Origin of the sequence: Microbispora corallina, assembly GCF_016863035.1 — a bacterium.
Taxonomy (GTDB): domain Bacteria; phylum Actinomycetota; class Actinomycetes; order Streptosporangiales; family Streptosporangiaceae; genus Microbispora; species Microbispora corallina.
In genome coordinates this window covers 1-53341 of record NZ_BOOC01000046.1, presented here as the reverse complement: position 1 = coordinate 53341, position 53341 = coordinate 1, and the positions used below count along the sequence as shown (strand labels likewise).

Below are 53341 nucleotides of genomic sequence, written 5' to 3'. Positions count from 1 at the left end.
GGGCGCCGGCCGTGCCGGCGCCCGCCTCGTCGCTTCCCGCGCTCAGGCTCCGCGGAGCTGCGCCCCGGTCCGCTCGGCGGCGACCGCCACGGCGGCGTCGCGGGCGGCCGTGGTCTCCTCGACCGTCAGCGTGCGGTCGGCCGCGCGGAACCGCAGCGTGTACGCGAGCGACTTGTTGCCCTCGCCCACCTGCGGGCCTGTGTAGACGTCGAACAGCCGGATCGACTCCAGCAGGTCGCCCGCGCCGTCGCGGAGGGCGGCGGCCACGTCGGCCTCCGGCGTCCCCGACGGCACGATCAGCGCGACGTCCTGGGTGGCCACCGGGTAGGCCGACACGGCCGGCGTCTCCACCGGTCCGGACGGCCGCAGCAGCGACAGCTCCAGCTCCATCGCGGCGGTGCGCGGCGGCAGGCCGTACGCCTCCACGACCCTCGGGTGCAGCTCGCCGGCGTGGCCCACCAGCACCGGCTCGCCGTCGTCGCCTGGCACCGTCAGGGCGGCGCACCGGCCGGGGTGCCACGGCTCGTGCCGGTCGGCCCGTACGCCGAGGTCGATCCCGGCCTCGCGGGCGACCGCGCGGGCCGCCTCGATCGCGTCGGCCCAGGACGCCTCGCGGCCCTTGCCCCACCAGCCGGACCGCTCGAACTCGCCCGCGAGGACGACCGCGACCCGCACCGGCTGGCGCGGCAGCGCCCGCTCGACCTCGGCCAGCTCCTCCTCCGTCGGACGGCGGTCGACCGCCAGCACGGGGGCGGCGGCGGGGGCGTCCGGCTCGGGACGGTAGACCAGCCCGGTCTCGAACAGCGCCACGTCGGGGAAGCCGCGGCCGACGTTGCGGGCCAGGGTCTTCAGCAGGCCCGGCAGCAGCGTCGTGCGCATGTACGGCTCGTCCTCGCTCAGCGGGTTGACCAGCCGGGTCACCCTCCTGCGCGGGTCGCCCTCGGGCAGCAGCAGGTCGTCGAGGTCCCGGGCGCCGATGAACGGGTACGCCAGGACCTCGACGTACCCCGACAGGGCGAGGGCCCGCCCGGCGCGCCGGCGCAGCCGCTGGGTCTCGGTGAGCCCGGCCCCGGCGGGGGCGTGCGGCAGGACCGACGGCAGCCGGTCGTACCCCTCGAGCCTGATGACCTCCTCGGCGAGGTCGTTGGGGTCGGTGAGGTCGGGACGCCAGGTCGGCGGGGTGACCGTGATCAGGTCGTCCCCCTGGACGGCCAGCCTCCCGGCCAGGTCGGAGGTCGACACGACGCCGGTCGCGGCGACGCCGTGCCCGCCGGCGGCGGCCGGGCCGGCGGCGCCCTCGGTCACCGTGCAGCCGACCTGCTCCAGCCGGCGGATGACGGTCTCGCGGCCGTAGCGCATGCCGGCGACGCGGTCGGGGTGGCCGGCCGGGATGGTGATCGTGACCGGCGCCACCTCGACCTCGGCCTGGGTGACCCCCGGGTCGGCGACGGCCCCGCCGAGGTCGGCGAGGAGCTGGACGGCCCGCCACGACGCGGCGAGCGGAAGCTCCCGGTCGACGCCGCGCTCGAACCGCTTGGACGCCTCGCTGACCAGGTTGTGCCGGCGCGACTCGCGGGCGATGCCGGTGGCCGAGAAGTGGGCGGCCTCGATGACGATGTCGATCGAGTCCCCGGAGATCTCGGTGTGCAGGCCGCCCATCGTGCCCGCCATGGAGATCGGGCCCGAGTCGTCGGTGATGAGGATGTCCTCGGCGTGCAGCGTGCGCACCACGTGGTCGAGCGTCTCCAGGGTCTCCCCCGGCCGGGCCCGCCGTACGACGATCTCGCCGGACAGCCGGGACCGGTCGAACGCGTGGAGCGGCTGGCCCAGCTCCAGCATCACGTAGTTGGTCACGTCCACCGCGAGCGAGACCGAGCGCATCCCGGCGCGGGCCAGCCGCACGCGCATCCACAGCGGGCTCTCGGCGGCCGGGTCGAAGCCCGACACCGAGCGCAGGACGAACCGGTCGCACGCGCTGGGGTCGGCGATCGACGCGGGCCAGGACGGCCCCGAGTCGGCCGGCGGCTGCACGGCGGCCGGGTCGCGGAACGGGACGTCGAACGCGATCGCCGCCTCGCGGGCCACGCCGCGGATCGACAGCGCGTACCCCATGTCGGGGGTGATCTCCAGCTCCAGCACGTCGTCGCGCAGGCCGAGCAGCTCGACCACGTCGGCGCCGATCGGGGTGTCCTGCGGCAGCACCAGGATCCCCGGCGAGGACTCGGCGATGCCGAGCTCCGCCTCCGAGCAGATCATGCCGTCGGACAGCCGGCCGTAGGTCTTGCGGGAGCCGATCTCGAAGCCGCCGGGCAGCACCGCGCCCGGCAGCGCGACCGGCACGACCGCGCCCACGGAGAAGTTGACGGCGCCGCACACGATCTCGCGCGGCGTCGCCTCCCCCACCTCGACCCTGCAGTGCCGGATCGGCTTCTTGAACCCGGCCAGCTCCTCGAACTCGAGGACCCGGCCGACGACCACGTTCTTGATCTCGTGGCCGTGCGAGCTGACGGACTCCAGCTTGAGGCCCGCGGCGGTGAGCCGCTCGGCGACCTCGTGGGCGGTGACCGCGGGCAGGTCGACGTACTCCCGCAGCCAGGAAAGCGGGACCTTCATCAGACCTCCAGCCCGAACGGAAGGGTGAACCGGACGTCGCCCTCGACCATGTCGCGCATGTCCTCGGCGTTGTGGCGGAACATCAGCGTGCGCTCGATGCCCATGCCGAAGGCGAATCCGGAGTAGACGGACGGGTCGACGCCGCACGCGATCAGCACGCGCGGGTTGACCATCCCGCAGCCGCCCCACTCGATCCAGCCCTCGGACTTGCAGGTGCGGCACGGCGGGTTGCCGGGCACGGCCGAGGAGCCCCGGCAGACGAAGCAGCGCAGGTCGAGCTCGGCCGACGGCTCGGTGAACGGGAAGTAGTTCGGCCGGAACCGGGTGCTGATGCCCGCGCCGAACATCACCTCGGCGAACCGGTCGAGCGTGCCCTTGAGGTGGGCCATCGTCAGCCCCTTGTCGACGGCGAGGCCCTCGACCTGGTGGAACACCGGGGTGTGGGTGGCGTCCAGCTCGTCGGTGCGGAAGACCTTGCCCGGCGAGATGACGTAGACCGGCAGCCGGCGCGACAGCAGCGCCCGGATCTGCACGGGCGACGTCTGGGTGCGCAGCACCTTGCCGGAGTCGGTGCTCTCGACGAAGAACGTGTCGTGGTCGGAGCGGGCCGGATGGTCGGGCGCGATGTTCAGGGCGTCGAAGTTGAACCACTCGCCCTCGAGCTCGGGGCCCTCGGCGACCTCGTAGCCCATCGCGACGAACGCGTCGGCGATGCGCTCCTGCAGAGTCGTGAGCGGGTGCCGGGCGCCGCGCGGGGCCCGGTCCCAGGGCAGGGTGACGTCGACGGTCTCCTCGATGAGGACGCGGGCGTCGCGCTCGGCCTCCAGCTCGGCCTGACGGGCGGCGAGGGCCTCTCCGATGGCCTTGCGGGCGGCGCCGATCCGCTTGCCCGCCTCGGCGCGGGCCGCGGGCGGCAGCGCCCCGATCTCGCGGTTGGCCAGCGCGATCGGCGACCGGTCGCCGGCGTGGGCGAGCCGGGCCTGCTTCAGTTCGTCGAGGTCGCGGGCCGCGGCGATGGCGGCGAGCGCGTCGTCCTGCGCCGTCGCCACCTCGTCGGCGTGCAACGGCGTCACCTCGACCGGGTCATAGGTGTTCGACAAGAGTGAGCTCCGTATCCAGGGCATGCGAGCGCCGGGGCGCTGCGCGGGTCGAGTCTAGTGCCCCTGCCCCGCATCTCCGCTCCGCGCGGACGCCGGGGCGAGGGCCGTGTCCGATGAGCCCACCGGGCCGTCCTCCGCGCCGCGAGCCCGCCGGGCGGGCTCCTCGATCAGGCGAAGTCGGGGGTGCCGGTGGGCAGGATAAATCGAAACTCGGCGCCGCCGCCGGGCGCCCGCTGCACGCCGATCGTGCCGCCGTGCGCCTCGACGAGGCCCTTCACGATGAACAGCCCGAGGCCCGTGCCGCCGCGACGCCGCCCGTTGCCCCGCCAGAACTGGCGGAAGACACGGGTGACCAGCTCGGGCGCCACGCCCTCACCCTGGTCGCGCACCGCCACGGCGACTCCCCACTCGACCGGCTCCACCACTATGGTCACCGTACCGCGTCCGTGGCGCACCGCGTTTTCCACCAGGTTGGCGAGGATCTGGTCGATCTTGTCCTGGTCGGCCCACACCTCGGGCAGCGGGCCGGCGAGCTCCAGGCGGAAGCGGTCCTCCGGCTCCCCCGCGGCGACGCGACCCGCGACGATCCGCCGGATCCGCGCCGGGATGTCGACGACCTGGCGGTGGATCTCCACCCGGCCCGACTCGATGCGGGACACGTCGAGCAGCTCCGTGATCAGGCGGGTGACCCGGTCGGCGTCGGCGTTGACCGTCTCCAGCATGACCAGCTTCTGGGCGTCGGTGAACCGGTCCCACTTGGCCAGCAGCGTGGCCGTGAAGCCCTTGACGCTGGTCAGGGGAGACCTCAGCTCGTGGGCGACGGTGGAGACGAGGTCGGCCCTGCTGCGCTCCACCCGGGCCCGCGCCGAGGCGTCCCTGAGCGTGATCACGACCCGCTCCACCCTGCCGCCGCGCTCCGGCCGGCGGACGAACCGGGCGGCGACCAGGAGCTCCTGCCGGCCGGGCAGGTGCAGCGGGCGCTCCGGCTGGCGGCTGCGGATGGACAGGCCGCCCTGCGGGTCGAGCCACTTCCACCAGTCGCGTCCGTCGGGGTCGCGCAGCGGCAGCACGTCGCTGACGTGCCGGCCGACGGCGGTGCGGCGGTCGATCCCGGTCAGGCGCTCGGCCGCCCGGTTGACCATCAGCACCACGCCTTCGCGGTCGGCCGCGACGAGCCCGTCGGGCAGATCGTCCACGTCGATGTGCGCACTCCCGTCGCCGCCCTCGCCACGGGCGTCGCTGGGGGTGCCGTCACCTCGCACGAGACCGCCTCCTCGACCTGGGGGGCGCCGCGGACGCAGGCCGCGTCGGCCCGGACTGCGCGACTCCATCGCCGACAATAGCGGGTTTCCAGCGCACGACATGAGCGTCAGCGGGCGGGGGTAGGGGGATCTTCCACGGAATGTAAGGTCTGCCGTTGAACGCGCGCGGACGCGTAGAGGCAGACCGCGGCGGCGGTGGCCAGGTTGAGGCTCTCCGCCCGGCCGTAGATGGGCACCCGCACCACCTCGTCGGCCAGGTCGAGCAGCTCCGGCGGCAGCCCCCAGGCCTCGTTGCCGAACAGCCAGGCGGTGGGCCCGGCCAGGTCGACCTCGTCGAGGGTCCGGGTCCCCGCGCCGTCGGCGGCGAGGATCCGCAGCCCCGACTCCCGGGTCCGCCGGGCGGCCTCGGCCACGGCCGCGCCGGTGGCGACCGGCAGGTGGAACAGACTTCCCGCGCTCGCCCGTACGCACTTGCCGTTGTACGGGTCGACCGAGGCGTCGGTGAACACGACCGCGTCGGCCCCGGCGGCGTCGGCCGTGCGCAGGACGGTCCCGGCGTTGCCGGGGTCGCGCACGTGCGCCAGCAGCGCGACGAGCCGGGTCCCCTCCCGGACGGCCTCGTCCAGCGGGACGTGGACGAACCGGCAGACGGCGAGCAGCCCCTGCGGGGTGACGGTCTGGGTCAGCTCCGTCATGACCTCGCCACTGGCCCGGTGCACGGGGACGCCTGCGGCCGCCGCCGCGGCGAGGATGTCCGGATGCCGGCTCTCGGCCTCGGCGGTGGCGAACAGCTCGACCGTGACGTCCTTGAGAGCGAGCGCCTCACGCACCGCCTGCGGCCCCTCGGCGAGGAACGCGCGGTCGCGGTCGCGGAACGCCCGCTTGGTGAGCCTGCGGGCCGCCTTCACCCGCGGCGACCTGATGTTGGTGAACTCCGCCATGCCTGCTGTCGTCCCCCTCAAGAGAATGAGGGCCCACCGCGAGACGGTGGGCCCTCATCCGGGCGGTCTTACGCGACCGGCGCGTTCACGTCGGACGGGAGCGCCTTCCTGGCGGACTCGACCAGCGTGGCGAAGGTCTGCGCGTCGTTGACGGCGAGGTCGGCAAGGATCTTGCGGTCGACCTCGATGCCGGCCAGGCGCAGGCCCTGGATGAACCGGTTGTAGGTGATGCCGTTGGCCCGGGCCGCGGCGTTGATCCGCTGGATCCAAAGGCGCCGGAAGGTGCCCTTCTTGTCCTTGCGGTCCCGGTACGCGTAGGTCATCGAGTGGAGCATCTGCTCCTTGGCCTTGCGGTACAGCCGCGACCGCTGACCCCGGTAGCCGCTCGCCCGCTCGAGAACGACCCTGCGCTTCTTCTTGGCGTTGAGCGCCCTCTTCACGCGTGCCATGTTGTTCTATCTCCCCGGGTCGTTACTTCGCGAGCAGCTTCTTGATCTTCTTCGTGTCGGCGTCTGACATGACGACGAGGCCCTCGAGACGGCGCGTCAGGGTGGACGACTTCCACTCGTTGTAGTGCGCACGGCTGGCACGGCGGCGCACGATCTTGCCGGTTCCGGTGAGGCGGAACCGCTTCTTCGCACCGCTGTGCGTCTTCATCTTCGGCATGTCAGCCGTCTCTCCCTCTTTCGTCCGTGCCGACGGCCGGGCCGGTACCCCGAGCCGGCGGCTGCCTGGCTGCGAGACCGTCCCGGTCTCGGCTTCTGCGTTGTCGTTCTGGGCGTCGCGCCTGCTGTTCAGGCGGGCGTCGCCGGTGGCTCGACGATCTGACCCTCGACGGACTCCTCCGCCTGGTCGGTGTCGCGGGCCTTGGCCGCGGCCTTCTCGGCCCGCGCCTCGGCCTTCTTCTTGTGCGGCCCGATCACCATGATCATGTTGCGGCCGTCCTGCTTCGGCTGCGACTCGACGAAGCCGAGGTCGGTGACGTCCTCGGCCAGGCGCTGCAGCAGCCGGAAGCCGAGCTCCGGCCGGGACTGCTCGCGGCCCCGGAACATGATGGTGACCTTGACCTTGTCTCCCGCCTTGAGGAACCGCACGACGTGACCCTTCTTGGTCTCGTAGTCGTGCGGGTCGATCTTCGGCCGGAGCTTGATCTCCTTGATGATCGTGTGCGCCTGGTTGCGACGGGCCTCGCGCGCCTTCATGGCCGACTCGTACTTGAACTTGCCGTAGTCCATGAGCTTGCAGACGGGCGGGCGGGCCGTGGCCGCAACCTCGACGAGGTCGAGGTCGGCCTCCTGGGCCAGCTTCAGCGCGTCGCCGATGGAGACGATGCCGACCTGTTCACCGTTCGGGCCGACGAGGCGGACCTCGGGCACACGAATACGGTCGTTGATGCGGGGCTCGGTGCTGATGGGACCTCCAAAGACTTCCGCCTGTTGCTCGACCGTGCGGGAAACGCCGAAAACCCCGCACGTCACGCATGCGGGGTCACTGAGCTCTCCTGCTGGAAACTCCGTTGTGATCCTTGACCCGTCCGCCTCGCGGCGGATCAGGTGGGAGGAGGACCTCCGCTTGCGCGTCCAGCTGGCATGCCGGACCGATCGAGCACTTACGTTACCACAAACCCTTGTGCCCTCCCAACAATTCCCCACTGGCCATCCCCTTGTCGATATGTATCGACGGACGGTATATCTGGGGCCATGAAGCCGCTGCAGGAACCGACGTTCCTCATCCTGACCGCGCTCGCCGCGGGTCCCCGGCACGGCTACGGGATCGTCGCCGACGTCGTGGAGATCTCGGCCGGCCGGGTCCGGCTGCGTCCCGGGACCCTTTACGCCGCGCTCGACCGCCTGGAGGCCGACGGCCTCGTCGCCGCCGACCGCGAGGAGATCGTGGACGGGCGGGTCCGCCGCTACTACCGGCTCACCGAGGGGGGCGCCGCGCGCCTGGACGCGGAGGCCGGGCGCCTGAGCCGCAACGCCGAGGCGGCCCGGTCGCGGCTGCGCGCGCTGCGCGGGCCGATGGGAGGGACGGCGTGAGCGGGACCGGCGACCTGGAACGGCGGTACCGGCGGCTCATCGGCTGGTATCCGCGGGAGTTCCGGCGGGCGCACGAGGACGAGATGCTGACCCTGCTCCTGGAGACCGCGGAAGACGGCCGCACCGGTCCCACCCTCCGCGAGGCGGCCGACCTGGTCCTCGGCGCCGTCCGGGTGCGCCTGCGCCACGCGTTCGGGCCCCGCTCCGTCCCGCACTGGCGGCGGGCCGTCGACCTGTCGGCGGCCGTCGCGCCGCTGCTCGTGCTCGTCCCGGCCCTGGGCACAGCGGTGGCGGTGGCGGGGGTCGAATTCGCGTCGGGGGAACCCCTCTCCCTGCTCAAATGGCTGGCCCTGCCGGGAGCCGGCCTGCTCCTGCTCCTGCTCGCCTGGAGCGGGCATCGGCGGACGGCCGCCGCGTGGGCGTGGGTGCTGGCCGTCGCCGAGGCACTGAGCATGGCACGGCACGCTCTCCTGGGCGGTCTGCACGGCTTTCCGACGTCGTTTCCCCTGGTCGCGACCGCGACGGCGGCACTGCTTATGACATTCGCCGGCGATCTCCGCGACGGGGCACGCGCGCTGCGGCGCCGCCAGGCCCTCCCGTGGGCCGTCCTCGGCGTCCTCGTCCAGCCACCTCTGGTGATGACGCTGACCAATCAGGCGGCACTGTGGGACGTCGCCGCCCTGCCGCTACTGGCCGCGGCCGCCGGCGTGGCCGTCCGGTCGCCGGCCGGCCGCCGCGCACTCGTGCTGCTGTCCCCCATGGTGAGCGCCACGTACGGCCTTCGGACGGTGTCCTCGCTCGTGCTGGACGGGACGCCGCTCATCCCCGCCGTCGCGGGCGCCCTCTCGGCGGGGATCGGGCTGGCCGTCGTGCTCCGGGGACGCGGCCCTGAGGGCGACGCCGTACGGGGCTGAGGGCGTACGAGGCTGAGGGCGTACGGGCCGGCGGCTACGCCCGCGCGCGGCGGGCGATCTCGGCCTCGCCAGCCGCCCGCATGGCCTCGATGGGGACGTCCGTACGGCCGGTCATGAGCGTGACCTGTGCGGCGGCCTGGTGGAGCAGCATCGGGAAGCCGCCGATCGCCGTGCGTCCCCGGGCCTGTACGGCTCTCGCCAACGCGGTCGGCCAGGGCGAGTAGACGACATCGAAGAGCGCGCCCTTGTCGGGCAGGGCGGCGGCGACGCGGGGGGCCAGGGCGTCCGCGGCGCCGGAGGGCAGCGTGGACACCACCAGGTCCGCGGCGAGGGCGGCGTCGAGCGCGGCGTCGTCGAACGTCCGCACGGCGAGGGCCACCCCGAGTCGTTCGGCGATCCGCAGGGTCTCCCCGGCCCGGGCGGGGTCGCGGACGACCAGGGTCGCCTCGGCCAGTCCGGTCTCGCGCAGCGCGGCGAGGGTGGAGGCGGCCGTGGCGCCGCCGCCGAGGACCGTGGCGGCCGCGGGGGCCGGCAGGCCCGCCTCGGCCAGCGTCTGCACGATGCCGTGCACGTCGGTGTTCTCCCCGTGCCTCGCCCCGTCGCGGAACACCACGGTGTTGGCGCCGCCGACGGCCACGGCCAGGTCGGACACCGTGTCGAGCAGCGGCAGCACGGCGCGCTTGAGCGGCATCGTCAGCGACAGGCCGGCCCACTCCGGGCCCATCGTGGCGAGGAGCCCCGCCAGGTCGTCCTCGGCGCACTCGACGGCGTCGTACCGCCAGTCGCCGAGCCCGAGGGCCGCGTGGGCCGTGCGGTGCAGGACCGGGGACAGCGAGTGGGCGATCGGCGAGCCGAGGACGGCGGCCCGCCGGCCCTCCCCCTGCGCCGGTCCGGTCATCCGTGGTTCCTGTTGAACTCGTCGCGCAGCTTCCAGAACTCCGACTCCTTGTCGGTGAACTTCGTGATGCCCCGCGCCGGGTCGGTGGTGACGAAGTAGAGCCAGTTGCCGTCCGCCGGGTGCAGCGCCGCCTCGATGGCGTGGTCGCCGGGGTTGGAGATCGGCCCCGGCGGCAGCCCGGGGCGCTTGTAGGTGTTGTACGGCGAGGTGCTCTGCAGGTCGGCGTTGGACGCCGCGATGCCGTACTTGTTGAGGCCGTACATCAGCGTGCTGTCCATCTCCAGCTTCATCTGCGGGTTGCGGGTGAGCCGGTTGTAGATGACGCGCGCGATCTTCGGCATGTCCTGGACGCTGCCGGACTCGGCCTGCACGATGCTGGCGATCGTGATGACCTGCCGCGGGGTGAAGCCGAGTTGCTTGGCCTGGCCCTCCAGGTCGATGTGCTCGGCGGTCTGGTTGAACCGGTCGACCATCGCCGTGAGGATCTGCTCGGCGCTGAACTTGGGGTTGACCTCGTACGTCGCGGGGAAGGCGAAGCCCTCCAGCCGTCCCTTGGCGTACCCGGGGAGGCCGATGTCGGCGCGGGCGGCCTTGCGGAAGTCGTCGACGGGCTTGCCGGTGGCCGTCGACAACTCGGTGAAGATCTTGCTGAGGCGCAGGCCCTCACGGATGGTCAGCCGGTTGAGCACCCGGTTCTTCGGGTCGAGCAGGGCGACGGCGGCCTCCGCCGACATGGCCTTGCGGAGCGTGTACTCGCCGGGCTGCAGGGAGTTGCTCTTGCCGGCCGCGCCGATGGCGTTCACGAACGCCCGCGCGCTGGCCACCACGCCCTGCTCTTCCAGCATCTGGGCCACGTCGGTGGCGGTGGCGCCGTCCTTGATCTCGACGACAACCTCCCCCGTCCCCGGGCCGGTGAAGTCCTTGGGGATCACCACGCCGCGCACCCAGGTGAAGCCGAAGTAACCGGCCCCGCCCAGCACGCCGACGATGATCACAATGGCGAAGAGGGTGGCGGCGAAGCCCTTGCGGCGCTGGCGCTTACGCCGCCTGCGGCTGCGCCGCTGCTGGCTGCGGCTGCCAGCCTGCCGCCGGCGAGGGGGACCGTCGTCGTCCTCCGCGCCGAGCAGGAAGTCCATGTCCAGATCGTTCATAGTGCGCTGGCCAATCTCCCGGTACGAGCGGCCTCACGTCAAGCGAGTGCGCCAAACCGAGGGGGGTCGAGAACGTGAGGATCCTGTCTCCCGGATCACCCCTCCGGGGGCGCGCCGGCTCTGGCGCGCCCCGGCGCGGCGAGGTCGCAGGAGGCCACCCAGGGCGCGCCGTGGACCTCCTGACCGCCGCGGTGACCGCGACGAGATCCGCCGGACCTGCCCTAGTTCGTCCCGAGGTACCTGTTCAGCTCCTCCCGATATTTCCGGAACTCCGCCTCATTGTCAGTGAATTTGGTGATTTTACGACGAGGATCAGTCGTGACGAACCAGTACCAATCACCTGAAGCGGGATGAAGCGTAGCAAGAAGGGCGCTCTCCCCTGGATTGCCTATGGGTCCCGGGGGCAGCCCGGCGCGGGCGTACGTATTGTAGGGCGAATCGATCTTGGTGTCCTGCTCGGACACCTTGAGCGTGTGACGCCGCAGGGCGTAGTTGACCGTGCTGTCCATCTCCAGCTTCGCGCCCCGGGCCAGCCGGTTGTAGACCACCCTGGCCACCTTCGGGTAGTCGGCCTCGGTGCCGCCCTCGGCCTGCACGATGCTGGCGACCGTCACCGCGTCGCGGGGGCTCAGGCGCAGGCCGCCGGCCCGGCGCTCCAGCCCCACCTTGTCGGCGGCGAGGCGGAAGCGGGCCACCATGCGCCGCAGCAGCGACCGCGCCGTCGTCCCCTCGTCGAAGTCGTACGTCGCCGGGAAGAGGAACCCCTCCACACCGCCCTGCGCGTACGGCGGCAGCCTGAGGTCGTCGGGCTTCGCCGCCGCCCGGGTGAAGTCCCTGAGCGGGATGCCGGTGGCGGACGCCAGCCGTTCGAGCACCTCGGAGGTCCGCAAACCCTCGGGCACGGTCACCGTGCGGATCACCCGGGAGCGGGGGGACGTCAGGAGGTCGAGCGCGGCGGAGGCGGCCATCCGGCGCCGGAGGCGGTAGCGGCCCGGCCGCAGCGCGCCCTCCTTCGACCGGACGACGACCTCCTGGACGAACGACTGGGCGCTGGCCACGACGCCCGCCCGGTGCAGGGTCTCGCCGATCTGCCCGGCGCTGGCCCCGGGGGTGATGTCCACCACGACGCTGCCCGTCCCGGCGCCCGTGTAGTCGGCGCCTCGGGGGGGCTGCCGCACCACCGAGTGGGCTCCGAAGGCGACCGCCGCCGCGAGCACCGCCCCGCCGGCCACGAGGACCGGTGCCCGTCTCACCTGGCGGTCCCGCCACTCGCTTCCTCGCCGGGCCGTCCGCCCGGCGGTTCGAGGGGGTGTCCCGGAGGGCGTCCCGAGGCCCGCTCCCCGTCGAGCGCGGCCTGGAGCAGCACGACGGCCGCCGCCTGGTCTATCACGTCACGCTGGTTGCGGGCCTTCACGCCGCTGGTGCGCAGGCCCTGCTGGGCGGTGACGGTGGTGAGCCGCTCGTCGACGAGCCGCACCGGCGTGGGGGCGACCCGCGCCGCGAGCCGCCCGGCGAACGCGCGGGCGGCCTCGGCGGCGTGGCTCTCCCTTCCCGACAACGAGGTCGGCAAGCCGACGACGATCTCGACGGCCTCGTGCTCTGCGGCGATGGCGGCGATCCTGGCCAGATCGCCGCGGCCCCGCCGTACGGTCTCGACGGGCGTGGCCAGCAGGCCCGACGGGTCGCTGCGGGCCACCCCGATCCGTACGGAGCCGACGTCGACGCCGAGCCTGACGCCGTGCCTCATGGCGCCGTCCCCACGCGTTCCCCGGCCGTCAGCCCAGGGACGAGGAGATCGTCTCCTCGACCGCGCGCAGCGCGTCGCCGATCGCCTCGGGCCTGCTTCCGCCGCCCTGCGCCACGTCGTCCTTGCCGCCACCGCCACCCCCAAGAGTCCTGGCGGCGACGCCGACGAGCTGTCCGGCCTTCAGGCCCCGTTCGCGTCCCGCCTCGTTGACCGCGGCGACGACGACCGGCCGATCAGAGGGCACACCGGACACGACGACGACCGCGGCGCGGTCGCTCGGGAACCGCCCGCGCACATCGAGAGCGAGCTTACGCAGGTCGTCGGGCGAGGTTCCATCAGGCGCGCGGTGCGTCACGACGGACACGCCGTGCACGTCGCGGGCCTGCGCGGCCAGCTCGCCCGCCACCGCGAGCACCTGGGCCGAGCGGAGCCGGTCCAGCTCCTTCTCCGCGGTGCGCAGACGGCTCACGATGCCCTCGATCCGCTCGGGCAGCTCCTCGCGGCGGGTCTTGAGCTGCTCGCTGAGCTGCGCGACCAGGACGCTCTCGCGGGCGAGGAAGCGGAACGCGTCGAGCCCGACGAGCGCCTCGACCCGGCGGACGCCGGCGCCGATCGACGCCTCGCCGAGGACCTTGACCAGCCCGAGCTGCCCGGAGCTGGCGACGTGGGTGCCGCCGCACAGCTCGCGGGAGTAGTCGCCGACCTCGACGACGCGCACCTCGTTGCCGTACTTCTCACCGAACAGGGCGAGCGCGCCCATCGCGCGGGCCTCGGCCTGGCTCGTGTAGAACGCGTTGACCTGGAGGTCGTTGATCAGGACGGCGTTGACCTCGTCCTCGACGTCCCGCAGGACGGACGGCGAGACCGCGCCGGCCGCGGTGAAGTCGAAGCGGAAGCGGCCCGGCGAGTTCTCCGAGCCCGCCTGCGCCGCCGACTCCCCGAGCGCGTTGCGGAAGCCGCGGTGCACGAGGTGGGTCGCGGTGTGGCTGCGGGAGATCGCGCGACGGCGCTCCAGGTCGATCTCGGCGTGCGCCTGGTCGCCCACGCGGACCTCGCCCGTGCGGACCTTGCCCCGGTGCACGACGAGCCCGGCCACCGGCGACTGCACGTCGACGATCTCGATCTCGGCGCCGTCGGTGCGGATCACGCCCTGGTCGGACAGCTGGCCGCCGCCCTCCGCGTAGAACGGCGTGCGGTCGAGCACGACCTCGACGGTCCCGCCCGCCCCGACCGCGGGCACGGACCCGCCGTCGACGAGCAGGCCGATGACGGTCGCCTCGGACGTCGTGTGGTCGTAGCCGAGGAAGTCGACCTTCCCCGCCTTCTCCAGGATGCCGGTGAAGACCGAGATGTCGGCGTTGCCGGTCTTCTTCGCCGCCGCGTCGGCCTTGGCGCGGTCCCGCTGCTCCTTCATGAGCCGGCGGAAGCCCTCCTCGTCGACCTGGAGGCCCTGCTCGGCCGCCATCTCGAGGGTGAGGTCGATCGGGAAGCCGTACGTGTCGTGGAGCTGGAAGGCCTGGTCGCCCGCGAGGACGGGCGTGCCCTTGCGCTTGGTCTCCTCCACCGCCGCGTCGAAGATCGCGGTGCCGGTGCGGAGCGTGCCGATGAAGGACGCCTCCTCCGCGTCGATGACGGTGTGGATGTTGGCCGCGTCGGCCCTGAGCTCGGGGTACTGCTCGCCCATCACGTCGATCGTCACGGCGGTCAGCTCGTGCATGTACCGCTCCTCGCCCGCGCCGAGCAGGCGGAGGTTGCGGATCGCCCGGCGGAGCATGCGGCGCAGCACGTAGCCGCGGCCCTCGTTGGACGGCAGCACGCCGTCGCCCACGAGCATCACGCCCGCGCGCATGTGGTCGGCGATCACCCGCAGCGAGACGTCGGCGCGCTTGTCGCGGCCGTACCGGGACCGGGTGAGCGTGGCCGCCGTGTCGAGGATCTTGTAGGTGGTGTCGATCTCGTAGATGTTGTCGACGCCCTGCAGGATCGCCGCCATGCGCTCCAGGCCCATGCCGGTGTCGATGTTCTTGGCCGGCAGCTCGCCCGCGACGTCGAAGTCGATCTTGCTGCGGACCTTGCTGAGCTGGAACTGCATGAAGACGAGGTTCCACACCTCGAGGTAGCGGTTCTCGTCGGCGACCGGGCCGCCCTCGCGTCCGTAGTCGGGGCCGCGGTCGTAGTAGATCTCCGAGCACGGGCCGCCCGGGCCGGGGACGCCCATGTGCCAGTAGTTGTCGGCGAGGTCGCGGCGCTGGATCCGGTCGAGCGGCAGCCCGACCTTGCGGTGCCAGATGTCCTGCGCCTCGTCGTCGTCCAGGTACACGGTCGCCCAGAGCCGCTCCTCCGGGAACCCGAAACCGCCCTCGGACTCCGGCTTCGTGAGCAGCTCCCACGCGAAGGGGATGGCCTGCTCCTTGAAGTAGTCGCCGAAGGAGAAGTTGCCGAGCATCTGGAAGAAGCTGGCGTGCCGGGTCGTCTTGCCGACCTCGTCGATGTCGAGCGTGCGCACGACCTTCTGCGCGCTCGACGCCCGCCGGAACGGCGGCGTCTGCTGCGCCAGGAAGTAGGGCTTGAACGGGACCATGCCCGCGTTCACGAGCAGGAGCGTGGGGTCCTCGGCGACCAGGCTGGCCGAGGGCACGACTGTGTGCCCGCGCTCCTCGAAGAAGCGCAGGAAGCGGCGCGCGATCTCTGCCGACTCCATCTCAGCGGCCATCCTTTACGTCGTAGATTCTGTTCTTGCCGGTGGCTGTGCCATCAACGCTGTCGATCCCGAGCCCGGCGCGCAACTCGGTTTCCCTGCTCGCCGATATGCGGCGGACGTCGTCGGCGAAGTCCATGATCTGGTCGGCCGCTCGACGGGCCACGTGGTCGGGCCGCAATGACTGAAGCTTACGCATGGCCCAGACCCCGAGGTACGCGCCCAGGCCCATGTAGAACAGGCGCCGGATCATCCGCGCCCCCGCCCGATCGCCCGCCGCTCGGGCACGCGCTCGGCCGGGCGCCCTCCGGCGGCGGCCCGGCCGCCCCCGCGGGGAGCCCGGGAGGGCCGCTCGGCGGTCCGCACGGCGCGCGCCCAGCGGCCCGGGCCGCGCCGCTCGCGCCGGGCCATCGCGACCCGCAGGCCGTGTCCCAGCGCCGAGATCTTGATCATGGGTCCGGCGACCAGCGCGGAGACGACCGCGGTGATCTTCACCATGTTGCCGCTCACCTCGCGGACGTTCTCGGTGACGGCCTCGACCGCCACCAGCCGCCGGTTGGCCTCCGAGACCGTCTGGCTCATGTCGTCGAGCAGCGGCGCCAGCCGGTCGCTCAGCTCGGCCACCGACTTCGTGGTCTCGGTGAGCAGCCGGGCCAGCCTGACCAGCACGACGGCCATGAAGCAGACCAGGATCGCCCAGAAAATGGCGACGACCAGGCCCGCGAGCTCTCCCGCGGTAAGCATGTGCCGTTCTCCCTAGATCACCGGAGCTGGAATGGCAAGACCTTACCGCGAACGCCCTGCCCGCCGATCCGCACCACACGCCCCGGCGCCCCGCCCGATCGGGAAAAACGGGCTCAGCCGCCCCTGAGGAAGTCCCTGATCCGGGCCCACCGCTCGCCGTACCGCGCCTCGGCGCCGTGCGCGGTGGGCTCGTAGTAGCGCCGGTCGCGCACCTCCTCGGGCGCGTAGTCCTGCCGGACGAGCCCGTGCTCGAAGTCGTGCGGGTACTGGTATCCCGTGCCGTGGCCGAGCTTCTTCGCCCCCGGGTAGTGGGCGTCGCGCAGGTGGCCGGGGATCCGGCCGACCATCCCCCGCCGCACGTCGTCGGAGGCCGCCCCGATGGCCTTCACCACCGCGTTGGACTTCGGCGCGAGCGCGCAGTGGATCACGGCCTGGGCCAGGTTGATCCGCCCCTCGGGCAGCCCGATGAACTCCACGGCCTGGGCCGCCGCCACAGCGACCTGCAGGCACGTGGGGTCGGCCATGCCCACGTCCTCCGACGCGAAGATCACGATCCGGCGGGCGATGAACCGGGGGTCCTCCCCCGCCTCGACCATGCGGGCCAGGTAGTGCAGCGCCGCGTCGGCGTCGGAGCCGCGCATGCTCTTGATGAACGCGCTGATCACGTCGTAGTGCTGGTCGCCCTGCCGGTCGTAGCGCACCGCGGCCTTGTCGACCGCCTTCTCCACCACCTCGACCGTCACCTCGCCGGCCAGCAGCGCGGCGGCCTCCAGGTAGGTCAGCGAGCGCCGGGCGTCGCCGCCGGCCAGCCGTACGAGCTGGTCGAGGGCGTCGGGCCGCACGGCGACGCGTCCGTCGAGGCCGCGGGGGTCGGCCACGGCGCGCTCCAGCACGGCCCGCACGTCGTCCTCGCTCAGCGACTCCAGCGTCAGCAGCAGCGACCGCGACAGCAGGGGCGAGATGACCGAGAAGAACGGGTTCTCCGTGGTCGCGCCGATGAACGTCACCCACCGGTTCTCCACGGCCGGCAGCAGGGCATCCTGCTGGGCCTTGTTGAACCGGTGGACCTCGTCGACGAACAGCACGGTCTGCCTGCCGGTCATGCCGAGCTCGCGGCGGGCCTGGTCGATCGCGGCCCGCACGTCCTTGACGCCCGCGGACACGGCCGAGACCTCGACGAACCGGCGGCGGGTCGCGTTGGACACCACGTAGGCGAGCGTGGTCTTGCCCGTGCCCGGCGGCCCCCACAGGAACAGCGACATGGGGGCGTCGCTCTCCACCAGGCGGCGCAGCGGGGTGCCCGGTCCGAGCAGGTGCCGCTGGCCGATCACCTCGTCGAGCGACCGCGGGCGCATGCGCACCGCGAGCGGCTCCTGGCTTCTATGGGCCTCCTCGGCCGCCGAGTCGAACAGGCTCTCCACATCGCCGACACTACCCCTGGCCACCCCACACCGCCGTCGCGCCGCTGTGCCCGGCCCGTACGGCGTAGTACGCGACGGCCACGGCGAGGACCACGGAGACGGCCGAGACCACGACCGTCAGCGCGCGGGGCGCGGGACCTGAGGCGCCCTCGGGGCCGCGCCGGGCGCGGGTGAGGACGACCAGCACGAGGGAGGCGACGGCCAGCACGGCGGTCAGCGGCAGCAGGAAGTCCGCGAACGAGGAGTGGAACTCCACCGCCTCCGGGGTGTTCCCCTGGAACATCCGGTGCTCCAGCGCCTCGCCGCTCTCCTTGGCGGCGAACACGGAGACCGGCGCGGCCAGCGCGCACAGCACCAGCGCCCAGTCCAGCTTGTGCCGGAACCTGGGCAGCACCGCGTACGCGATCGCCAGCAGCGCCAGCAGCGGCGCGAACGCCACGGCGGCGTGGACGATCAAGGCATGTGCGGGGAGGCCGAAGACGCGGTCGAACATCTGCATCGCTCCTGAGTACGGGGGCCGGGCGAGCGCGCGAGGGTGCCCCCGGCGCCTCACCCTGATACGGATTCGATCGCCAGGAGGTTCCCAGGAAGATCTGAGAACAAGATGAGCGACTGAACCACTGGTGATACCCGTGGGGCGCCTGCTTTACACGAACCCAACGAGGATCACGGATAGAGTGACGCAGCAGTCGTAAACAAGGGAAAAAGGGAAGGCATAGCGGTGACCGACACTGATCGGCAGAAGCAGCCGGCTCCGTACCGGAGCACGGCCAGGCGCACGACCCCCCTCGGTTCCCGGGGCTTCCACCTCGGACTGGGGCTCGGTGTCCTCGCACTGGCGGGCGGCCTCGCGGCCTGCAGTGGCGGCCCGGACACCACCAACGCCGCGGCCACCGCGTCGGCCTCGCCGTCGTCCGCCGGCCCTTCGGCGGTGCCGTCGACGCTGGCCCCGTCGACTCCGACGGCCAAGCCCGCGGACCTGCGCAAGCTGACCTGCGAGTACCGCAAGGACGACACGGGGAGCCCGGCGAAGTTCGTCGGCTATCCGCCGAAGAGGCTGAGCGCGGCCGTCATCAAGGCGAGCACGATGACGATCAAAACCAACCTCGGCGACATCGTGATCGAGCTGGCCACCGGCGACGCGCCCTGCACGGTGAACTCGTTCGCGTTCCTGGCGAGGAAGAACTTCTTCGACAACACCGTGTGCCACCGCCTCACCACGGTGGAGACGAACGGCCTCGGCCTCCTGCAGTGCGGCGACCCCCAGGCCAAGGGCGACGGGGAGAACCCGACGGACGGCACCGGCGGCCCGGGTTACCTGTTCAACGACGAGAACCTGGGCCCGCAGTACACGCGGGGCGTGGTCTTCATGGCGCAGCCGGGTGACGCGTCCAACTCCAACGGCAGCCAGTTCGCGATCTCGTACACCGACGAGAACGCCCAGCTCCCGCAGGCGTACACGCCCTTCGGCATGGTGAAGAAGGGCATGGACATCGTCGACAAGATCGTCAAGGGCGGCGTGAACACCGCCAAGGACGGCGTCGACATCACCAGCGACGACGGCGGCTCCAACGCCCCGAAGATCAAGGTGAGGATCAGGGACGTCACGGTCTCCTAGCGACGGAGGCCACCGCGAACGCCACGGCCGCCGCCCCCGGTGAGGGGGCGGCGGCCGTCGCGTTCTGTCAGCTCTCGGCCGGCGCCTGGGCCTGCGCCTCCGCCTTGGGCTTGGCGTCCACCCCGGCCTCCTTGCGCTGGTCCACCGAGATGGGCGTGGGAGCGCCGGTGAGCGGGTCGTAGCCGGACGCGGTCTTCGGGAAGGCGATGACGTCCCGGATCGACTCGCCGCCCGCCAGGAGCATGCAGATGCGGTCCCAGCCGTAGGCGATGCCCCCGTGCGGCGGCGGGCCGTACTTGAACGCCTCCAGCAGGAAGCCGAACTTGCTCTCCGCCTCCTCCTTGGAGATGCCGAGCACGTCGAACACACGCTGCTGCATCTCGGCCCGGTGGATTCGAATGGAGCCGCCGCCGATCTCCATGCCGTTGCAGACCATGTCGTAGGCGTACGCGAGGGCCTCGCCCGGGTGGTCCTGGAAGTTGTCGGCCCATTCGGGCTTCGGCGAGGTGAACGGGTGGTGCACGGCCGTCCAGCCGCCCTCGCCGTCCTCCTCGAACATGGGGGCGTCGACGACCCACAGGAACGACCACTGCGACTCGTCGATGAGGTCGCAGCGGCGGCCGATCTCCAGGCGGGCCGCGCCGAGCAGCTCGCGGCTGGCCGACCGGGCGCCGGCCGCGAAGAACACGGCGTCGCCCGGCTGGGCGCCCGTCTTGGCGGCGAGACCGGAGAGCTCGGTCTCCGACAGGTTCTTGGCGACCGGGCCGCCGAGAGTCCCGTCCTCCTGGACCAGCACGTAGGCCAGGCCGCGGGCGCCACGGGACTTGGCCCACTCCTGCCAGGCGTCCAGCTCCTTGCGGGTCTGGGAGGCGCCCCCCGGCATGACGACGGCGCCCACGTACGGCGCCTGGAAGACGCGGAAGGAGGTGCCGGCGAAGTAGTCGGTCAGCTCGGTCAGCTCGATCCCGAACCGCAGGTCCGGCTTGTCGGAGCCGTACCGGGCCATGGCCTCGGCGTACGTCATGCGGGGCAGCGGCGCCGGCAGCTCGTAGCCGACGGTCTCCCGCCAGATCCGCCCGACGAGCGCCTCGCCCAGCTCGATCACGTCGTCCTGGTCGACGAACGACATCTCGATGTCGATCTGGGTGAACTCCGGCTGCCGGTCGGCCCGCAGGTCCTCGTCGCGGAAGCACCGGGCGAGCTGGTAGTAGCGCTCCAGGCCGGAGACCATGAGCAGCTGCTTGAACAGCTGCGGCGACTGCGGCAGGGCGTACCAGTTGCCCGGCTGGAGCCGCACCGGCACCAGGAAGTCGCGGGCGCCCTCGGGTGTGGACCGCGTCAGGTTGGGCGTCTCGACGTAGACGAAGCCGCGCTCCCGCATGACCTCGTTGGCCAGGTACGTCGCCTGGGAGCGCACCCGCAGGGCGTTCGCGATCTGCTGGCGGCGGATGTCGAGGTAGCGGTACTTCAGCCGCGCCTCCTCCGAGACGCCCGCGCCGCCCTCGATCGGGAACGGCAGCGGGGCCGACTCGCTCAGCACCTCCACCTCGGAGGCGACGACCTCGATCTCGCCCGTGGGCAGATCGGCGTTCTCGTTGCCCGAGGGGCGCAGGCGGACCTCGCCCGTCACCTTGACGCAGTACTCCGAGCGCAGGTCGTGGGCGTGGTCCTCCTCGCGGAAGACCACCTGGGCCGAGCCGGAGGCGTCGCGCAGGTCGATGAACACGACGCCGCCGTGGTCGCGGCGGCGCGCCACCCATCCGGCCAGCGTCACCTGCCGGCCGGCATGCTCCTTACGAAGCGTCCCTGCTTCGTGGGTGCGGATCACGAGACTTTCCCCTTCAGAACGTCGACGACCTCCGCGAGCGGCACCGCGGTCTGGTCGGCTGTGGTCAGGTCCTTCACTTGCACGGCGCCCGCCTCGATGTCCCGGTCGCCGAGGATCAGGGCGTAGCGGGCGCCACTGCGGTCGGCCGCCTTCATCGCGCCCTTGACCCCCCGGCCGCCGAACGCCATGTCGACCGCGAGGCCGGCCCGGCGCAGCTCCGCGACCAGCGGGAAGATCCGCCGCCTGGCGTCCTCCCCCAGCGGGACGGCGAACACGTCGAGGTGCCGCGGGCGCTCGCCCAGCAGGCCCTCGGCCTCCATGGCCAGCACGGTACGGTCGACGCCGAGCGCCCACCCCACGCTGGGCAGCGCCGGGCCGCCGATCATCTCACTCAGTCCGTCGTACCGGCCTCCCCCGCCGACCGCCGACTGCGCGCCGAGCCCGTCGTGCAGGAACTCGAACGTGGTGCGGGTGTAGTAGTCGAGACCGCGGACCAGCCGGGGGTCGTCGGCGTAGGCCACGTCGGCCGCGGTGAGCAGCCCCCTGACCTCCTCGTGGTAGGCCTTGCAGGCCCCGCAGAGGTGGTCGGTCACGAGCGGCGCCCCGGTCAGCTGGGCCTGCACCTCGGGGCGCTTGTCGTCCAGCACCCGCAGGGGGTTGATCTCCACCCGGCGGCGGGTCTGCTCGTCGAGGTCGAGGCCGCGCAGGAACTCCTGCAGCGCGGCCCGGTAGGCGGGGCGGCACTCCTTGCAGCCGAGCGAGTTGATCAGCAGCCGCACCCCGCGCAGGCCGAGCCCGCGGTAGCCGTCGGCGGCCAGCACGATCAACTCGGCGTCGAGCGCCGGATCCTCCGCGCCCAGCGCCTCGGCCCCCACCTGGGAGAAGTGGCGGTAGCGGCCGGCCTGGGCCCGCTCGTAGCGGAAGTAGCTGCCGGAGTACCAGAGCTTGATGGGCAGCGGGCCGCCGTACAGGCCGTGCTCAAGGACGGCCCGCACCACGCTGGCCGTCCCCTCGGGGCGCAGCGTGAGCGACTGGCCGCCCCGGCTCTGGAACGTGTACATCTCCTTGGTCACGATGTCGGTCGACTCGCCGACGCCGCGGGAGAACAGCCCCGTGTCCTCGAACGCGGGGGTCTCGATGTAGCCGTAGCCCGCGCGGCGCGCCGGCGCGGACAGGCCGTCGCGCACGGCGAGCGCCCACTCCGAACGCGGCGGCATCCAGTCGAAGGTGCCCTTGGGCGCCTGAAACGTCATTAGATTCCCCTGCTCGGGCCCTCGTGCGGCGCGGCCTCCCTGACGTAGGGGTTGGTCGCGCGCTCGCGGCCGATTGTCGTCTGTGGTCCGTGACCGGGCAGGACCGTCGTGTCGTCCGGCAGCGTCATCGTCCTGGCGAGGCTGCCCAGGATGGTGGGGTAGTCCCCGCCCGGAAGGTCGGTGCGGCCGATGGAGCCGGCGAACAGCAGGTCGCCCGAGAACAGGATCTGGGTGTCCTCGTACGGCGTCCTGAACGTCACCGACCCCCTGGTATGGCCGGGAGTGTGGTCCACGGTGATCTCCAGGCCGGCCAGGCTCATGGTCGCGCCGTCGGACAGCTCCCTGACGTCGTCCGGCTCGGTGAACTCCAGCCCCCCGAACAGCTGCTTCGTCTCCGCGGAGAACCCCTTCGCCGGATCGGACAGCAGATCGCGGTCGTCGGGGTGGATCCACGCGGGCACGTCGCGCGCGCCGCAGACGGGGACGACCGACCAGACGTGGTCGATGTGGCCGTGGGTGAGCAGCACGGCGACGGGCTTCAGACGGTGCTCGCGCAGCAGCTCGTCGAGGCCTGCGACCGCGTCCTGACCTGGGTCGACGACGACGCACTCCTCGCCTGGGGCGGGAGCGGCGACATAGCAGTTGGTCTGGAACGACCCTGCGGGAAACCCGGCGACGAGCACGAAGCGGCCTCTGCGTCTCGTGAGGATGTATCAAGGATTACGCGAGCGAATGTAACCGAAGGGTACCGGTGCGGGTCGGCGGGCTGCGAACCAATACCCGTCTGCCGATACGATTCGCCCACCTCAATAGTCATTCTTGGAGTAGTCGAGCCGGATGCTATAGAACGAGCAGTCCTTCGCCGAGCGCCCGCCCGGCGCGGCGGCACGCTCCGGCGAGATCGAGATCCGAGCGCGCGATCATGGGAAACACACGCAGTCGGGAGGTCGAAGTGGTCACCGGCAAGGACCGTCAGAAGCAGCTGGCCCGGGAGCACTACCGGAGGCAGATGCAGGCACGCGTCGAGCGCCAGAAGAAGACCAGGCGCAACGCGGTCATCGGCACCAGCGTCGCGGTCGTGGTCGTGATCGGCGCGGTCGTCGCCGCCACGACCCTGCTGGGACGCAAGGACTCCGCCACCACGGCCTCCGCGGCCTCGCCGGCGCCGAGCGCGAGCGCGGCGGCCGCCGCCGATCCCAAGCCGTACGACCCCTCGACGGGCACCTGCGGGTACGTCGCCGACAAGGGCAGCGGCCAGGTCAAGGACGTGGGCATGCCGCCGGCCAAGGTCAGCACCGCCCCGGCGACCATGACCATCAAGACGAACCTGGGCGACATCGTGGCGACGCTCGACTCGTCGAAGGCGCCGTGCACGGTCAACTCGTTCAAGTTCCTCGCCTCGAAGGACTACTTCGACGACACCCACTGCCACCGGATGGGCACGAGCTTCCCGATCCTGCAGTGCGGCGACCCGCTGGCCAAGGCCGACGGCAAGAACCCGACCGACGGCCAGGGCGGCCCCGGCTACCGGTTCGCGAACGAGAACCTGACGGGCGCCAAGTACACCCGCGGCGTCATCGCGATGGCCAACAGCGGGCCCAACACGAACGGCAGCCAGTTCTTCATCGTGTTCGGGGACACCGGGCTGACCCCGGACTACACCCCCTTCGGTACCGTGACCAAGGGGCTTGAGATTCTGGACAAGGTCGCCAAGAAGGGCGTCATCGCCGGTCCCGCCGGTGACGGGACGGGCGCGCCGAAGCAGCCGGTCATCATCAAAGACGTGACAATCACCAGCAAGAGCTGACGTAATACAACCAAGGGCATTTCGGGCCCTGGAGGCTGATTCAAGTGCGGGAGGACACGGTGACCACCGACCCGTGGGGCCGGGTAGACGAGGACGGCACCGTCTACGTGCGTACGGCTGAGGGAGAACGGGCCGTCGGGTCCTGGCAGGCCGGTGAGCCGGAGGAGGCGCTGGCCTACTTCCGCCGCAAGTTCGACGAGCTGGCCGGGCAGGTCCAGCTCCTCGAGCAGCGGGTGCGCGGGACGGACCTGGCGCCCGCGCAGGCCGAGGCGAGCATCGCGAAGCTGAGGGAGGCGGTCGCCGAGGCCCACGCCATCGGCGACCTCGGCTCCCTGCAGGAGCGGCTCGCGGCGCTGAGCGACTTCGTGGGCAAGCGGCGCGAGGAGGTGCGGGCCGCGCGCGACCAGGCCCGCGTGCACGCCCGCGAGACGAAGGAGCGCATCGTCGCCGAGGCGGAGCGCATCGCCGAGGAGACCACCCACTGGAAGTCCGGCGGGGAGCGGCTGCGCCAGCTGGTCGAGGAGTGGAAGGCGGCCGAGCGCATCGACCGCGCCACCGAGGCCACGCTGTGGAAGAGGCTGTCCACGGCGCGCACGGCGTTCGCCAAGCGGCGCAAGGCGTACTTCTCCTCGCTGGACGAGCAGCGCGACGCGGTCAGGAGCGCCAAGGAGCGCATCGTGGTCGAGGCGGAGGCGCTGGCCGGCTCGACCGACTGGAACGCCACGGCCGCGGCCTACCGCGAGCTCATGCGCCAGTGGAAGGCCGCGGGACGGGCCTCGCGCGAGGCCGAGGACGAGCTGTGGGCCCGGTTCAAGGGCGCGCAGGACGAGTTCTTCCAGGCCCGGTCGGCCGTGTTCGCCGAGCGGGACGCGTCGTTCGCGGCCAACGCCGAGGTCAAGGAGGCGCTGCTCGCCGAGGCGGAGAAGCTGCTGCCGGTGACCGACGCCCGGGCGGCCAGGAGCGCCATGCGGACGCTGCTGGAGCGCTGGGAGGCGGCCGGACCGGTGCCGCGCGACCTGCGCGACCGGCTGGAGGGCGGCCTGCGCAAGGTCGAGGACGCCGTCCGGCGGGCCGAGGACAGCGAGTGGAAGCGCTCCAACCCCGAGGCCCGGGCGCGCGCCCAGGACACGGTCAACCAGCTGCGCCGGTCGATCGACCAGCTGGAGGGCCGCCTGTCGAAGGCCCGTACGGCGGGCCGCGACAAGGACGTCAAGGAGGCGGAGGAGGCCCTGGCCGCCCGCCGCTCGTGGCTGGAGGAGGCCGAGCGCACGCTCGCCGAGTTCTCCTGACCCCCTGGGACCAGTGACGTGATCTTGCAGAGGCGGGGTTCTGCAAGGTCACGACCGGCGGCCCGTGACGGCGACGGCGTCGGCGTGCGGTCGCGCCTCGGACGGCAGAGGCGGCCGGTTCAGCTGGTCACGCGGTAGACGTCGTAGACGCCCTGCACGTTGCGCACGGCCTTGAGGACGTGGCCCAGGTGCTTGGGGTCGCCCATCTCGAAGGTGAACTTGCTGACCGCCACCCTGTCCCTGGTCGTGGCGACCGAGGCGGACAGGATGTTCACGTGTTGGTCGGACAGGGTCCGCGTGACGTCCGACAGCAGCCGGGGCCGGTCGAGCGCCTCCACCTGGATGGCGACGAGGAAGACCGAGTCGTCGCCCGGCGACCACGACACCTGCACCAGCCGGTCGGCCTGCGTGCTGAGCTGCTCGACGTTGGGGCAGTTGGTGCGGTGGACCGACACCCCGTGACCGCGCGTGACGAACCCCACGATCTCGTCCCCCGGGACCGGCGTGCAACATCGCGACAGCCGGACCCACACGTCCGGGTCGCCCGCCACGATCACGCCGGCGTTCGAGTTGGCCCTCAGACGGCCCTTGAGCCGCGTCGGGACCTGGGCCTCGGCGATGTCCTCCTCGGCGCCCTCGACGCCGCCCAGGCTCTGCACGAGCTTGTCCACGACGGACTGGGCCGCGACGTGCCCCTCGCCCACCGCGGCGTACAGCGCGGAGACGTCGGGGTAGCGCAGGTCGCGGGCGAGGGCCAGCAGCGCCTCGCCGGACATCAGCCGCTGGAGCGGCAGGCCCTGCTTGCGCATCGCCCGCCCGATGGCCTCCTTGCCGGCCTCGATCGCGGTCTCGCGCCGCTCCTTGGTGAACCACTGCCGGATCTTGTTGCGGGCGCGGCCGCTCTTGACGAACTTCAGCCAGTCGCGCGAGGGGCCGGCGTCCGGCGACTTGGAGGTGAAGATCTCCACCGTGTCGCCGTTGCCGAGGCGGCTCTCCAGCGGGACGAGACGGCCGTTCACGCGGGCGCCGATGCACCGGTGGCCCACCTCGGTGTGCACGGCGTAGGCGAAGTCGACCGGCGTCGCGCCCTCGGGCAGCGCGATGACCTGGCCGCGCGGGGTGAAGACGAACACCTCCGACACCGACAGGTCGAAGCGCAGCGACTCCAGGAACTCCCCGGGATCGGAGGTCTCCTTCTGCCAGTCGAGCAGCTGCCGCAGCCAGGCCATGTCGTTGACCTGCTTGACCTTGCCCGCCCCGGCGCCGTTCATCTCCTCCTTGTACTTCCAGTGGGCGGCGACGCCGTACTCCGCGCGGTTGTGCATGGCGCGGGTGCGGATCTGCAGCTCGATCGCCTTGCCCTCGGGACCCATGACCGTCGTGTGCAGCGACTGGTACATGTTGAACTTCGGCATGGCGATGTAGTCCTTGAACCGGCCCGGCACCGGCTTCCACTGCGCGTGGATCGTTCCGAGCGCGGCGTAGCAGTCGCGGACCGTGTCGACCAGGACGCGGATGCCCACCAGGTCGTAGATGTCGTCGAAGGCGACACCCTTGGCGATCATCTTCTGGTAGATGGAGTAGTAGTGCTTGGGCCGGCCGCGCACGGTCGCCTTGATCTTGGCCTCGCGCAGGTCGGCCGAGACCTTCTCGATCACCTCGTGGAGGAACAGGTCACGCCGGGGCGCGCGCTCCGACACCATCCGGGCGATCTCGTCGTATCGCTTCGGGTAGAGCATGGCGAACGCGAGGTCCTCCAGCTCCCACTTGATGGTGTTCATGCCCAGGCGGTGGGCCAGCGGCGCGAAGATCTCCAGCGTCTCGCGGGACTTCTGCTGGCGCTTATGCTCCGGCATGTAGCGCATCGTGCGCATGTTGTGGAGGCGGTCGGCGAGCTTGATGACCAGCACGCGGATGTCGCGCGACATCGCGACGACCATCTTGCGCACGGTCTCGGCCTGCGCCGCGTCGCCGAACTTCACCTTGTCGAGCTTGGTGACGCCGTCGACGAGCAGCGCGATGTTGTCGCCGAAGTCGGCCCGTAACTCGTCGAGGCTGTAGGCCGTGTCCTCCACGGTGTCGTGCAGCAGCGCCGCGCACAGCGTCTCGTCGTCGGTGCCCAGCTCGGCCAGGATCGTCGCCACGGCCAGGGGGTGGGTGATGTACGGGTCGCCGCTCTTCCGCTTCTGGTCCCGGTGGTGGTAGGCGGCGACGTCGTACGCACGCTCGATCAGGCGCAGGTCCGCCTTGGGATGGGTCGCCCGCACCGTCTTGAAGAGCGGCTCCAGCACCGGATTCATAGCACCCCACTGCCCCCCGAACCGGGCGAGCCTACGTCGTGTGGCCGGCGCCGGTCGGTCCTCCGCGACGGCCGCTTCCTCGTGCTCCGCGTCCGCGGGCACGTCGACGGGCTCGGGGGCGTCGCGGGAGACGATTCCGCGATCAGCCCGCGCGCTGTCGGGCACGACCACATCACGGGGCACACAGACTCCTCACGTCGAGTCCAGATTCCTCAGTGTATCCGTGCTGCCACAGCGCTCCCCGCCGCCCGCCCCGCTCCGCGCCCGCTCAGACGCTGACGAGGACGCGGACGTCCACCCCGGGAAGGCGGTCCCGGCCGGCGAGGAAGGACAGCTCCATCAGGAACGACGCCGCGACCACCTGCGCGCCCGCCCTCCTGACCAGCTCCACGGCCGCCTGGGCGGTGCCGCCCGTGGCGAGGACGTCGTCCACGATGAGGACCCGGTCGCCGGGCGCGAACGCGTCGGCGTGCACCTCGATCGTCGCGGAGCCGTACTCCAGATCATAGGACTCCGCCAACGTCGCGGCGGGCAGTTTGCCCTTCTTGCGGACCGGCACGAAGCCCGCGCCGCTCTGGTAGGCGACCGGGGCCGCGAGGATGAAGCCCCGCGCCTCGATGCCTACGACCTTGTCGAACGCCAGGCCGTCCGCCAGTTCGTCGACGACCTGGGTGAAGGCCGCGTGGTCGGCCAGCAGCGGCGTGATGTCCTTGAAGAGGATCCCCGGCTTCGGATAGTCGGGGACGTCCCTGATGAGCGTGGTCCAGTCGGTCACGACGCCCACCTTAGAGCCTTTCCGCGGCCGCGCACGCGCCCGTGGAGCGCCGAGAGCGCCCCCGCCGCCCAGTCGGGCCGCGGAGGCGCTCTCGGTGTGCCGTGGCGCCTCTAGCGCTTCTTGCGCTTGTCGGAGCCGGGGACCGCGCCGTTCTGCGATCCGGCGGGCACGGCCTCCTTCGCGTCGCGGGCCGCGGCCTTGGCCGCGGAGGTCTGCCTGGCCGCCACGCGGCGGGCCAGGGCCTGCCACTGCGGCTCGCGCTCCTTGAGTGTCACCAGGATCGGCGTCGCCACGCACAGGGACGAGTACGTGCCGACGATCATGCCGACGAACAGGGCCAGCGACAGGTCCTTCAGCGTGCCCGCGCCGAGCAGCGTGGTGCCGACGAACAGGATCGCCGCCACCGGCAGGATCGCGACGAGCGAGGTGTTCAGCGACCGGATCAGCGTGTGGCTGAGCGCGTTGTTGGCGGCCTGGGTGTAGGTCATCTTCGCGCTCGTGCCGAGCTTGGAGGTGACCTCCTTGATCATGTCGAACACGACGACCGCGTCGTACAGCGAGTATCCGAGGATGGTGAGGAAGCCCAGCATGGTGGCCGGGGTGACCTCGAACCGCGACCAGGCGTAGATGCCGGCCGTGATCACGAGGTCGTGGAGGAGGGCCACGATGGCCGCCAGGGCCATCCGCCACTCGAACGCCACCGACAGGTACAGCATGATCGCGATCATGAAGACCGCGAGGCCGATCCACGCCTTCTGGGAGACCTCGCCGCCCCAGGTCGCGCCGATGACCTGGGAGCTGACCTCCTTGTCCGGCATGCCGAACCGCTCGGCCACGGCCTGCTGGACCTTGGTCACCTCGGCGCCGTCGAGGCTCTCGGTGGTGACCCGCCAGCTGTTCTGGCCGGCCTGCTGCACGATGATCTGGTGCGGGCCGGCCGCGCCGACCGTGTCGCGGATCTGCTCGACGCTGGAGCCCGTCGTGCGGGGGAAGTCGAAGACCGACCCGCCCCGGAACTCCACACCCAGGTTGAGCCCGTTGACGATCAGGCCGACGATCGACAGCAGCAGCAGCGCGGCCGACAGGCCGTACCAGATCTTGCGCTTGCCGACGAAGTCGATGTCGATGTCGCCGCGGTAGAGGCGGCTGATCACGCCCGCCATCACGCCTCCTGCATGGTCTGCTCGGCGGGGCTCGTACGGCCCATGCGCTCCGCGTCGAGTCCGGACAGCTTGTGGCCCTTGGCGAAGAACCTCATCCGCGCCGCCACCGCCATGAGCGGCTTGGTGAAGAGGAAGACCACCAGGATGTCGATGAGCGTCGTCAGGCCCATCGCGAACGCGAAGCCGGCCACGCCGCCGACCGCGAGGAAGAACAGCACGATGGCCGCGATGAACATGACGGCGTCGGCCACCAGGATCGTCCGCCGCGCCCGCCGCCAGGCGACCTCGACGGCCGACCGGAGCGTCCGGCGGCCCTCCTTGATCTCGTCGCGGATGCGTTCGAAGTAGACGATGAACGAGTCGGCGGTGATGCCGATCGAGACCACCAGGCCGATGATGTGCGGCAGCGAGAGCCGGAACCCGGCGTTGTGGCTGAGGATCGTCACGATCGAGTACGTGACGACGGTCGCCACGATGAGGCTCGCCACGCCGATCAGGCCGAGGCCGCGGTAGTAGAGCAGCAGGTAGATCACGACGATCAGCAGGCCGAACGCGCCGGAGATGAGGCCGCCGCGCAGCTGGTCCTGGCCGAGCGTCGAGGAGACCGAAGTGACCTCGCTCTGCCGGAACTTCAGCGGCAGGGAGCCGTACTTGAGCTGGTCGGCCAGCTCGGTCGCGCTCGTCTGGTTGAAGTTGCCGGAGATCCGGGCGCTGCCGCCCGGGATGGCCTCCTCGATCGTCGGCGCGACGACGACGACGCCGTCGAGCACGTTGGCGAGCTGGTTGCGCGGCGCCGGGAGGCTCGTGATCCGCCGGGTGATGTCGGCGAACTGCGAGGCGCCCTTCGACTTGAAATTGACCTGGACGATCCACTCGCCGGTGGTCGGGTCGGTGCCCGCCTGGGCCCCGCTGATCTCGGTGCCCTGGACGGCGGCCTTGTCGAGGATGTACCGGACCGTGCCGTCGTCGCTGCACGCGACGATCTGCTTGCTCGGGTCGTCCTGCGCGCCCTGGCCGCGGTTCTTCGCGGTGCAGTCGATCTTGCGGAACTGGTCCAGCAGCGCCGGCTCGATCCCGCTCGTGTCCTGCCCGGCCAGCGGGTCGTCGCTCGCCTGCGCGCTCGGGGCGGCCGACGGGGAGGCGCTCGGCGTGGGCGTCGGGCTGGCCTTGGCCCCCGCGCCCCTGGCGCCGTGCTTGCGGCCCGTCGCGCCGTTCGCGTGCTGCCCCGTCGCGGCGTTCGCGTGCCGCGCGGTCGGCGAGGGCGTCGGCGCGGTGAGGGCCGAGGACAGCGCCCGGCCGGCCGGCGTCGCGCCGGCGTTCGGCGTGGCGCTCGCCCCGGCGCTCGCGGCCGCGCCCGGGCTCGCCGAGCCGCTCGGAGTCGGGGCGGCCGTCGGCATCTGCGCGGGCTGCTCCTTCGCGGAGGCCGCCGCGAGGACCTGGCGCATGCGCAGCTCGGCCGTGGTGGAGACGAGCTTGAGAGCCTCCTGCTGGCCGACACCCGGGATCGAGATCACGATGTTGTCGTTGGCCCGGGCGACCTCGGCGTCCGAGAGTCCCTGCCCGTTGACGCGCGCGCGGATGATGGTGATGGCGCGGTCGATGCTCTCCGACGGCGGAGCCTTGCCAGTCGTGGTGACCGGCGAGAGCGTCACCGTGGTGCCGCCCGCGAGGTCGAGGCCGAACTTGGGGACGAACGCCTTCTGCAGGGCGATCGTCGCGCCCATGGCGAGGATGAGCGCGAGGAGCAGCAGGAGCGTGCGTCCCGGCCTGCTCTGGCTACTGGTCGGTGGGGCCACTGGAGGTCAGTTCTTTCGTCAAAGGATGTGTGATCAGCCTACTCAGGACTGCTTGGTGCTCGTATCGTCTCCGTCCCCCGTGTCGGGCCTGTCCACGACGGGACCGTCGGTGATCGTGTCGTCGGCCGGCCCGGGGACGTCGTCCACGGGCGTCAGCACGCGGCCGATCGCCCCCTTCACCCAGCGCGTCTGGACACCCGGGGCCACCTCGAGCAGGACGTCGTCGTCCTCCAGCCCGACCACGGTGCCGAACAGGCCCGTGGTGGTCATGACCCGCGCCCCCGGGGCCAGGGAGTTCTGCATCTGGGCCTGCTCCTGCTGCCGCTTGCGCTGCGGACGGATCAGGAGGAAATAGAACACCACTACCAGCAAGATCAGTGGCAGGAACGTCCCAAGCGGGTTGTTACCCACGGGGGCCACCCTTTCCGTTACGTGATGAACCGGCCGGAGCCGGAGGTCGTGTGCGCTTCCATGCGCGGCCGCGGCGACGGTGTGCGTCGGCGTAAGCGGCCAGTCAAGCCACGCAGTGTATGCGAGGCTCCGGAAGCCCGGCAACGAGGCCACGATCCGGCGCGCGGGAAAGTTCCCATTTCGTGCGGTTCGCAATCGTTCTGTGATCAGTGCTGGTCCCGACAACACGCATGTACGACTTGCGCCGTCCCGTTTCTCCGCGTTGCCGCCGATACCCGGTCGCCCGCTGAGGGCGCTACGCGTCGTCGAAGAGCGTCGACACGGCCGGGAATCCGAAGGCGTCAGGAGGCGGAGTCAGACCGAGGTGCGCCCACGCGGCGGCGGTGGCCACCCGGCCCCGCGGCGTGCGGGCGAGCAGGCCCTGCCGGACCAGGAACGGCTCGGCGACCACCTCCACGGTCTCGGGCTCCTCCCCCACCGCGACGGCCAGGGTGGACAGGCCCACAGGCCCGCCGCCGAACTTGCGCAGCAGCGTGGTGAGCACGGCCCGGTCGAGCCGGTCGAGCCCCTCCGCGTCGACCTCGTACAGGTTGAGCGCGGCGGCCGCCACCTCGCGGCTGATCGTGCCGCTCGCGCGGACCTCGGCGTAGTCGCGCACCCGCCGCAGCAGCCTGTTGGCGATGCGGGGCGTGCCGCGCGAGCGGCGGGCGATCTCGTGCGCGCCGTCCGTCGGGAGCTCGACCGCCATGAGCCTGGCCGACCGGAACAGCACCTGCTCCAGCTCGGCGACCTCGTAGAAGTCCATGTGCGCGGTGAAGCCGAACCGGTCGCGCAGCGGCGCAGGCAGCAGGCCCGCCCGCGTCGTCGCCCCCACCAGGGTGAACGGGGAGATGTCGAGGGGGATGGAGGTCGCCCCGGGGCCCTTGCCGACCACGATGTCCACGCGGAAGTCCTCCATCGCGAGGTAGAGCATCTCCTCGGCGGGGCGGGCCATCCGGTGGATCTCGTCGATGAACAGGACCTCGCCCTCGGTCAGCGTCGACAGGATCGCGGCGAGGTCGCCGGCGCGCTCCAGGGCGGGCCCCGAGGTCATCCGCAGCGGCGCGCCCAGCTCGGCCGCGACGATCATGGCGAGGGTCGTCTTGCCCAGGCCGGGGCCGCCGCTCATCAGCACGTGGTCGGGCGGCCGGTTGCGGCGCACCGCGCTCTCCAGCACGAGGGACAGCTGCTCGCGCACGCGTCCCTGCCCGATGAACTCCTCCAGGCGCCTCGGCCGCAGCGCCGCCTCGATGGCGTGCTCGTCGCCCTCGGGCTCCGGCGCCACCAGGTCCCGGTCGAGGCTCACGCCGCACCTCCCCGGTCCGTTGAACGTTTCATCGCCCGGGCCCCGCTCACCGGACGCTCAGGGCGCGGAGGGCGGACTTCAGCAGCGCGGCGACCTCGGGCGCCCGCCCGGCCGCCGTCTCGGCGTCGGCCTCGGGGGCGACGGCCGCCACGGCCTCGTCGGCGTCCCTGGCCGAGTAGCCGAGGCCGACCAGGCCGGAGTGCACCTGGTCCCGCCAGGCGGGACGGGCCGCCGCGCCGTTCAGGGCGGCGTCGACGGCGTGGCCGGGAGTGCCGAGCTTGTCCTTGAGCTCCAGCACGATGCGCTGCGCGCCCTTCTGGCCGATGCCGGGGACCATGGTCAGCGCCCTGATGTCGGCGCTCGCCACCGCGACCCGCAGCGCGTTGGGCGTGTGCACCGCCAGCATCGCGAGCGCGAGGCGCGGCCCGACCCCGCTGGCGGTCTGCAGCAGCTCGAAGACGGCCCGCTCGTCGTCGGCGGCGAAGCCGTACAGGGTGAGGGACTCCTCGCGGACGACGAGGGAGGTCGCGAGCCGGGCGGGCTCGCCCACGCGGAGGGTGGCGAGCGTGCCGGGTGCGCAGTGGACGAGCACGCCGACGCCGCCCACCTCGACCACGGCGCTGTCGGGCCCGACGGCCGTCACCTGCCCCGCCACGGATGCGATCACCGAGCACTCCCTCCCCCAGGCGGACGCCTGGCCACAGTCCTACCAGAGCCCTCGTCCGCCAAAGGGCCTCCCGGCGCGGGTCCGGGACGCCGGGCCCGGGCGAGCGCCTCGGCGAGCCGGTTCTGGACGCCGCCGCGCCACACGTGGCAGATGGCCAGGGCGAGCGCGTCGGCCGCGTCGGCGGGCCTGGGCATCGCGTCGAGCCGCAGCAGCCGGGTGACCATCGTGCCGACCTGCTTCTTGTCGGCGTTGCCGTTCCCCGTGATGGCGGCCTTGACCTCGCTCGGCGTGTGCAGGGCGACCGGCAGCCCCCGTCGCGCGGCGCAGACGATCGCCACCGCGGACGCCTGGGCCGTCCCCATGACCGTGCGGACGTTGTGCTGGGCGAAGACCCGCTCGACCGCCACGGCGTCTGGCCGGACTTCGTCGAGCCAGCGCTCGATCTCCGCCTCGACCGCCACGAGGCGGGAGCCGATGTCGTCGCCCGCCGGGGTGCGCACCACGCCCACCGCCACGAGCCGCAGCGGCGCGCCGGGGCGGCCCTCCACGACGCCGAGCCCGCATCGCGTCAGCCCGGGGTCGACCCCCAGCACCCGCAGCTCGGGCAACCGCACGGCGCCTCCCTGGTCCGCCCGCCCAGCGGCACCGGGACCGCCGAACACGTGTTCGGCGGGCAACTCTACCGTGATCAGGCCGGGGCCGCGCGCCTCAGAAGTAGTCGATCATGTACGCGTCGCAGCCGAAGGCCGCGTCGAGGGCGTCGTCGGTCTCCGGCGAGCCGCCCGAGAGCAGTCCCGCACGGCGGAGCGTGGCGGTCGGGACCCCGGCGTACAGGGCGGACAGGCCGCCAATCGTGAAGCGGGACGGCGACCCGGCCGGCCCTGAGGTCTCGGCCGTGCAGCCGCCGTCCGCCACCCGCAGGCGCCACATGCCCGAGTTGGACGACCGCAGGGCGTCGTCGACCTCGACGACCGCGTCGAGCGCGACGCCCGCGGGAAAACCCCGGCGCTCGACGGCGGCGGGCAGGTCGACGATCCGGAACATCCAGCGGTCCTGCGCGACCTCGTCCTTCGACCGCTCGCGCAGCAGCCACAGGACCGGGTCGCGGGGGTCGACGCAGGCCCGGACCGACTTCGCGACCGAGGAGGCCGACCCGACGAGCGACCAGAGGGCGCGGGCGGTGGCCTCGGAGCCGGCGACGAGGTTGTCCACCTCGATGTCCCCGCCGCTCCAGCGGTAGATCACGTAGCCGTCGTCGGCGAGGTAGCACATGTCGTCCTCGTCGCCGAGCCACAGGCGCCAGGTGCGCTCGTCCCAGCCCAGGGGGCCGGAGGAGCGGGCGGCGGCGTGCACCCGGTCGATCACGCCCATGAGCTCCGGCGCGTCGGCGGGCCCCATGCGGCGGATCTTCACGCCCGCGTCGGGCGGGGAGAGCGTACGCAGGGCCTCGGACGGCAGGGTGACCCGGTGCCGGACGCCGGCGTGCTCGTAGCCCACGCTCCGGTAGAGCGGCGTGGTGGCCGGGTAGAGCGCGGAGACCGGCTCCCCCAGCTCGGCGCAGCGCTCGATCACGGCCCGCATGAGCATGCGGCCCACCCCGCGCCCGCGGTCCTCGGGGGCGACGGTCACGCTGCCGATGCCGCCCATGGGCATCGCGCGGCCGTGCCACCACTGGCGGAACGGGTTGGTCCGGGCGGCGGCCACGAGCCGGGTGCCGTCGAACACGCCGAGGTAGCGGCGCTCGGGCAGCATCGGCGTGACCAGCTCACGCCAGGTCTGCGCGTCGCTCGCCGAGATGGGGCCGAACGCCCGCCTGCGGTTGTCGAGCACCGCGTCGAGGTCGTCGATGCCGAGGTCGCGAATCTCCACGAAGGAGAACCTATGCCGCGCCAGGCCGTCCGGGCGATCCGTTTTCCGCCGCCGCTCTCAGACCTCGAGCCTCTCCATGACCTCGTCGCTGACGTCGAAGTTCGCCCAGACGTTCTGCACGTCGTCGCTGTCCTCCAGTGCGTCGATGAGGCGGAACACCTTGCGGGCGCCCTCCTCGTCGAGCGGGACGTTGATCGTCGCCATGAAGCTCGCCTCGGCCGACTCGTAGTCGATGCCGGCGTCCTGCAGGGCCTTGCGGACCGGGATCAGGTCGGACGCCTCGGAGACGACCTCGAAGGTGTCGCCGAGGTCGTTGACCTCCTCGGCGCCGGCGTCGAGGACGGCCATCAGCACGTCGTCCTCGCTCAGCTCGCCCTTGGGGACGATCACGACGCCCTTGCGGTTGAACATGTACGACACCGAGCCCGGGTCGGCCAGCGAGCCGCCGTTGCGGGTGAGCGCGACGCGGACCTCGGAGGCCGCGCGGTTGCGGTTGTCGGTGAGGCACTCGATCAGGATCGCGACGCCGCCGGGACCGTAGCCCTCGTACATGATGGTCTGCCAGTCGGCGCCGCCGGCCTCGAGGCCGCCGCCGCGCTTGCGCGCCCGCTCGATGTTGTCGATCGGGACGGAGCTCTTCCTGGCCTTGGTGATGGCGTCGTACAGCGTCGGGTTGCCGTCCGGGTCGGGGCCACCGGTCCTGGCCGCGACCTCGATGTTCTTGATGAGCTTGGCGAACAGCTTGCCGCGCTTGGAGTCGAGCGCCGCCTTCTTGTGCTTCGTCGTCGCCCATTTCGAGTGGCCGGACATCGCCTAGAGCTCCCTCACCATTTCGACAAAGTACGAGTGCACCCGCGCGTCACCGGTCAGCTCCGGATGGAAGGACGTCGCGAGCAGCGGTCCCTGACGGACCGCGACGATCCTATCCCCCGGCGCTACTCGGCCCAGCACCTGAACGCCGGCGCCGAGGGATTGGACCCAGGGGGCGCGGATGAACACCGCGCGCGTCGTGCCGCGCCCGGCGAAGTCGAGATCGGCCTCGAACGAGTCCACCTGCCGGCCGAAGGCGTTGCGGCGGACCACCATGTCGATGCCGCCGAGGGTCTGCTGGCCCTCGATGCCGCCCTCGATGCGGTCGGCCAGCATGATCATGCCGGCGCAGGACCCGAAGGCGGGCATGCCCTCCTTGATGCGCAGCCGCAGCGGCTCCAGCAGCTCGAACGCGGCGGCGAGCTTCCACATCGCGGTCGACTCCCCGCCGGGGACGACGAGCGCGTCGACCGCGTCCAGCTCCTCCTGGCGGCGCACGGCGGACGCGGACGCGCCCGACGCCTCCAGCGCGCGCAGGTGCTCGCGCACGTCGCCCTGGAGGGCGAGCACACCGATCTTCGGCGCGGTCGTCACGGCGCTCCCTTCTTACGGCGACGATTCAGCGTATGGCCGGCTGTCCCGGCCGCCCAAACCGGACGGCTCAGGCCCGGCCGAGCCTGGCCAGGGCGGGCAGGGCGACCGACAGCGCCCGCCGCTCCTCGGGGGTGAGGGCGTCCAGCCGGCTGGCGAGGTAGGCGATCCTCGCCTCCCGCACGGTGCGCAGCCGGGCGCGGCCCTCGCTGGTCAGCTCCACCGTCCGCACCCGCGCGTCGGAGGCGTCGAACCCCCGGCTCACCAGGCCGGCCTCCTCCAGGCGGTTGACCTGGACGGTCATGGTGGGCAGCTGGACGCCGTGCTCCTCGGCCAGCTCGGTCATCCGGCGGGGGGCCTCCTCCAGGGAGCCGAGCACCGAGTACTGCTGCGCGGTGACGGGCTGGCCCGCCGTGGTCCTGCGCAGCAGCATCACGAGGTGGCGCAGCTCCAGGGACAGGCTCTCGGCCAGCCGGGCGGTCTCGTCCGTCGTCATGCTCGATCATCCGCCGGACGGCGGCCGGAGGCGCCGCGAGCGACGCCGCCGGCTCCCGTCACCGGAGGTCCTACCAGCCACGCTCGGCGAGGCGGTGCGGGACGGGGATGTCGTCGACGTTGATGCCGACCATGGCCTCGCCGAGACCGCGGGACACCTTGGCGATCACATCGGGGTCGTCGTAGAACGTGGTGGCCTTGACGATCGCCGCGGCGCGCCTGGCCGGGTCGCCGGACTTGAAGATGCCGGAGCCGACGAACACGCCCTCGGCGCCGAGCTGCATCATCATGGCGGCGTCAGCCGGGGTGGCGATGCCGCCGGCGGTGAACAGCACGACCGGCAGCCTGCCCTCGCGCGCGACCTCCGCCACCAGCTCGTACGGCGCCTGCAGCTCCTTGGCCGCGACGTACAGCTCGTCCTCCGGCAGGGAGGTGAGCCGCTTGATCTCGCCGCGGATCTTCCGCATGTGGGTGGTGGCGTTCGACACGTCGCCGGTGCCGGCCTCGCCCTTGGAGCGGATCATCGCGGCGCCCTCGGTGATGCGGCGCAGGGCCTCGCCGAGGTTGGTGGCCCCGCACACGAACGGCACGGTGAACTGCCACTTGTCGATGTGGTTGGCGTAGTCGGCCGGGGTCAGCACCTCGGACTCGTCGATGTAGTCGACGCCCAGCGCCTGGAGCACCTGGGCCTCGACGAAGTGCCCGATCCTGGCCTTGGCCATCACGGGGATCGACACCGCGGCGATGATGCCCTCGATCATGTCGGGGTCGCTCATCCGGGAGACGCCGCCCTGGGCGCGGATGTCGGCCGGGACCCGCTCCAGCGCCATGACGGCGACGGCCCCGGCGTCCTCAGCGATCTTGGCCTGCTCCGGGGTGACGACGTCCATGATGACGCCGCCCTTGAGCATCTCGGCCATCCCGCGCTTCACACGGGCGGTGCCGACGGCGGTGGTCTCGTTGACTTCGGGGACGCTGCTGGACACGGTCTACCTCACGACGGCGGGCCTACGGGTTTCCCCTCCATCGTAGGTCCTGACCGATCCCGACCCTGACGTACCACTATGTCAGGGTCGATCACGCGTTTTGTACGAGATGACCATCAAGGGGCGACGGGCTTGCGCGAGGCGAGCACCACCCAGACCTGTCCGCGGGCGAACGCCATCGGCTTGCCGTCCGCGGTCGTGTAGGTCGTGCCCTCCTTCTCGGAGGGTCGCGACCACCGCATCCGGTAGGCCTGGCCGTCCCGCAGGACGACGCCGGTGCCCTTCCCGACCGTGTGCACGAGCGGGGTGTAGCTGCCGTGGAAGTCGTGGAACTGCGACCGGTCGGTCTTCACCCACTGGATCACGACCGTGGGCGCGCCCTGCTGGCCGCCCTCGGCCGCCATGTCCTTGGCGCCGTCCTGCGTGACCAGCCACCGCTTCTCCGAAGCCGACCAGGCGAAGACGAAGCTCGCGGCCGGATACCTGACCGTCACCCGCTTCTGCGGCGTGCCTCCCGCCGGGGGCTCGTCGGAGAACGTGAACCCGATGTCGGCGGCCTTGGCGGCCTGCGGGGCGTGGGCCAGGAGCTTGCGCGGGCTGGCGAACAGGTTGTACGGCGCCACACGGCCGGGGACCCGCGTGTAGGCGGCGGGATCGCTGCTGTCGGACACGTCGTACAGCGGCGCCTTCTGCACGAACGGGATCATCTTGGTCTGCACGCCCGAGTAGGCCAGGGCGGGCTTGCCGAACTGCGGCAGGATGTGCAGGTCGGAGATGCGGGCGCTGCGGACCGGGCCGACCTGGGCGGGCAGCTTCGAGGAGAAGATCGCCATGATGCGGGTGAGGCCGCCCTCGACCTGCTCCAGGTAGACGATGTCGGCGCTGCGCAGGCCCATCTGCGGCTTGCCGGCCGAGGTGTTCTCGATCTTCACGGCGAGCACGGGCTTGCGCGCGCTCACCGGCCGCCCGGTGAACGGGTGCTCGGGCGGCGGGGTCGGCGACGGGGAGGCGGCGGCCGGGCTGCCCTCCCCCTGCGCGTGCGGGGCGCCGCCGCCGTCGGAGGAGCACGCCGCCCCGGTGAGGACGACCCCGAGGGCCAGCGTGTAGCCGATCACTGCCCGCACCGCAACAGCTCCTCCCCTGAAGAGCCCCCGTGACCAGGCACGACACGCCCGGTTTGGCGAACCCTCGCGATGAAACGGGACGAGCTTACCGGCCCGGGGCCCGGCTGCCCGCACCAATGCGGCAGAAGGGGTTATTCCGCGGCCAGAGACTCCGGCGGGGCGTCGTCGATCTCGAAGAACTGGGGGTAGTCGGTGTGCCCGGCCAGCCGCAGCGACCGGGCCAGCCAGCGCCGCTGGGCCGTCCGGGTGACGGCGGCGGCGTTGTTGTAGAACCGGCGGGAGTACACGACCTTGGCGACCGCCTCCTCCAGCTCGGCCAGCAGGGCCGACCCCGCGGGCAACTCGGCCAGCTTCTCCCGGAACCGCTCCTGGTCGACGACCGCGCGCAGCGTCCGCGACAGGTCGCTCTCGGCGTGCTCGCGCTCGTCGGGGCCCGCCGTACGGGCCTCGTGGGCGGCGGCGGCCAGCACGAGCGAGGTGGCGGGGTCGAGGATGCGGGACCCGGCCAGCTCCAGGCACACGGCGGCGCGGCGCAGCAGCGCGGCGTCCAGGGCGGCGTGGGCGGTCTCCAGCCGGATGTGCAGCCGGTCGAGGCGGCCGGCCCGCCACGAGACGTAGACGGCGGCGAGCACGACGATCACGCCCGCCACGAGGATCAGCGTCGTCACGAGATCTCCTCCACCACCCCGCCGGTGGCGTGGGTCACGGTCTCGTACACCCGGACGACCTCGCGCGCGACCGTCGACCAGTCGTACCTCCGCACGGCCTGGCGGGCCTCGTCCGACAGCTTGGCGCGGCGCGAGGGGTCGTCCAGCAGCCGGGCCGCCTCACGGGCGAGCGCCGCCGGGTCCCCCGTGGCGAACAGCGCGCCGGCCTGCCCGTCGCCGAGCACCCGGCGGAAGGCCGGGATGTCGCTGGCCAGGATCGGCGCGCCGGCCGACATGGCCTCGGTCAGCACGATGCCGAAGCTCTCGCCGCCCAGGTTGGGGGCGCAGAAGACGTCGACCGAGTGGTAGGCGCGGACCTTGTCCTCCTCGCTGACCATGCCGAGCAGCCCCACCCTGTCCCGGTACGGCCGGGGCACCCGCTCGAGGACGTCGTCCGGGTCGCCGGGGCCGGCGATCAGCAGCCGCAGGCCCGGCCGTTCGGGGGCGAGCAGGGCGAACGCCTCCAGCAGCACGGGCAGCCCCTTGCGCGGCTCGTCCATGCGGCCGAGGAAGCCGATGACGCCGCCGTCGGGGCCCCATCCCGGCAGCGGCTCCCCCTCGGCGTACCGGCTCACGGTGACGCCGTTGGGGATGAGCACGGCGTCGCCGCCGAGGTGCTCGACGAGGGTCCGCCGGGCGGCGTCGGACACCGCGATCCTGCCGGTGAGCTTCTCCAGCGCGCTCTGCAGCATGGGCGCGGCCACCGACATGGCCCGGGACCGCTCGTAGGAGGCGTGGAAGGTCGCCACGATCGGCCCGCTCGCCACCCAGCAGGCCAGCACCCCCAGGGACGGCACGGCGGGCTCGTGCACGTGGAGGACGTCGAACCGGCCCTCCCTGATCCACTTGCGGACCCGGTTGGCCGACAGGAACCCGAACGCGAGCCGGGCCACCGACCCGTTGTACGGCACGGGGACGGCCCGGCCGGCGGAGGTGACGTACGGGGGGAGGTCGGCGTCGTCGGCCGCCGGGGCGATGACCGACACCTGATGCCCGTCGGCGATCAGCGCCTCGGCGAGGTCGCGGATGTGCGCCTGCACGCCCCCGGGGACCTCCCACGTGTAGGGGCAGACGATGCCGATCCTCACCGCGCTCCCTCGGGACGCGGCTCCAGGTCGTCGAGCCAGAGGCGCTGGAGCATGTGCCAGTCCTCCGGGTGCTCGGCGATGCCCTTCTCGAAGACCGCCGCCACGCTCTGGGTCATCGCGGCGGCCTTCTCCTGCCGCGTGCCCTCCGCGGGCACCGGGATCTCGTCGTACACGCGGACGCCCCAGCCGCGGCCCTCGAACCACAGCACGGCGGGGAGCAGCGGGGCGCCGGTCTGGATGGCCAGCAGCGCGGGCCCGGCGACCATGCGGGTGCGCGCGCCGAAGAAGTCGACCTCGATGCCGGAGGCGGTCAGGTCGCGCTCGGCGGGCAGGCAGACGGGGCGGCCCTGGCGCAGCCGCTTGGCGAGCGTGCCGAAGGCCATGGCGCTGCCGCCCTCCCGCCTGGTCAGCGGCAGGACCTCCATGCCGAGGCTCTCGCGGTAGGCCACGAACCGCTCGTACAGCGACTCGGGCCTGAGCCGCTCGGCGACCGTCGTGAAGGGGTAGCCGACGTGGACGAGCCAGGCGCCCGCGAGGTCCCAGTTGCCCATGTGCGGCAGCGCGATCACCGCGCCGCGGCCCTTCTTGACGTTGTCGAAGATGTTCTCGGCCCCCGTGATGTTCATCCCGGAGACGATGCGCTCGCGGCTCATCGAGGGCAGGCGGAACGACTCCATCCAGTAGCGGAAGTACGACCGCATCCCGGCGCGGCTGAGCGCCCGCACCGCCGGGGCGGCGGGATCGGCGCCGACCACCCGCGCGAGGTTCGACTCCAGGCGCAGGACCGAACGGCCGCGCCTGCGCCACAGGACGTCGGCGAGGACGCGGAAGAACCACGCGGCCACGCGCTCGGGGACGTACCGCACCAGGGCCCAGCCCAGCGTGTAGGCGGAGGCCACCAGCCGGTCGCCGATCGGCACGCGGGGCCGGGGCCGCCCGGCTGGGCCGGCCGGGGAGGTCATCGCACCACCGCCTGTCGGTAGACATGGACCATACGCTGCACGACCGTCACAGCGCTCGCCGCGGCGAGCAGCCACAACCCGGCCGCCAGGATGTACGGCACGCCGAGGCCGGACAGGCCCGCCGCCACGAGCACGACCACGAGCCGCTCCCCCCGCTCGGCGAGGCCCACGTCCGCGGTCATGCCGAGGCCCTCTGCCCGGGCCTTCGCGTAGGACACCAATGCTCCCGCGACGAGGCAGAAGAGCGCGACGCCCGCGAGGAGGATCTCCGGCTCCTTCTCGAGGACGAAGTACAGGATGAGGCCCGAGAAGATCGCGGAGTCGCCCAGGCGGTCGAGCGTGGAGTCGAGGAAGGCCCCCCACGTGCTCCCCGACCCCGTCATCCGGGCGAGGACGCCGTCGAGCAGGTCGGCGAAGACGAAGAACGTGATCACCAGCGTGCCCGCGAACAGCATCCCGCGCGGGTAGAAGAACAGCGCCGACGCGACCACGCCGAGCGTCCCGACGGCGGTGATCACGTCCGGGGATATCCCGAGGCGGGCGAGGGCTCGCCCCAGCGGGGTCATGACTCGGGTGACGGCGGGGCGCAGCAGTTTCAACATCGCCGTCCGATCGTAGGCCATGAACGCCCGCCCCACCTCGCAAGCACATTCCACCGAAAAGTCTTGTGATATGCGCCACATGGGTAAAGGGTGAAGAACACGCGCCTGTGCGGCCGCGGGGAGCTGACGTGGGGGTTAACGCCACATGGACTCCCGCGCGGGCTCCGCCGAGGCGGGCCCCCGGGCGCGGACAGCGACGGCATGAGCGGCCGGCGCACGGCGCGTGCCACGCGCCCCGCCCGGCGGCTCGGAGATTCGGGAGGCGACGTGGCCGAGAGATCACCGGGCGCGACAACAGGGGCCGCGGGCAGGGCACCCGCGGCCGATCGGCCGGACATGGTGCGCAATGTCGTGCTGGTCGGCCATTCCGGAGCCGGGAAGACGACCCTCGTCGAGGCGCTGCTGGCGGAGACCGGCGCCGTGCAGCGCGTCGGCCGGGTCGAGGACGGCACCACGGTCAGCGACTTCGACGAGGTGGAGGTGCGCCAGCAGCGGTCCGTCAACCTGGCGCTCGCCCCCACCACCCACAACGGCATCAAGATCAACCTTCTGGACACGCCCGGGTACGCGGACTTCGTCGGCGACCTGCGCGCCGGGCTGCGTGCGGCCGACGCGGCGCTGTTCGTCGTCTCGGCCGCCGAGGGCGTCGACGGCCTGACCCGGATGCTCTGGGACGAGTGCGCGCTCGTCGGCATGCCGCGGGCCGTGGTCATCACCAAGATCGACCACCAGCGGGCGAACTTCGACGAGGTCCTCGCGAGCTGCCAGGACGCGTTCGGCGACGGCGTCGCGCCCCTCTATCTTCCCGTGGACGGAGCCGGTCTGCTCGGCCTGCTCTCGCAAAGGTTCTTCGGCTACACGAGCGGCTCACGGACCGAGCGTGAGCCCTCACCCGACCAGCTCGCGCTGATCGAGCAGTACCGGGGCGACCTGATCGAGGGGATCATCCAGGAGAGCGAGGACGAGTCCCTCATGGACCGCTACCTCTCCGGCGAGGAGATCGACACCAAGGTCCTCATCGACGACCTGGAGAAGGCGGTCGCCCGCGCCAGCTTCTACCCGGTGCTCGCCTCCGGGCCCGGGGTCGGCATGCGGGAGATCCTCGAGGTCGTCACCCAGGGGTTCCCGTCGCCGCTGGAGCACCCGCTGCCCCAGATCACGACCGTGGACGGCAAGCCGGTGTCCGGCGTGACCGCCGACCCGGACGGCCCCCTGGTCGCCGAGGTCGTCAAGACCACCAGCGACCCGTACGTCGGAAGGATCAGCCTGGTCCGGGTGTTCTCCGGCACGCTGCGGCCCGACATGACCGTCCACGTCTCCGGCCACGGCCTGGCCGAGCGCGGCCACGACGACCACGACGTCGACGAGCGCACGGGCGCGCTCACCTCGCCGCTCGGCAAGGTCCAGCGCACGGTCGGCAAGTGCGTCGCGGGCGACATCTGCGCGATCGCCAAGCTGTCGCGGACCGAGACCGGCGACACCCTGTCCGACAAGGACAGCCCGCTGCTGATGACCGCGTGGACCATGCCGGACCCGCTGCTGCCGATCGCCATCAGGGCCCACTCAAAGGCCGACGAGGACAAGCTCAGCCAGGCCCTCGGCCGCCTCGTGGCGGAGGACCCGACCCTGCGCCTGGAGAACAACCCCGAGACCCGCCAGCTCGTGCTGTGGTGCATGGGCGAGGCCCACTCCGACGTGCTGCTGGACCGGCTGGCCAAGCGGCACGGCGTCGAGGTGGAGAAGGTGGACCTGCGGGTGCCGCTGCGGGAGACGTTCGGCGGGAAGGCCCAGGGCACGGGCCGCAACGTCAAGCAGACCGGCGGCCACGGGCAGTTCGCCATCTGCCACATCGAGGTCGAGCCGCTGCCCTCGGGCAGCGGGCTGGAGTTCGTCGACAAGATCGTCGGCGGCGTGGTGCCCCGGCAGTTCATCCCGTCGGTGGAGAAGGGCGTCCGGGCGCAGATGGAGCGCGGCGTCGTCGCCGGCTACCCCGTCGTCGACATCCGGGTCACCCTCCACGACGGCAAGGCCCACTCGGTGGACTCCTCCGACATGGCCTTCCAGATCGCCGGGCAGCTCGCCCTGAAGGACGCGGCGGCCAAGTGCGCCACCCCGCTGCTGGAACCGGTCGACGAGATGTCCGTCCTGGTCTCCGACGAGTACGTCGGCGCGGTGATGTCCGACCTGTCCTCCCGCAGAGGGCGGGTCCTCGGGACCGAGCCCGTCGGCACCGGGCGCACGCTGGTGCGGGCCGAGGTGCCGCAGCTGGAGATCACGCGGTACGCGATCGACCTGCGCTCGATGTCCCACGGGACGGGCACCTTCACCCGGTCGTTCCTGCGGTACGAGCCGCTTCCGTCGCACCTGGCCGACAAGGTGGCCGCGACGGCCGAGTAATTCTTCCGGCCCGGGCCGTCCACGGTCCGGTAAACGGCCTCCTGCCTGGGGTTTCCCGGGCGGCGGGTTTCGCCCGCCCGCCGCCCGGGGAGCCCCTTTACGTGCGTCTCGTCACACGCGTATCACGAGTCGATTTCTTTTTTCGGGCTAAACCGCTCGTTTGCCGATGCCAGACTGAGGGCCGGACTTATCGGCAATTCGGGAGGGTCGCCACGTGAGTGAGCGGGGCCGCAGGCAGGTCAGTCGCCCGTTGATCGCCACCACCCTGGTCGCCACAGTGGCGGCCGGGGCGGCCTACACCTTCGGGCCGGGCGCGCGGGCGGACCAGGCGGACCGGAAGGCCTCGCCCTCGCAGGAGCGCTCGCGGGCCGCGGACGCGCCCGCCCAGAGCCTGACCGCCGCGGCGTCCTGCGCCACCAGCGCCCGCTACCCCAAGCGCCAGCTCCGGGGCGTCTGGATCGCGACGGTGCACAACCTCGACTGGCCCTCGCGCCCGGGGCTGAGCCCGGCCCGGCAGCAGGCCGAGTACCTGAAGATCCTCGACAGCGCCGTGAAGCACCGGTTCAACGCCGTCTTCGTCCAGGTCCGCCCGGCCTCCGACGCGATCTACCGCTCCTCGCTGGAGCCGTGGTCCCAGTGGCTGACCGGCACCGCCGGCAAGGACCCGGGCTGGGACCCGCTGCCGTTCCTCGTGGACGAGGCGCACAAGCGGGGCCTGGAGTTCCACGCCTGGTTCAACCCGTTCCGCGCGGCCGACAGCGCCACGTCGAAGCTCCCGGCGAGCCACCCGGCCAAGGTCCACCCCGACTGGGTGGTCAAGCACGAGGGCCGCCTCTACTACAACCCCGGGCTGCCGCAGGTCCGCGACTGGGTGACCAAGGTCGTCACCGACGTGGTGCGCCGCTACGACGTCGACGGGGTGCACTTCGACGACTACTTCTACCCCTACCCCGGCAACGGCGCGAAGTTCGCCGACTCGGCCGCGTACAAGAAGTACGGCAAGGGCATGTCGCTGGGCGACTGGCGGCGCCGCAACGTCAACGAGCTGGTGGCGGAGGTGTCCCACGCCGTCCACGCGGCGAAGCCGTACGTGAAGTTCGGGATCAGCCCGTTCGGGATCTGGCGCAACAAGGCGGAGGACCCGGGCGGCTCGGCCACCAAGGGCATGTCCGGCTACGACGCGATCTACGCCGACGCGAAGGCGTGGATCAAGGCCCGCTCGGTCGACTACGTGATGCCCCAGCTCTACTGGCCGCGGGGCTTCGCCGCCGCCGACTACTCGGTGCTGCTCCCCTGGTGGGCGAACGCCGTGAAGGGCACCGGCGTCGACCTCTACATCGGCCAGGCGCTCTACCAGGTCGGCACCACCGGCGCCTGGACCAAGGCGGGCGAACTGCCCGCGCACCTCGCGCTCAACCGGAAGTACCCCGAGGTCGGGGGCGACGTCTTCTTCAGCGCCGCCCAGCTCGTCAAGAACCCGCTCGGCGTGCTCGACCGCATCACCAAGGAGCACTACACCCGGCCGGCGCTGCTCCCGCTGCTCACGGGCTTCGACACGACCGCCCCGGCCGCCCCCCGCGGGGTCGCCGCGTCCGGCGGCACGCTCACCTGGAAGGCCCAGCCCGGCGCCCGGGCGTACGGCGTCTACCGGGTGGCGGGCGACGACGCCTCGTGCGCCACGGCCGACGCCCGCAACCTGGTGGCCGTCGTCCCGGCCTCCGCCGCCCCGTCGTACGCGACGACGGCGCCCGGCGCCTACTACGTGACGGCCCTCGACCGCCTGGGGAACGAGAGCGCGGCCGTCCCCGCCGGTTGACGCGATGAGGGGCGCGGCCGCCCCGGGTCCGGTACCGTGGACGCGAGCTTCAGCAAGATCATGTTCGTGAAGCGGATCGGGGAGGTCACCGGTGAGGCGAGCGCTGGTCGCCGTCGTGCTCGGGTTGCTGGCGGGCGCGCTGACGCCGGCCGCGTCCGCCGCGGCGGCCGGGTCCGCGACGGCGGGCGAATCCGCGACGGCGAGCCGGTCCGCGTCGGCGGGTGGTTCCGCGGTGAGCGCGTCGGCGACGGCGGGCGAGGCCATGACGGCGAGCCGGTCCGCGACGGCGGGCGGGCCGCGGATCGCCCTGGTCGGCGTGCCCGGGCTGCTGTGGAGTGACGTCACCCCGGCCGACACCCCGAACCTGTGGCGCCTGGCCGGCGGCAGCGCCCTCGGCTCGCTGTCGGTGCGCACCGTCGGCAACGTGACCTGCCCGTACGACGGGTGGCTCACGGTCTCCTCCGGGGTGAGGTCGGCCGTCGGGGGGCGCTGCGGGATGCCTCCCGTCCCGGACAGGAGCGGCGAGGGCGCCGTCGTGCCGGAGTTCTCGTGGCTGTGGGAGGTCCGCGGCCAGGACGGCACCGGCACGCTCGGCCAGGCCCTCCACGACGCCCGCAGGACGACGATGGCGGTGGGGCCGGGCGCCGCGCTGGCCCTCGCCGACCGCCGCGGCCGGGTGGACGTCTACGCCGCCTCCCCCGCCGAGGTGACCGACTGGTCGCGCGCCGACGTGCTGGCCGTCGACATCCCCGACCTGATCACGCCGTACGTCCAGGGGGACAGGATCGCCGCCGTCCCCGAGCCGCTCTCCCCGCAGGCGCGCCTGGCGGCCGTCAGGGCGGCGGACGCGCGCCTCGGCGAGGTGCTCCCCCGGCTCGGGACCGCCCCCGTGCTCCTCGCGGGCCTGGGCGACCACGCGTCGGTCCCGCACCTGCGCGCCGCGATGCTGCGCGACCCGGGGGCGGCGGACGGCGGGCGGGCGCGGTGGCTCGGCGGGCGGTCCACCCACCGCGACGACATGGTGATCCTGCCCGACCTGACGGCGACGATCCTGGCCCGGGCCGCCGTCCCCGTCCCCGCGGCCGTCGTCGGGGTCCCGGCCGAGACGGCCCCGGCGGGCGGCGGCGACCTCGCCGGCCGCGTCGAGGCGCTGCGCGTCGGCGACGTGGCGGGGCAGACGATCAGGAACATGACCGGCGTCTTCTTCACCTCGCTGGCCGTGCTGCAGGTGCTGTTCTACGCCGGGGCGTTCCTGCTGCTGCGCCGCCGCGAGGGTCTGCGCGCGGTGCGGGTCGCCGCCATCGCGCTCGCCGCGATCCCGGTGTCGACGTACCTGGTGAACCTCACGCCCTGGGCCCGCGCCCCGCAGCCCACGCTCACCCTGGTGGGGGGCATCGCCCTGGCGGCGGCCGCGCTGACCGTCGTGGCGCTCGCCGGGCCGTGGCGGCGCGGCGTGGTCGGGCCGGTCGCGGTGATCGCCGCGGTGACGGCCGCGGTGCTGCTGGGCGACCTGCTGACCGGCACCCCGCTGCAGCTGAACAGCGTCATGGGCTACACGGGTGTGGTGGGCGCGCGCTACTACGGCCTCGGGAACATCCCGTTCGCGCTGCTGGCCACCGCCGTCCTGCTGGTCACCACGGTGGTCGCCGACCGGCTGGTCCGCTCGGGACGCAAGGCGCTCGGGGTGGCGCTGGTGGCCGCGCTCGGCGGGTTCGCGATGCTGCTGGACGGCTGGCCGGGCGTGGGCAGCGACTTCGGCGGGGTGATCGCGTTCGTCCCGGGCATCGCCGTGGCCGCGCTGCTGGTCGCCGGGAAACGGGTGTCGGTGATCCGGCTCGCCGCCTTCTGCGTCGCCGGCGGCGTGGTCGTGATGGGGATCGCGTTCCTCGACTACCTGCGCCCGCCGGACAGCCAGACCCACCTCGGCCGGTTCGTCGGGCAGGTGCTCGACGGCACGTTCCTGCCGGTGATCTCCCGCAAGCTCGGGGCCATGCTGCACACGCTGATCAGCCCCAACCTGATGCCCGTGGTGATCGCGGCGTTCGCGTTCCTGGTCTTCGCGCTGCTGCGGCCCGGTCAGGCGAGCGCGGGCGCCCTTCCGGTGGCGTTCGAACGCGCCCCGACGCTCAAGGCGGGCCTGCTGGGCGCCCTCGTCAGCGGCGTCGTCGGCATGCTGGTGAACGACTCCGGCGCGGCCGTGCTCTCGATGGCCCTGGCCCTGGCCGTTCCGCTCGTGCTGAGCGCCGGCATCCGGGCGCTCCAGCTCGGCGACCCGGTGCCCGCGACGGCGGGCGCGCACGCCGGCCGTACGGGCTGACCGGCCACCGCCCCCGGCTCGGGGACGGTCGGGCTCAGGAGGCGGGCCAGGCGTCGGCGAGCAGCTCCCGGGTGTCGCGCAGGAGCTGCGGCAGGACCTTGGTCCGCCCGACCACCGGCATGAAGTTGGTGTCCCCGCCCCACCGGGGCACGACATGCTGGTGCAGGTGGGCCGCGATGCCCGCGCCGGCCACACTGCCGAGGTTCATCCCGACGTTGAACCCCTGCGCGCCGCTCGCCTTGCGCAGCGCCTGCGTGGACCGCTTGGTGAACTCGGCCAGCTCCGCCGTCTCCGCCTCGTCCAGGTCGGCGTAGTCGGACACGTGCCGGTACGGGCAGACCATCAGGTGGCCGGAGTTGTACGGGTACAGGTTGAGCACGGCGAACACGGTCGCCCCGCGTGCCACGATCAGCCCGTCCTCGTCGGAGAGCTTGGGGATCTCGCAGAACGGGCAGCCGTCGTCCGTCCCGGCCCCGCTGGGCTTGTTCTCGCCCTTGATGTAGGCCATCCGGTGGGGGGTCCACAGACGCTGGAAGTTGTCGGGCACCCCGGCGCCGGCCTGCTCGATCGGCTCTGAGTCCACGTTCCCGCTCTCCTCCGTCCCTGCTCCGCGCCGGATCCCCGCCGCCGCCTGTCCAGCAGCATATGACCCGCCGATCTCTCCGCGGACCCCCGGGTCGGCCCGCTGCCGCGGCGTTCGTCCGGGCCGGCGGCCGCCGGCGGGACGCCGGTCGCGGGACGGCGGTCGCTCCACATGCCCACCAGATCAGCAGATATCCGGTATTTCCGGAGATCATCCGGCAGAATCCCCCTGCCGATCGGGGTTCGCCGAGGCGTCGAGCAGCAGGAGGGGTCAGATGAGCGAGGTCGCAGAGGTGCGGGCCGGGCAGTGGCAGGAGGATTCCGAGACCGGCGACGAGACCGGCGAGGAGCCCTGGACGACCGGGGACGCGGTGGACGGAGACGCCACGCCCGGGGACGCCGTGGACGGGGACGCCGCGGACGGGGACTCGCCCGCGTCCGGGCTGGAGGGAGCGCCCGTGGCGCCGGGGTCCGACGGCGCGCCCGCGCAGGACGGGGCGGCGGGCCAGGACGGGGCGGCCGCGTCCGACGCGGCCGGGCAGAACGGGGCCGCGAGCGTGTCCTCCGGGGCCGAGACCTCGGGCACGGGGATCGTCAGGGGCCGGATCAAGGTGGCCGACGAGGTGGTGGAGAAGGTCGCCGCGCTGGCCGCGCTGGAGATCCCGGGCGTCGCGGACCTCGGCGGCGACGTGGAGCGCGCCCTCGAGTCGGTCCGCGACCGGATCGGCATCGGCGCCAAGCGGGCGAACCAGGGCGTCAGGGCCGGGATCCGCGACGGCGAGGTCACCGTGGACGTCACGATCGTCATCGTGTACGGGCATGTGGTGATGGACGTCGCCACGGAGGTGCGCACCAACGTCGCCCGGCTCGTCAGCCGGATGCTCGGCATGCGCGTCGTCGAGGTCAACGTCACCGTCGACGACGTCCGCATGCCGGGCCGCCCCTCCGGCGACGACGCGGACGCCTGACCGCGCCGGTCCCGGGAGTCGGGGCTGCCTGGACGAGGCCCCCGACCCGCCGTACGGGCTCCCGCGGGAGCCCGTACGGGCAGGGCGTCAGGTCTGGATGCGGCGCTCGACGGCGTCGACGATCTCGGCGACCGCCTCGTCGATCGGCACGCCGTTCTTCTGCTCGCCGTTCCGGTAGCGGAAGGAGACCGCTCCGGCGGCGACGTCGTCGTCGCCGGCGAGCAGCATGTACGGCACCTTGGCCTTCTGCGCGTTGCGGATCTTCTTCTGCATGCGGTCGTCGCTCTCGTCGACCTCGACCCGGATGCCCTGCTCACGCAGCCGCTTGGCGACGTCCTGGAGGTAGGGCACGTGGGCGTCGGAGATCGGGATGCCGACGACCTGCACCGGGGCGAGCCACGCCGGGAAGGCCCCCGCGTAGTGCTCGACCAGGACGCCGAAGAACCGCTCGATCGACCCGAACAGGGCCCGGTGGATCATGACGGGCTGCTGCCGGGTGCCGTCGGACGCCTGATACTCCAGCCCGAAGCGCTCGGGCAGGTTGAAGTCGAGCTGGATGGTCGACATCTGCCAGGACCGGCCGATGGCGTCCCGGGCCTGCACCGAGATCTTCGGGCCGTAGAAGGCGGCGCCGCCCGGGTCGAGGACCAGTTCGAGCTTCTCGGACTCGGCCACCTCCCGCAGGGTCTGGGTGGCCTCCTCCCACGTCTCGTCGGAGCCGACGAACTTCTCCGGGTCCTTGGTGGACAGCTCCAGGTAGAAGTCCTCCAGGCCGTAGTCGCGCAGCAGGTCGAGCACGAACCGCAGCAGCGAGGTGAGCTCGTCGCGCATCTGCTCGCGGGTGCAGTAGATGTGCGCGTCGTCCTGGGTCAGGCCGCGCACCCGGGTGAGGCCGTGCACCACGCCCGACTTCTCGTACCGGTAGACCGTGCCGAACTCGAACAGCCGCAGCGGCAGCTCCCGGTAGGACCGCCCGCGCGCCCCGAAGATCAGGTTGTGCATCGGGCAGTTCATGGGCTTGAGGTAGTAGCGCGCGCCCTCCAGCTCCATGGGAGGGAACATGCCGTCGGCGTACCAGTCGAGGTGGCCGGAGATCTTGTACAGGTTGTCCTTGGTGATGTGCGGGGTGTTGACGAAGGAGTAGCCCGCCTCCTCGTGCCGGCGGCGGGAGTAGTCCTCCATCACCCGGCGGATCACGCCGCCCTTCGGGTGGAACACCGGCAGGCCGGAGCCCAGCTCGTCGGGGAACGAGAACAGGTCGAGCTCGGCGCCGAGCTTGCGGTGGTCGCGCTTCTCGGCCTCCTCCAGCAGGTGGAGGTACTCGTCCTGCTTCTCGCGGGACTCCCAGGCGGTGCCGTAGATGCGCTGGAGCTGCGGGTTCTTCTCGCTGCCCCGCCAGTAGGCGCCGCCCGACCGCATGAGCTTGAAGGCGGGGATGACCCGGGTGCTGGGCAGGTGCGGACCGCGGCACAGGTCCTTCCAGCACAGGTCTCCCGACTTGGGGTCGAGGTTGTCGTAGATGGTCAGCTGGCCGCCGCCCACCTCGACGCTCGCGCCCTCCCCGGCCTCGGCCGCGCCGCCCTTGAGCCCGATGAGCTCCAGCTTGTACGGCTCGGCGGCCAGCTCCTCGCGGGCCTCGTCGTCGCTCACCGGCCGCCGACGGAAGGTCTGCCCCTGCTTGACGATCTCGCGCATGCGCTTCTCGATGCGCTTGAGGTCGTCCGGGGTGAACGGCTCGCGGACGTCGAAGTCGTAGTAGAAGCCGTTCTCGACCGGCGGGCCGATGCCGAGGCGCGCCTCGGGGAAGATCTCCTGGACGGCCTGGGCCATGACGTGGGCGGTGGAGTGGCGCAGGATGGCGCGGCCGTCGGGGCTGTCGACGGCGACCGGCTCCACCACGTCGCCGTCGGCGACCTCGGCGGCGAGGTCGCGCAGGTCTCCGTTGATCCTGGCCGCGATCACCGACCGGCCGTCGGCGTCGAGCGCCTCCCCGGCCGTCGTGCCCGCCGCCACCACGCGCTCGGCTCCAGCGAGGGTGATGTGCAGATCGTGGGCGGCAGACACGGTGGCTCCTTCATCCATGGGCACGGATCGCTGAGACGTCCCCGCGGGCCCGCGGAAGGGGCGGGCGGGGCTCCGGAATCCGATGCTACCGGTGCCGGAGCCCCGAAATCGCGCGCTTATCTCCCGGTCCGGCGTGGCGGGCGCCGGAGACGGCGGCCGGCGCGGCTGTGCCGCCGGTCAGTA

Annotated in this window: 48 protein-coding genes; 9 read left to right on the top strand and 39 right to left on the bottom strand. The window is 72.3% G+C overall.

The window, feature by feature from the left end:
• Positions 1-42: 42 nt before the first annotated feature.
• The 7 genes from Mco01_RS33890 to infC all read right to left on the bottom strand — a co-directional run bounded on the left by Mco01_RS33890 (position 43) and on the right by infC (position 7394).
• Positions 43-2613 (bottom strand): phenylalanine--tRNA ligase subunit beta, encoded by a 2571-nt coding sequence (locus Mco01_RS33890; protein ID WP_204060896.1) that lies wholly within the window; start codon positions 2611-2613, stop codon positions 43-45.
• The gene (gene pheS / locus Mco01_RS33885) at positions 2613-3737 is read right to left on the bottom strand and encodes a phenylalanine--tRNA ligase subunit alpha (protein ID WP_036333580.1); all 1125 of its coding nucleotides are present in this window, start codon (positions 3735-3737) and stop codon (positions 2613-2615) included. Before pheS ends, Mco01_RS33890 begins: the two co-directional genes overlap by 1 nt.
• Before the next feature lie 143 nt (positions 3738-3880).
• Positions 3881-4975: a sensor histidine kinase gene (locus Mco01_RS33880; RefSeq protein ID WP_372445011.1), complete on the bottom strand. Its 1095-nt coding sequence runs from the start codon at positions 4973-4975 to the stop codon at positions 3881-3883.
• A gap of 107 nt (positions 4976-5082) precedes the next feature.
• Positions 5083-5916 (bottom strand): TrmH family RNA methyltransferase, encoded by an 834-nt coding sequence (locus Mco01_RS33875; RefSeq protein ID WP_204060894.1) that lies wholly within the window; start codon positions 5914-5916, stop codon positions 5083-5085.
• Positions 5917-5984: 68 nt separating this feature from the next.
• Positions 5985-6365 (bottom strand): 50S ribosomal protein L20, encoded by a 381-nt coding sequence (rplT, locus tag Mco01_RS33870; protein ID WP_030504935.1) that lies wholly within the window; start codon positions 6363-6365, stop codon positions 5985-5987.
• Between the two features lie 22 nt (positions 6366-6387).
• Positions 6388-6582 carry a 50S ribosomal protein L35 gene (gene rpmI, locus Mco01_RS33865; RefSeq protein WP_036333572.1) on the bottom strand — a complete coding sequence of 65 codons (195 nt, stop codon included), beginning with the start codon at positions 6580-6582 and terminating at the stop codon, positions 6388-6390.
• 128 nt (positions 6583-6710) lie between these two features.
• Positions 6711-7394 carry a translation initiation factor IF-3 gene (gene infC, locus Mco01_RS33860; protein ID WP_204060893.1) on the bottom strand — a complete coding sequence of 228 codons (684 nt, stop codon included), beginning with the start codon at positions 7392-7394 and terminating at the stop codon, positions 6711-6713.
• 222 nt (positions 7395-7616) lie between these two features.
• Between infC and Mco01_RS33855 the strand changes: the two genes are divergently transcribed.
• Together Mco01_RS33855 and Mco01_RS33850 are read left to right on the top strand one after the other, a co-directional pair.
• On the top strand, positions 7617-7955 hold the full coding sequence (locus Mco01_RS33855) for a PadR family transcriptional regulator (protein ID WP_239104115.1): 339 nt from the start codon (positions 7617-7619) through the stop codon (positions 7953-7955).
• On the top strand, positions 7952-8869 hold the full coding sequence (locus Mco01_RS33850; protein ID WP_204060892.1) for a hypothetical protein: 918 nt from the start codon (positions 7952-7954) through the stop codon (positions 8867-8869). Before Mco01_RS33855 ends, Mco01_RS33850 begins: the two co-directional genes overlap by 4 nt.
• Positions 8870-8903: 34 nt before the next feature.
• Here the strand turns inward: Mco01_RS33850 and Mco01_RS33845 are convergent, their stop codons facing one another.
• From Mco01_RS33845 to Mco01_RS33805, 9 genes are all read right to left on the bottom strand, one after another.
• A complete protein-coding gene (locus tag Mco01_RS33845; protein ID WP_204060891.1) occupies positions 8904-9767 on the bottom strand; it encodes a shikimate dehydrogenase in 864 nt (287 codons plus the stop codon).
• Complete coding sequence (mltG, locus tag Mco01_RS33840; protein ID WP_204060890.1) at positions 9764-10918, bottom strand: endolytic transglycosylase MltG; 1155 nt, start codon at positions 10916-10918, stop codon at positions 9764-9766. The genes Mco01_RS33845 and mltG (Mco01_RS33840) overlap by 4 nt, the downstream gene beginning before the upstream one ends.
• A 221-nt stretch (positions 10919-11139) precedes the next feature.
• Positions 11140-12171: an endolytic transglycosylase MltG gene (mltG, locus tag Mco01_RS33835; protein WP_204060889.1), complete on the bottom strand. Its 1032-nt coding sequence runs from the start codon at positions 12169-12171 to the stop codon at positions 11140-11142.
• Positions 12168-12665, bottom strand: a complete 498-nt coding sequence (gene ruvX / locus Mco01_RS33830; RefSeq protein WP_036333561.1) for a Holliday junction resolvase RuvX — start codon at positions 12663-12665, stop codon at positions 12168-12170. Before ruvX ends, mltG (Mco01_RS33835) begins: the two co-directional genes overlap by 4 nt.
• Positions 12666-12693: 28 nt before the next feature.
• Positions 12694-15366, bottom strand: a complete 2673-nt coding sequence (gene alaS, locus Mco01_RS33825; protein WP_204060888.1) for an alanine--tRNA ligase — start codon at positions 15364-15366, stop codon at positions 12694-12696.
• Position 15367: 1 nt separating this feature from the next.
• The gene (locus Mco01_RS33820) at positions 15368-15616 is read right to left on the bottom strand and encodes a hypothetical protein (protein ID WP_204060887.1); all 249 of its coding nucleotides are present in this window, start codon (positions 15614-15616) and stop codon (positions 15368-15370) included.
• Positions 15613-16107 carry a DUF948 domain-containing protein gene (locus tag Mco01_RS33815; RefSeq protein WP_204060886.1) on the bottom strand — a complete coding sequence of 165 codons (495 nt, stop codon included), beginning with the start codon at positions 16105-16107 and terminating at the stop codon, positions 15613-15615. The genes Mco01_RS33820 and Mco01_RS33815 overlap by 4 nt, the downstream gene beginning before the upstream one ends.
• Positions 16108-16220: 113 nt before the next feature.
• Positions 16221-17528 carry a replication-associated recombination protein A gene (locus Mco01_RS33810; protein ID WP_239104114.1) on the bottom strand — a complete coding sequence of 436 codons (1308 nt, stop codon included), beginning with the start codon at positions 17526-17528 and terminating at the stop codon, positions 16221-16223.
• Positions 17529-17538: 10 nt separating this feature from the next.
• Positions 17539-18027 carry a DUF2231 domain-containing protein gene (locus tag Mco01_RS33805; protein ID WP_204060885.1) on the bottom strand — a complete coding sequence of 163 codons (489 nt, stop codon included), beginning with the start codon at positions 18025-18027 and terminating at the stop codon, positions 17539-17541.
• Between the two features lie 222 nt (positions 18028-18249).
• On the opposite strand from Mco01_RS33805, the gene Mco01_RS33800 reads away from it, so the two are divergent.
• Positions 18250-19146 carry a peptidylprolyl isomerase gene (locus Mco01_RS33800; RefSeq protein ID WP_204060884.1) on the top strand — a complete coding sequence of 299 codons (897 nt, stop codon included), beginning with the start codon at positions 18250-18252 and terminating at the stop codon, positions 19144-19146.
• Positions 19147-19213: 67 nt separating this feature from the next.
• Here Mco01_RS33800 and aspS read toward each other — a convergent pair whose 3' ends face one another.
• From aspS to Mco01_RS33785, 3 genes are read right to left on the bottom strand one after another with little or no spacing between them, the layout of a single operon-like run.
• A complete protein-coding gene (aspS, locus tag Mco01_RS33795; protein ID WP_204060883.1) occupies positions 19214-20974 on the bottom strand; it encodes an aspartate--tRNA ligase in 1761 nt (586 codons plus the stop codon).
• On the bottom strand, positions 20971-22227 hold the full coding sequence (gene hisS / locus Mco01_RS33790; protein ID WP_204060882.1) for a histidine--tRNA ligase: 1257 nt from the start codon (positions 22225-22227) through the stop codon (positions 20971-20973). Before hisS ends, aspS begins: the two co-directional genes overlap by 4 nt.
• A complete protein-coding gene (locus Mco01_RS33785; RefSeq protein WP_204060881.1) occupies positions 22227-22910 on the bottom strand; it encodes an MBL fold metallo-hydrolase in 684 nt (227 codons plus the stop codon). Before Mco01_RS33785 ends, hisS begins: the two co-directional genes overlap by 1 nt.
• Positions 22911-23179: 269 nt before the next feature.
• Here Mco01_RS33785 and Mco01_RS33780 point away from each other — a divergent pair, with 269 nt between their 5' ends.
• On the top strand, positions 23180-24034 hold the full coding sequence (locus Mco01_RS33780) for a peptidylprolyl isomerase (RefSeq protein ID WP_239104113.1): 855 nt from the start codon (positions 23180-23182) through the stop codon (positions 24032-24034).
• A gap of 59 nt (positions 24035-24093) precedes the next feature.
• Positions 24094-25323 carry a DUF349 domain-containing protein gene (locus tag Mco01_RS33775; RefSeq protein WP_204060879.1) on the top strand — a complete coding sequence of 410 codons (1230 nt, stop codon included), beginning with the start codon at positions 24094-24096 and terminating at the stop codon, positions 25321-25323.
• Positions 25324-25442: 119 nt separating this feature from the next.
• Here the strand turns inward: Mco01_RS33775 and Mco01_RS33770 are convergent, their stop codons facing one another.
• From Mco01_RS33770 to pgsA, 18 genes are all read right to left on the bottom strand, one after another.
• The gene (locus Mco01_RS33770; protein WP_204060902.1) at positions 25443-27623 is read right to left on the bottom strand and encodes a RelA/SpoT family protein; all 2181 of its coding nucleotides are present in this window, start codon (positions 27621-27623) and stop codon (positions 25443-25445) included.
• A gap of 268 nt (positions 27624-27891) precedes the next feature.
• Positions 27892-28398: an adenine phosphoribosyltransferase gene (locus tag Mco01_RS33765; protein WP_084370371.1), complete on the bottom strand. Its 507-nt coding sequence runs from the start codon at positions 28396-28398 to the stop codon at positions 27892-27894.
• Positions 28399-28508: 110 nt separating this feature from the next.
• Positions 28509-29561, bottom strand: coding sequence for a protein translocase subunit SecF (gene secF, locus Mco01_RS33760; RefSeq protein ID WP_204060878.1), 1053 nt, complete (start codon positions 29559-29561; stop codon positions 28509-28511).
• Complete coding sequence (secD, locus tag Mco01_RS33755) at positions 29561-31357, bottom strand: protein translocase subunit SecD (RefSeq protein ID WP_307825723.1); 1797 nt, start codon at positions 31355-31357, stop codon at positions 29561-29563. The genes secF and secD overlap by 1 nt, the downstream gene beginning before the upstream one ends.
• A 42-nt stretch (positions 31358-31399) precedes the next feature.
• A complete protein-coding gene (gene yajC / locus Mco01_RS33750; RefSeq protein WP_204060877.1) occupies positions 31400-31768 on the bottom strand; it encodes a preprotein translocase subunit YajC in 369 nt (122 codons plus the stop codon).
• Positions 31769-32063: 295 nt separating this feature from the next.
• A complete protein-coding gene (gene ruvB, locus Mco01_RS33745) occupies positions 32064-33113 on the bottom strand; it encodes a Holliday junction branch migration DNA helicase RuvB (protein WP_204060876.1) in 1050 nt (349 codons plus the stop codon).
• A 46-nt stretch (positions 33114-33159) separates the two neighbouring features.
• Entirely contained in the window at positions 33160-33780 is a 621-nt protein-coding gene (gene ruvA, locus Mco01_RS33740; RefSeq protein WP_204060875.1) for a Holliday junction branch migration protein RuvA, read from the bottom strand.
• On the bottom strand, positions 33777-34379 hold the full coding sequence (gene ruvC / locus Mco01_RS33735; protein WP_204060900.1) for a crossover junction endodeoxyribonuclease RuvC: 603 nt from the start codon (positions 34377-34379) through the stop codon (positions 33777-33779). Before ruvC ends, ruvA begins: the two co-directional genes overlap by 4 nt.
• Positions 34380-34488: 109 nt before the next feature.
• Entirely contained in the window at positions 34489-35649 is a 1161-nt protein-coding gene (locus tag Mco01_RS33730; protein ID WP_204060874.1) for a GNAT family N-acetyltransferase, read from the bottom strand.
• A gap of 57 nt (positions 35650-35706) precedes the next feature.
• The gene (locus Mco01_RS33725) at positions 35707-36459 is read right to left on the bottom strand and encodes a YebC/PmpR family DNA-binding transcriptional regulator (RefSeq protein ID WP_204060873.1); all 753 of its coding nucleotides are present in this window, start codon (positions 36457-36459) and stop codon (positions 35707-35709) included.
• A gap of 3 nt (positions 36460-36462) precedes the next feature.
• Positions 36463-37053 (bottom strand): pyridoxal 5'-phosphate synthase glutaminase subunit PdxT, encoded by a 591-nt coding sequence (gene pdxT, locus Mco01_RS33720; RefSeq protein WP_204060872.1) that lies wholly within the window; start codon positions 37051-37053, stop codon positions 36463-36465.
• 67 nt (positions 37054-37120) lie between these two features.
• Complete coding sequence (locus Mco01_RS33715; protein WP_204060871.1) at positions 37121-37546, bottom strand: MarR family winged helix-turn-helix transcriptional regulator; 426 nt, start codon at positions 37544-37546, stop codon at positions 37121-37123.
• 70 nt (positions 37547-37616) lie between these two features.
• Positions 37617-38531, bottom strand: coding sequence for a pyridoxal 5'-phosphate synthase lyase subunit PdxS (pdxS, locus tag Mco01_RS33710; RefSeq protein WP_204060870.1), 915 nt, complete (start codon positions 38529-38531; stop codon positions 37617-37619).
• A 116-nt stretch (positions 38532-38647) separates the two neighbouring features.
• A complete protein-coding gene (locus tag Mco01_RS33705; RefSeq protein ID WP_239104112.1) occupies positions 38648-39655 on the bottom strand; it encodes a DUF3048 domain-containing protein in 1008 nt (335 codons plus the stop codon).
• Between the two features lie 131 nt (positions 39656-39786).
• Positions 39787-40323, bottom strand: a complete 537-nt coding sequence (locus Mco01_RS33700; protein ID WP_036333518.1) for a hypothetical protein — start codon at positions 40321-40323, stop codon at positions 39787-39789.
• Positions 40320-41450, bottom strand: a complete 1131-nt coding sequence (locus Mco01_RS33695; RefSeq protein ID WP_204060869.1) for a glycosyltransferase family 4 protein — start codon at positions 41448-41450, stop codon at positions 40320-40322. Before Mco01_RS33695 ends, Mco01_RS33700 begins: the two co-directional genes overlap by 4 nt.
• On the bottom strand, positions 41447-42412 hold the full coding sequence (locus Mco01_RS33690; protein ID WP_204060868.1) for a phosphatidylinositol mannoside acyltransferase: 966 nt from the start codon (positions 42410-42412) through the stop codon (positions 41447-41449). The genes Mco01_RS33695 and Mco01_RS33690 overlap by 4 nt, the downstream gene beginning before the upstream one ends.
• Positions 42409-43014, bottom strand: coding sequence for a phosphatidylinositol phosphate synthase (gene pgsA / locus Mco01_RS33685; RefSeq protein ID WP_204060898.1), 606 nt, complete (start codon positions 43012-43014; stop codon positions 42409-42411). Before pgsA ends, Mco01_RS33690 begins: the two co-directional genes overlap by 4 nt.
• Positions 43015-43281: 267 nt before the next feature.
• Here pgsA and Mco01_RS33680 point away from each other — a divergent pair, with 267 nt between their 5' ends.
• From Mco01_RS33680 to Mco01_RS33670, 3 genes are all read left to right on the top strand, one after another.
• The gene (locus tag Mco01_RS33680; RefSeq protein WP_204060867.1) at positions 43282-45411 is read left to right on the top strand and encodes an elongation factor G-like protein EF-G2; all 2130 of its coding nucleotides are present in this window, start codon (positions 43282-43284) and stop codon (positions 45409-45411) included.
• 214 nt (positions 45412-45625) lie between these two features.
• Positions 45626-47227 carry a glycoside hydrolase family 10-like protein gene (locus Mco01_RS33675; RefSeq protein WP_204060866.1) on the top strand — a complete coding sequence of 534 codons (1602 nt, stop codon included), beginning with the start codon at positions 45626-45628 and terminating at the stop codon, positions 47225-47227.
• 91 nt (positions 47228-47318) lie between these two features.
• Complete coding sequence (locus Mco01_RS33670; RefSeq protein WP_204060865.1) at positions 47319-49544, top strand: hypothetical protein; 2226 nt, start codon at positions 47319-47321, stop codon at positions 49542-49544.
• 34 nt (positions 49545-49578) lie between these two features.
• Here Mco01_RS33670 and Mco01_RS33665 read toward each other — a convergent pair whose 3' ends face one another.
• Positions 49579-50127: an HIT family protein gene (locus Mco01_RS33665; protein ID WP_239104111.1), complete on the bottom strand. Its 549-nt coding sequence runs from the start codon at positions 50125-50127 to the stop codon at positions 49579-49581.
• 274 nt (positions 50128-50401) lie between these two features.
• On the opposite strand from Mco01_RS33665, the gene Mco01_RS33660 reads away from it, so the two are divergent.
• Complete coding sequence (locus Mco01_RS33660) at positions 50402-51094, top strand: Asp23/Gls24 family envelope stress response protein (protein ID WP_204060864.1); 693 nt, start codon at positions 50402-50404, stop codon at positions 51092-51094.
• Positions 51095-51181: 87 nt separating this feature from the next.
• Here Mco01_RS33660 and thrS read toward each other — a convergent pair whose 3' ends face one another.
• Positions 51182-53158 (bottom strand): threonine--tRNA ligase, encoded by a 1977-nt coding sequence (gene thrS / locus Mco01_RS33655; RefSeq protein ID WP_204060863.1) that lies wholly within the window; start codon positions 53156-53158, stop codon positions 51182-51184.
• Positions 53159-53341 lie beyond the last annotated feature (183 nt).

Excerpts from the sequence above, each read along its gene's own strand:
- Mco01_RS33890 (WP_204060896.1), bottom strand. The coding sequence starts at position 2,613 with ATGAAGGTCCCGCTTTCCTGGCTGCGGGAGTACGTCGACCTGCCCGCG.
- pheS (WP_036333580.1), bottom strand. The coding sequence starts at position 3,737 with ATGCCCTGGATACGGAGCTCACTCTTGTCGAACACCTATGACCCGGTC.
- Mco01_RS33875 (WP_204060894.1), bottom strand. The coding sequence starts at position 5,916 with ATGGCGGAGTTCACCAACATCAGGTCGCCGCGGGTGAAGGCGGCCCGC.
- rplT (WP_030504935.1), bottom strand. The coding sequence starts at position 6,365 with ATGGCACGCGTGAAGAGGGCGCTCAACGCCAAGAAGAAGCGCAGGGTC.
- rpmI (WP_036333572.1), bottom strand. The coding sequence starts at position 6,582 with ATGCCGAAGATGAAGACGCACAGCGGTGCGAAGAAGCGGTTCCGCCTC.
- Mco01_RS33855 (WP_239104115.1), top strand. The coding sequence starts at position 7,617 with ATGAAGCCGCTGCAGGAACCGACGTTCCTCATCCTGACCGCGCTCGCC.
- Mco01_RS33845 (WP_204060891.1), bottom strand. The coding sequence starts at position 9,767 with ATGACCGGACCGGCGCAGGGGGAGGGCCGGCGGGCCGCCGTCCTCGGC.
- mltG (WP_204060890.1), bottom strand. The coding sequence starts at position 10,918 with ATGAACGATCTGGACATGGACTTCCTGCTCGGCGCGGAGGACGACGAC.
- ruvX (WP_036333561.1), bottom strand. The coding sequence starts at position 12,665 with ATGAGGCACGGCGTCAGGCTCGGCGTCGACGTCGGCTCCGTACGGATC.
- alaS (WP_204060888.1), bottom strand. The coding sequence starts at position 15,366 with ATGGAGTCGGCAGAGATCGCGCGCCGCTTCCTGCGCTTCTTCGAGGAG.
- Mco01_RS33820 (WP_204060887.1), bottom strand. The coding sequence starts at position 15,616 with ATGATCCGGCGCCTGTTCTACATGGGCCTGGGCGCGTACCTCGGGGTC.
- Mco01_RS33815 (WP_204060886.1), bottom strand. The coding sequence starts at position 16,107 with ATGCTTACCGCGGGAGAGCTCGCGGGCCTGGTCGTCGCCATTTTCTGG.
- Mco01_RS33805 (WP_204060885.1), bottom strand. The coding sequence starts at position 18,027 with ATGCAGATGTTCGACCGCGTCTTCGGCCTCCCCGCACATGCCTTGATC.
- hisS (WP_204060882.1), bottom strand. The coding sequence starts at position 22,227 with ATGACGTTTCAGGCGCCCAAGGGCACCTTCGACTGGATGCCGCCGCGT.
- Mco01_RS33770 (WP_204060902.1), bottom strand. The coding sequence starts at position 27,623 with ATGAATCCGGTGCTGGAGCCGCTCTTCAAGACGGTGCGGGCGACCCAT.
- secF (WP_204060878.1), bottom strand. The coding sequence starts at position 29,561 with ATGGCGGGCGTGATCAGCCGCCTCTACCGCGGCGACATCGACATCGAC.
- Mco01_RS33725 (WP_204060873.1), bottom strand. The coding sequence starts at position 36,459 with ATGTCCGGCCACTCGAAATGGGCGACGACGAAGCACAAGAAGGCGGCG.
- Mco01_RS33715 (WP_204060871.1), bottom strand. The coding sequence starts at position 37,546 with ATGACGACGGACGAGACCGCCCGGCTGGCCGAGAGCCTGTCCCTGGAG.
- Mco01_RS33690 (WP_204060868.1), bottom strand. The coding sequence starts at position 42,412 with ATGACCTCCCCGGCCGGCCCAGCCGGGCGGCCCCGGCCCCGCGTGCCG.
- pgsA (WP_204060898.1), bottom strand. The coding sequence starts at position 43,014 with ATGTTGAAACTGCTGCGCCCCGCCGTCACCCGAGTCATGACCCCGCTG.
- Mco01_RS33660 (WP_204060864.1), top strand. The coding sequence starts at position 50,402 with ATGAGCGAGGTCGCAGAGGTGCGGGCCGGGCAGTGGCAGGAGGATTCC.